Source organism: Stenotrophomonas sp. YJH_SMC_91, from assembly GCF_059368495.1.
Genome location: NZ_JCAFRT010000015.1, coordinates 1 through 56,526, shown reverse-complemented (window position 1 = coordinate 56,526; position 56,526 = coordinate 1). Strand labels below are relative to the sequence as shown.

At 66.8% G+C, this 56,526-nt stretch carries 51 protein-coding genes (1 of these 51 only partly in view); 25 read left to right on the top strand and 26 right to left on the bottom strand.

The features are described from left to right. The 6 genes from AC5P5X_RS16770 to AC5P5X_RS16745 all read right to left on the bottom strand — a co-directional run. Positions 1-775 carry the 5' portion of a GGDEF domain-containing protein gene (locus AC5P5X_RS16770; RefSeq protein WP_100438109.1) on the bottom strand. It extends 671 nt beyond the left edge of the window, so 775 of the gene's 1,446 nt are visible here — the first part of the coding sequence; its start codon is at positions 773-775; its stop codon lies beyond the left edge, outside the window. A gap of 161 nt (positions 776-936) precedes the next feature. Next, on the bottom strand, positions 937-1,767 hold the full coding sequence (fghA, locus tag AC5P5X_RS16765) for an S-formylglutathione hydrolase (protein WP_099524261.1): 831 nt from the start codon (positions 1,765-1,767) through the stop codon (positions 937-939). 63 nt (positions 1,768-1,830) lie between these two features. Beyond that, the gene (locus AC5P5X_RS16760) at positions 1,831-2,190 is read right to left on the bottom strand and encodes a YqcC family protein (protein WP_005411007.1); all 360 of its coding nucleotides are present in this window, start codon (positions 2,188-2,190) and stop codon (positions 1,831-1,833) included. Between the two features lie 8 nt (positions 2,191-2,198). Further along, positions 2,199-3,308, bottom strand: coding sequence for an S-(hydroxymethyl)glutathione dehydrogenase/class III alcohol dehydrogenase (locus AC5P5X_RS16755; protein ID WP_005411008.1), 1,110 nt, complete (start codon positions 3,306-3,308; stop codon positions 2,199-2,201). A gap of 59 nt (positions 3,309-3,367) precedes the next feature. Beyond that, complete coding sequence (gene frmR / locus AC5P5X_RS16750; protein ID WP_005411009.1) at positions 3,368-3,643, bottom strand: formaldehyde-responsive transcriptional repressor FrmR; 276 nt, start codon at positions 3,641-3,643, stop codon at positions 3,368-3,370. 70 nt (positions 3,644-3,713) lie between these two features. Beyond that, positions 3,714-4,619 carry a LysR family transcriptional regulator gene (locus tag AC5P5X_RS16745; protein ID WP_100438111.1) on the bottom strand — a complete coding sequence of 302 codons (906 nt, stop codon included), beginning with the start codon at positions 4,617-4,619 and terminating at the stop codon, positions 3,714-3,716. A 129-nt stretch (positions 4,620-4,748) separates the two neighbouring features. Between AC5P5X_RS16745 and AC5P5X_RS16740 the strand changes: the two genes are divergently transcribed. Continuing rightward, positions 4,749-5,852 carry an alkene reductase gene (locus AC5P5X_RS16740; protein WP_049433583.1) on the top strand — a complete coding sequence of 368 codons (1,104 nt, stop codon included), beginning with the start codon at positions 4,749-4,751 and terminating at the stop codon, positions 5,850-5,852. Positions 5,853-5,953: 101 nt separating this feature from the next. Here the strand turns inward: AC5P5X_RS16740 and AC5P5X_RS16735 are convergent, their stop codons facing one another. Further along, positions 5,954-6,631, bottom strand: a complete 678-nt coding sequence (locus AC5P5X_RS16735) for an SMI1/KNR4 family protein (RefSeq protein WP_043034024.1) — start codon at positions 6,629-6,631, stop codon at positions 5,954-5,956. Between the two features lie 114 nt (positions 6,632-6,745). On the opposite strand from AC5P5X_RS16735, the gene AC5P5X_RS16730 reads away from it, so the two are divergent. Beyond that, the gene (locus AC5P5X_RS16730) at positions 6,746-7,162 is read left to right on the top strand and encodes a VOC family protein (protein WP_043034099.1); all 417 of its coding nucleotides are present in this window, start codon (positions 6,746-6,748) and stop codon (positions 7,160-7,162) included. A gap of 12 nt (positions 7,163-7,174) precedes the next feature. On the opposite strand, the gene AC5P5X_RS16725 is transcribed toward AC5P5X_RS16730, so the two are convergent. Next, a complete protein-coding gene (locus tag AC5P5X_RS16725) occupies positions 7,175-7,870 on the bottom strand; it encodes a DAPG hydrolase family protein (RefSeq protein ID WP_005411014.1) in 696 nt (231 codons plus the stop codon). Between the two features lie 76 nt (positions 7,871-7,946). On the opposite strand from AC5P5X_RS16725, the gene AC5P5X_RS16720 reads away from it, so the two are divergent. Next, positions 7,947-8,609 carry a TetR/AcrR family transcriptional regulator gene (locus AC5P5X_RS16720; RefSeq protein ID WP_024956057.1) on the top strand — a complete coding sequence of 221 codons (663 nt, stop codon included), beginning with the start codon at positions 7,947-7,949 and terminating at the stop codon, positions 8,607-8,609. A gap of 146 nt (positions 8,610-8,755) precedes the next feature. Here AC5P5X_RS16720 and AC5P5X_RS16715 read toward each other — a convergent pair whose 3' ends face one another. Then, positions 8,756-9,640: a LysR family transcriptional regulator gene (locus AC5P5X_RS16715; RefSeq protein WP_005411016.1), complete on the bottom strand. Its 885-nt coding sequence runs from the start codon at positions 9,638-9,640 to the stop codon at positions 8,756-8,758. A gap of 107 nt (positions 9,641-9,747) precedes the next feature. On the opposite strand from AC5P5X_RS16715, the gene AC5P5X_RS16710 reads away from it, so the two are divergent. Next, positions 9,748-10,806: an NAD(P)-dependent alcohol dehydrogenase gene (locus tag AC5P5X_RS16710; protein WP_062605651.1), complete on the top strand. Its 1,059-nt coding sequence runs from the start codon at positions 9,748-9,750 to the stop codon at positions 10,804-10,806. Between the two features lie 121 nt (positions 10,807-10,927). Here the strand turns inward: AC5P5X_RS16710 and AC5P5X_RS16705 are convergent, their stop codons facing one another. Then, positions 10,928-12,292: a glutamate--cysteine ligase gene (locus AC5P5X_RS16705; RefSeq protein ID WP_049450587.1), complete on the bottom strand. Its 1,365-nt coding sequence runs from the start codon at positions 12,290-12,292 to the stop codon at positions 10,928-10,930. Between the two features lie 152 nt (positions 12,293-12,444). On the opposite strand from AC5P5X_RS16705, the gene AC5P5X_RS16700 reads away from it, so the two are divergent. The 3 genes from AC5P5X_RS16700 to AC5P5X_RS16690 all read left to right on the top strand — a co-directional run bounded on the left by AC5P5X_RS16700 (position 12,445) and on the right by AC5P5X_RS16690 (position 15,565). After that, the gene (locus tag AC5P5X_RS16700) at positions 12,445-13,149 is read left to right on the top strand and encodes a VIT1/CCC1 transporter family protein (RefSeq protein WP_043034022.1); all 705 of its coding nucleotides are present in this window, start codon (positions 12,445-12,447) and stop codon (positions 13,147-13,149) included. Then, the gene (locus AC5P5X_RS16695; protein WP_043034020.1) at positions 13,146-13,970 is read left to right on the top strand and encodes a helix-turn-helix transcriptional regulator; all 825 of its coding nucleotides are present in this window, start codon (positions 13,146-13,148) and stop codon (positions 13,968-13,970) included. The genes AC5P5X_RS16700 and AC5P5X_RS16695 overlap by 4 nt, the downstream gene beginning before the upstream one ends. Positions 13,971-14,593: 623 nt before the next feature. Continuing rightward, on the top strand, positions 14,594-15,565 hold the full coding sequence (locus AC5P5X_RS16690; RefSeq protein WP_111189031.1) for an MBL fold metallo-hydrolase: 972 nt from the start codon (positions 14,594-14,596) through the stop codon (positions 15,563-15,565). A gap of 72 nt (positions 15,566-15,637) precedes the next feature. Here AC5P5X_RS16690 and yihA read toward each other — a convergent pair whose 3' ends face one another. After that, a complete protein-coding gene (gene yihA, locus AC5P5X_RS16685) occupies positions 15,638-16,240 on the bottom strand; it encodes a ribosome biogenesis GTP-binding protein YihA/YsxC (protein WP_005411022.1) in 603 nt (200 codons plus the stop codon). Positions 16,241-16,396: 156 nt separating this feature from the next. On the opposite strand from yihA, the gene AC5P5X_RS16680 reads away from it, so the two are divergent. The 4 genes from AC5P5X_RS16680 (at position 16,397) to AC5P5X_RS16665 (ending at position 19,688) form a co-directional block, all read left to right on the top strand. Continuing rightward, the gene (locus AC5P5X_RS16680) at positions 16,397-17,197 is read left to right on the top strand and encodes a c-type cytochrome (RefSeq protein WP_005411023.1); all 801 of its coding nucleotides are present in this window, start codon (positions 16,397-16,399) and stop codon (positions 17,195-17,197) included. 106 nt (positions 17,198-17,303) lie between these two features. Beyond that, positions 17,304-17,954: a thiol:disulfide interchange protein DsbA/DsbL gene (locus AC5P5X_RS16675; protein ID WP_005411024.1), complete on the top strand. Its 651-nt coding sequence runs from the start codon at positions 17,304-17,306 to the stop codon at positions 17,952-17,954. Between the two features lie 106 nt (positions 17,955-18,060). Beyond that, a complete protein-coding gene (locus AC5P5X_RS16670; RefSeq protein ID WP_012481252.1) occupies positions 18,061-18,897 on the top strand; it encodes a thiol:disulfide interchange protein DsbA/DsbL in 837 nt (278 codons plus the stop codon). Between the two features lie 53 nt (positions 18,898-18,950). Beyond that, positions 18,951-19,688 carry an endonuclease/exonuclease/phosphatase family protein gene (locus AC5P5X_RS16665; protein WP_005411026.1) on the top strand — a complete coding sequence of 246 codons (738 nt, stop codon included), beginning with the start codon at positions 18,951-18,953 and terminating at the stop codon, positions 19,686-19,688. 109 nt (positions 19,689-19,797) lie between these two features. Here the strand turns inward: AC5P5X_RS16665 and AC5P5X_RS16660 are convergent, their stop codons facing one another. Continuing rightward, positions 19,798-20,667, bottom strand: a complete 870-nt coding sequence (locus tag AC5P5X_RS16660) for an EamA family transporter (RefSeq protein WP_100438132.1) — start codon at positions 20,665-20,667, stop codon at positions 19,798-19,800. 72 nt (positions 20,668-20,739) lie between these two features. Between AC5P5X_RS16660 and AC5P5X_RS16655 the strand changes: the two genes are divergently transcribed. The 4 genes from AC5P5X_RS16655 to AC5P5X_RS16640 all read left to right on the top strand — a co-directional run bounded on the left by AC5P5X_RS16655 (position 20,740) and on the right by AC5P5X_RS16640 (position 24,821). Further along, positions 20,740-21,222 carry an Lrp/AsnC family transcriptional regulator gene (locus tag AC5P5X_RS16655; protein ID WP_111189030.1) on the top strand — a complete coding sequence of 161 codons (483 nt, stop codon included), beginning with the start codon at positions 20,740-20,742 and terminating at the stop codon, positions 21,220-21,222. Positions 21,223-21,299: 77 nt separating this feature from the next. Next, positions 21,300-21,851 carry a M23 family metallopeptidase gene (locus tag AC5P5X_RS16650; protein WP_100438115.1) on the top strand — a complete coding sequence of 184 codons (552 nt, stop codon included), beginning with the start codon at positions 21,300-21,302 and terminating at the stop codon, positions 21,849-21,851. 175 nt (positions 21,852-22,026) lie between these two features. Beyond that, positions 22,027-24,186, top strand: a complete 2,160-nt coding sequence (fhuE, locus tag AC5P5X_RS16645; RefSeq protein ID WP_111189029.1) for a ferric-rhodotorulic acid/ferric-coprogen receptor FhuE — start codon at positions 22,027-22,029, stop codon at positions 24,184-24,186. A 200-nt stretch (positions 24,187-24,386) separates the two neighbouring features. Further along, on the top strand, positions 24,387-24,821 hold the full coding sequence (locus AC5P5X_RS16640; RefSeq protein ID WP_223846440.1) for a hypothetical protein: 435 nt from the start codon (positions 24,387-24,389) through the stop codon (positions 24,819-24,821). Positions 24,822-24,865: 44 nt separating this feature from the next. Here AC5P5X_RS16640 and AC5P5X_RS16635 read toward each other — a convergent pair whose 3' ends face one another. After that, positions 24,866-27,727 (bottom strand): TonB-dependent receptor plug domain-containing protein, encoded by a 2,862-nt coding sequence (locus AC5P5X_RS16635; RefSeq protein WP_049396480.1) that lies wholly within the window; start codon positions 27,725-27,727, stop codon positions 24,866-24,868. Between the two features lie 629 nt (positions 27,728-28,356). Here AC5P5X_RS16635 and AC5P5X_RS16630 point away from each other — a divergent pair. After that, positions 28,357-29,244 carry a hypothetical protein gene (locus AC5P5X_RS16630; protein ID WP_138970171.1) on the top strand — a complete coding sequence of 296 codons (888 nt, stop codon included), beginning with the start codon at positions 28,357-28,359 and terminating at the stop codon, positions 29,242-29,244. A gap of 56 nt (positions 29,245-29,300) precedes the next feature. On the opposite strand, the gene AC5P5X_RS16625 is transcribed toward AC5P5X_RS16630, so the two are convergent. Then, the gene (locus tag AC5P5X_RS16625) at positions 29,301-29,708 is read right to left on the bottom strand and encodes an ExbD/TolR family protein (RefSeq protein WP_024957020.1); all 408 of its coding nucleotides are present in this window, start codon (positions 29,706-29,708) and stop codon (positions 29,301-29,303) included. Between the two features lie 150 nt (positions 29,709-29,858). On the opposite strand from AC5P5X_RS16625, the gene AC5P5X_RS16620 reads away from it, so the two are divergent. Next, positions 29,859-31,844, top strand: coding sequence for a transglycosylase SLT domain-containing protein (locus AC5P5X_RS16620; protein WP_043034015.1), 1,986 nt, complete (start codon positions 29,859-29,861; stop codon positions 31,842-31,844). 206 nt (positions 31,845-32,050) lie between these two features. After that, entirely contained in the window at positions 32,051-33,271 is a 1,221-nt protein-coding gene (locus AC5P5X_RS16615; protein ID WP_109337677.1) for a multifunctional CCA addition/repair protein, read from the top strand. A 79-nt stretch (positions 33,272-33,350) separates the two neighbouring features. Here the strand turns inward: AC5P5X_RS16615 and AC5P5X_RS16610 are convergent, their stop codons facing one another. The 3 genes from AC5P5X_RS16610 to AC5P5X_RS16600 are packed head-to-tail and all read right to left on the bottom strand — an operon-like array spanning position 33,351 to position 35,210. Continuing rightward, on the bottom strand, positions 33,351-33,785 hold the full coding sequence (locus tag AC5P5X_RS16610; protein WP_005411035.1) for an SseB family protein: 435 nt from the start codon (positions 33,783-33,785) through the stop codon (positions 33,351-33,353). Between the two features lie 49 nt (positions 33,786-33,834). Beyond that, the gene (locus tag AC5P5X_RS16605) at positions 33,835-34,170 is read right to left on the bottom strand and encodes a hypothetical protein (protein ID WP_043034012.1); all 336 of its coding nucleotides are present in this window, start codon (positions 34,168-34,170) and stop codon (positions 33,835-33,837) included. Next, complete coding sequence (locus AC5P5X_RS16600) at positions 34,167-35,210, bottom strand: S41 family peptidase (RefSeq protein WP_049396472.1); 1,044 nt, start codon at positions 35,208-35,210, stop codon at positions 34,167-34,169. The genes AC5P5X_RS16605 and AC5P5X_RS16600 overlap by 4 nt, the downstream gene beginning before the upstream one ends. Positions 35,211-35,621: 411 nt before the next feature. Between AC5P5X_RS16600 and AC5P5X_RS16595 the strand changes: the two genes are divergently transcribed. Further along, on the top strand, positions 35,622-36,056 hold the full coding sequence (locus tag AC5P5X_RS16595; RefSeq protein WP_062605636.1) for a hypothetical protein: 435 nt from the start codon (positions 35,622-35,624) through the stop codon (positions 36,054-36,056). Between the two features lie 209 nt (positions 36,057-36,265). Here AC5P5X_RS16595 and AC5P5X_RS16590 read toward each other — a convergent pair whose 3' ends face one another. The 6 genes from AC5P5X_RS16590 to AC5P5X_RS16565 all read right to left on the bottom strand — a co-directional run bounded on the left by AC5P5X_RS16590 (position 36,266) and on the right by AC5P5X_RS16565 (position 45,242). Continuing rightward, entirely contained in the window at positions 36,266-39,295 is a 3,030-nt protein-coding gene (locus AC5P5X_RS16590; RefSeq protein ID WP_111189028.1) for an autotransporter family protein, read from the bottom strand. A gap of 299 nt (positions 39,296-39,594) precedes the next feature. Further along, positions 39,595-40,662: an acyltransferase family protein gene (locus AC5P5X_RS16585; protein ID WP_043034006.1), complete on the bottom strand. Its 1,068-nt coding sequence runs from the start codon at positions 40,660-40,662 to the stop codon at positions 39,595-39,597. Further along, complete coding sequence (gene nagA / locus AC5P5X_RS16580; RefSeq protein WP_062605631.1) at positions 40,662-41,810, bottom strand: N-acetylglucosamine-6-phosphate deacetylase; 1,149 nt, start codon at positions 41,808-41,810, stop codon at positions 40,662-40,664. Before nagA ends, AC5P5X_RS16585 begins: the two co-directional genes overlap by 1 nt. Further along, positions 41,810-42,838 (bottom strand): SIS domain-containing protein, encoded by a 1,029-nt coding sequence (locus AC5P5X_RS16575; RefSeq protein ID WP_495216013.1) that lies wholly within the window; start codon positions 42,836-42,838, stop codon positions 41,810-41,812. Before AC5P5X_RS16575 ends, nagA begins: the two co-directional genes overlap by 1 nt. A gap of 7 nt (positions 42,839-42,845) precedes the next feature. Beyond that, a complete protein-coding gene (locus AC5P5X_RS16570; RefSeq protein ID WP_006391719.1) occupies positions 42,846-43,913 on the bottom strand; it encodes a LacI family DNA-binding transcriptional regulator in 1,068 nt (355 codons plus the stop codon). A 39-nt stretch (positions 43,914-43,952) separates the two neighbouring features. Then, positions 43,953-45,242, bottom strand: a complete 1,290-nt coding sequence (locus AC5P5X_RS16565) for a sugar MFS transporter (protein WP_099562495.1) — start codon at positions 45,240-45,242, stop codon at positions 43,953-43,955. A gap of 378 nt (positions 45,243-45,620) precedes the next feature. Here AC5P5X_RS16565 and AC5P5X_RS16560 point away from each other — a divergent pair, with 378 nt between their 5' ends. The 3 genes from AC5P5X_RS16560 (at position 45,621) to AC5P5X_RS16550 (ending at position 51,961) form a co-directional block, all read left to right on the top strand. After that, positions 45,621-46,640, top strand: coding sequence for a glucokinase family protein (locus AC5P5X_RS16560; RefSeq protein WP_024957032.1), 1,020 nt, complete (start codon positions 45,621-45,623; stop codon positions 46,638-46,640). 143 nt (positions 46,641-46,783) lie between these two features. Continuing rightward, positions 46,784-49,492, top strand: coding sequence for a TonB-dependent receptor (locus AC5P5X_RS16555; protein ID WP_005411048.1), 2,709 nt, complete (start codon positions 46,784-46,786; stop codon positions 49,490-49,492). A 111-nt stretch (positions 49,493-49,603) separates the two neighbouring features. Continuing rightward, positions 49,604-51,961, top strand: coding sequence for a beta-N-acetylhexosaminidase (locus AC5P5X_RS16550; RefSeq protein ID WP_111189025.1), 2,358 nt, complete (start codon positions 49,604-49,606; stop codon positions 51,959-51,961). A 105-nt stretch (positions 51,962-52,066) separates the two neighbouring features. On the opposite strand, the gene AC5P5X_RS16545 is transcribed toward AC5P5X_RS16550, so the two are convergent. Next, positions 52,067-52,459 (bottom strand): VanZ family protein, encoded by a 393-nt coding sequence (locus AC5P5X_RS16545; protein ID WP_005414493.1) that lies wholly within the window; start codon positions 52,457-52,459, stop codon positions 52,067-52,069. Beyond that, positions 52,456-53,640, bottom strand: coding sequence for a class I SAM-dependent methyltransferase (locus AC5P5X_RS16540; protein ID WP_010480950.1), 1,185 nt, complete (start codon positions 53,638-53,640; stop codon positions 52,456-52,458). Before AC5P5X_RS16540 ends, AC5P5X_RS16545 begins: the two co-directional genes overlap by 4 nt. A gap of 59 nt (positions 53,641-53,699) precedes the next feature. On the opposite strand from AC5P5X_RS16540, the gene AC5P5X_RS16535 reads away from it, so the two are divergent. Next, positions 53,700-54,437, top strand: coding sequence for a pteridine reductase (locus AC5P5X_RS16535; RefSeq protein ID WP_111189024.1), 738 nt, complete (start codon positions 53,700-53,702; stop codon positions 54,435-54,437). Between the two features lie 31 nt (positions 54,438-54,468). On the opposite strand, the gene folK is transcribed toward AC5P5X_RS16535, so the two are convergent. Then, a complete protein-coding gene (gene folK, locus AC5P5X_RS16530; RefSeq protein ID WP_099480173.1) occupies positions 54,469-54,954 on the bottom strand; it encodes a 2-amino-4-hydroxy-6-hydroxymethyldihydropteridine diphosphokinase in 486 nt (161 codons plus the stop codon). A gap of 92 nt (positions 54,955-55,046) precedes the next feature. On the opposite strand from folK, the gene AC5P5X_RS16525 reads away from it, so the two are divergent. Both AC5P5X_RS16525 and AC5P5X_RS16520 read left to right on the top strand, forming a co-directional pair. Further along, positions 55,047-55,790, top strand: coding sequence for a proteasome-type protease (locus AC5P5X_RS16525; RefSeq protein ID WP_012481280.1), 744 nt, complete (start codon positions 55,047-55,049; stop codon positions 55,788-55,790). A 44-nt stretch (positions 55,791-55,834) separates the two neighbouring features. Further along, complete coding sequence (locus tag AC5P5X_RS16520; protein WP_181453846.1) at positions 55,835-55,972, top strand: hypothetical protein; 138 nt, start codon at positions 55,835-55,837, stop codon at positions 55,970-55,972. The last annotated feature ends 554 nt before the right edge of the window (positions 55,973-56,526 follow it).

Here is a 56,526-nt window from a genome sequence, read left to right as displayed (position 1 = left end):
GCAGCAGCAATGGCAGGATGATCGGACCGGCGGCCTGCACCGTCCTCGCCAGCCGCGGGTGTGCCGTGGTGCCTGTGTCCGGCGCCGTGTCCAGCGCCAAGCAGGCGATCAGCAGAAAAGGTACGTCGATCAGCAGATCGTTGAACGCACCGAATGCATCATCGGAGGTGTAGTGGTTGATGTAGTAGGCCACCAGCAGATAGGCCAGTGCGTACAGCGCCAGTGCGCGGAAGAACCTGCGCCGTTCGGGCACGTCGCCGGCCAGCCATCGCACCACGGCGAACGCGGCGATACACAGGTTCTGGATGTCGAACATGCGCTGCATGTTGGACATCGCATGGGCGTCGACCTCGACACGGGCGGCGAACGATGCGGTGTGCACGAAGAACAGCACACCCAGCAGCGCCGCCATCGCCGCGTCGATCAGGCTGATGCTCAGGCGCTCGCGGCGTGCCCGGGCCAGGATGAACACCAGGGGCACTCCATACAGCACGTACAGGAACAGGCTTGCGCGCGGGGTGAAATCGGCACGCCCGGCGCCCAAGGCGTCGATCATGTTGAACGCCATGCCGCCGGCCCACAGCAGCAGTGCCAATGCCGTGGCGCGCCACCCCAGTGCCGCGCGGTCGCGGCGGGCCCGCCACAGGCAGGCGGCCGCCGCCAGCAGCGGTGCGCCGGTCAGGAAAACGAAGGAGCCTACCCCGGCGGGGCCAGGCCACAGGGCCAGCACCAGGCCATGGCACAGCACATACAGCAGCGCCAGCACTACCGGCATGCATCCCCCCGATCCGCAAGGCCGTCTACGCGCACGATAGCGCGGGGCGGCGCCATAAGGGTGTGATCCATCGCTGAAAAAGGGGACGGAGGGGATTAAGTCGTTTGCGGCACAGCGGCAAATGCGACTTAACCCCCTCCGTCCCCTTTTTCCCAGGGCGCTCAGCCCTGCAGGGCGCGGGCGTGGTGGGCGATGTGCTCGCCGATGAAGCTGGCGATGAAGTAGTAGCTGTGGTCGTAGCCGAGCTGCAGGCGCAGGGTCAGCGGATGGCCGGCGGCATCGCAGGCCTGCTGCAGGCGCTGCGGCTGCAGCTGGGTCTGCAGGAACTCGTCCGCCTCGCCCTGGTCGACCAGCAGCGGCAGGCGCTCGTCAGCCATAGCGATCAGCTCGCAGGCATCCCATTGCGCCCAGTCGGCCGGGTTGTCGCCCAGATAGGCATGGAAGGCCTTCTGCCCCCACGGCACGTGGCTGGGCGCGACGATCGGCGAAAACGCCGACACGCTGCGATAGCGCCCGGGGTTGCGCAGCGCGATCACCAGCGCGCCATGGCCGCCCATCGAATGGCCACTGATCGCGCGCGCGTCGGTCACCGCGAAGTTCGCCTCGATCAGCGCCGGCAGCTCCTGCGCCACGTAGTCATGCATGCGGTAGTGCTTCGCCCACGGTGCGCGGGTGGCATTGAGGTAGAACCCTGCCCCCTTGCCCAGGTCGTAGCCCTCGGCATCGGCCACGTCATCACCGCGCGGGCTGGTGTCGGGCGCGACGATGATCACACCGTGCTCGGCCGCATAACGCTGCGCGCCGGCCTTGGTGATGAAGTTCTGCTCGGTGCAGGTCAGGCCGCTCAGCCAGTACAGCACCGGCAGCTTCTGTGTTTCCGCCTGCGGTGGCAGGTACACGGCGAACTGCATGTCGCAGCCCAGCGTGGTCGAATGATGGCGGTAGACGTCCTGCCAGCCGCCAAAACAGGCGCGGTGTTCAATGCGTTCCATGGTGCTCTCCTGCGCGGCGCGTCAGCGCACGCGTGCTGCTGGTAGATGCCGACCGTGGTCGGCTTATCCACGCCCGGCGTGGATGCCTTGGTTGATCCGTTCATCCAGCTGTGCCAGCAGGCGCAGCAACGATTCGACGCCAGGCTGGCCGTCCAGGTTGCGATACGCCGCCACCGCCACGTCGCTGCGTGGTGGCCACTGGCCGTCGGCGCGGGCTTCGTGCAGGCGCGGCAGGAATACCTGCGCAAGCCACTGCTCGAACGGCATGCCATCGTCGCTGCCGAAGGCCGAGGTCACCGCACGCGGTGGTCCCACCTCGCCGTCGACCCAGCCCAGCGCACGCAACGCCTGCTCGATCGGCACCACCAGGGCCGCGCGCGGGTCTTCCGCACGCGGCCGGCGCAGGGCATCGAACCAGCCCATGACGTGGCTCAGTAGTGGACCACCGAACGGATCGACTTGCCTTCATGCATCAGGTCGAAGGCGTCGTTGATCTTGTCCAGGTCCATGGTGTGGGTGACGAACGGGGCCAGTTCGATATCGCCCTTCATCGCATCCTCGACCATGCCCGGCAGCTGGCTGCGGCCCTTCACGCCGCCGAAGGCGGTGCCCATCCACTTGCGCCCGGTCACCAGCTGGAACGGACGGGTGGAGATCTCCTGGCCCGAACCGGCCACGCCGATCACCACGCTCTGGCCCCAGCCACGGTGCGCACATTCCAGCGCCGCGCGCATCACGTTGACGTTGCCGATGCACTCGAAGCTGTGGTCCACGCCCCAGGTGGTCATTTCAACGATGACCTGCTGGATCGGCTTGTCGAAGTCCTTCGGATTGATGCAGTCGGTGGCACCGAATTCGCGCGCCAGCTCGAACTTGGACGGGTTGGTGTCCACCGCGATGATGCGGCCGGCCTTGGCCTGGCGTGCACCCTGGATCACCGCCAGGCCGATGCCACCGAGGCCGAACACGGCCACGCTGTCGCCTTCCTGCACCTTGGCGGTGTTGTGTACCGCGCCGATGCCGGTGGTGACGCCGCAGCCGAGCAGGCAGACATGTTCCGGGTTGGCGTCCGGGTTGATCTTGGCCAGCGAGACTTCGGCAACGACGGTGTACTCGCTGAAGGTCGAGCAACCCATGTAGTGGTACAGCGGCTCACCGTTGTAGCTGAAGCGGCTGGTGCCATCGGGCATCACACCCTTGCCCTGGGTGGCGCGCACGGCCACGCACAGGTTGGTCTTGCCGCTCTTGCAGAACAGGCACTCGCCGCACTCGGCGGTGTACAGCGGAATCACGTGGTCGCCGGGCTTGACGCTGGTCACGCCCTCGCCGACCTCCACCACGATGCCGGCACCTTCATGGCCCAGCACCACCGGGAACAGGCCTTCCGGGTCATCGCCGGACAGGGTGAACGCATCGGTGTGGCAGACACCGGTATGGGTGATCTTCACCAGCACCTCGCCTGCCTTCGGCGGGGCGACGTCGATCTCGACGATCTGCAGCGGCTGGCCGGGACCAAAGGCGACGGCGGCACGGGATTTCATGGGTGGACTCTCCAGAGACAGGCAATGACAGGATGGGCGGCGCCATGTTGCGCCATCGTTTATTTCAGGTACGAGCGGATCAACGCGCTCATGTCGCGCACGCGTTCGGCGCGTTGTTCATCGGAGGCTGCGGGTTGCCCGAACTCCTCGCGCAGATGAGCCTCCATCACCTCGGACATCAGGCCGTTGACCGCGCCACGGATGGCGGCGATCTGCTGCAGCACCGGCCCGCAGTCGGCGCCGGCTTCCAGCGCGCGGTCCAGCGCATCGCACTGGCCGCGGATGCGGCGCACGCGGGCCAGGACCTTTTTCTTCTCTTCGGGGGAGTGCGGCATGGCGGGCCACCTCGGAACTATACTGGGGGACAGTATACAAGCCGAAGTCACGAACTCAATCCTGGCCGGCTCAATCAAACAATCCCTCACCCGCCAACCGCGCCAGCTCATCCACCACGTAGCGCACCTTGGGCCGCAGGTGGCGTGTCGGTGGCCACAACGCGTGGATATCGATGTGCCGTTGCATGTGCGCATCCAGCACCGACCGCAGCGCGCCGGAATCCAGGTGGCGGCGCACCAGTGAAACCGGCATCTGGCAGATACCAAGCCCGGCGATGGCTGCCTCGATCACCGCGTCGCCGTCATTGAGTTGATACGGCGCATTCGGGATGAATGTCCCTTCGTCCTCCTCGCTACCGATCCGCCACCACACCGGTTGCCCGTGGCGGAAGCCAACAATGCTGCGGTGCTGCGCCAGTTCCTCCACCGTGCGCGGCACGCCGTGCGCCTGCAGATACTCTGGCGATGCGCAGGTGACCAGCCGCTGGCGCCCCAGCCGCCGCGCCACCAGATGCTCTGCCTGGTGCAGCCCACCGAAACGGATCAGCAGGTCGATGCCTTCCTCGACCGGATCGACGAAGTGATCGGTGAAGGTCATCGTCAACTGCAGGTCCGGGTACTGCCGGCACAGCCGCAACAGCACCGGCAGCACCACCAGGCGCCCGAACGAGGATGGCATGTCGATGCGCAGCCGCCCGCTGGGCAGGCCGGCCGAACCCAGGCAGGCCTCGGCGGCGGAGATTTCTTCCAGCGCCGCCGCGCACGATGCGTAGTACGCCTCGCCATCGGTGGTCAGCGCGATGCGCCGCGTGGTGCGGTGGAACAGGCGCACCCCCAGCCGCGCTTCCAGCCGGGCGATGGCCTTGCCCACCGCCGAGCGCGAGATGCCCAGCGCGTCGGCGGCCTCGGTGAAGCTGCCTGAGCGGGCCGTGGTGACGAACGTGACCAGGCCATTCAACGATTCCAGCGGCAGCATCGTTCGCGCTCCATTGGGGACAAATAGTCCCGCACCCAGGGAGATCGAAGCGCTTTATGCGCCCGCATGTCAACTCCATCCTGTGTGCATCGCGCCGCTGGCGCCTTCCCCCGCATCGAGATGACCGACATGACCGCCGCCCTGTTCCGCCCCTTCGACCTTGCAGGCACTTCCCTGCGCAACCGCATCGCGATGGCGCCGATGACCCGTGCCCGCAACCCCGGAGCGGTCGCCAACGAACTCACCGCGCAGTACTACCGGCAGCGCGCCAGCGCCGGCCTGATCATCAGCGAAGGCACGCCTGTCTCGCCGCAGGGCCAGGGCTACATCGACGTGCCGGGCATCTGGTCGGCCGAGCAGGTGGCCGGGTGGAAGCGTGTCACCGAGGCGGTGCATGCCGCACAGGGCACGATCTTCGCCCAGCTCTGGCACGTCGGCCGCATGTCGCATTCCTCGCTGCAGCCCGGCGGTGGGCAACCGGTCAGCGCCGGTACCCGCCCGGTGGCCAGCGCACCGAAGAACACCTCGTTCGTGTACCTGGACGATGGCAGCCGCGGCCACGCCGATCCCACTCCGGCACGTGCACTGGAGACTGCGGAGATCCCCGGTATCGTCGACGACTTCGTGCGCGGGGCAGACAACGCCATTGCGGCCGGCTTCGACGGCATCGAACTGCATGCCGCCAACGGTTACCTGTTCGAGCAGTTCCTCAACCCGCTCATCAACCAGCGTGATGATCGCTACGGCGGCTCGCTGCCCAATCGTGCGCGCTTGATCCTGGAAACCGTCGATGCGATGGCGCAGCGTATCGGTGCGCATCGCATCGGCGTGCGCCTGGCACCGAACAACCTCACCTTCGACATGCCGTTCTACCCCGACAACGAAGCCACCTATCTGTACCTGGCCGAGGAACTGGGCAAGCGTGGGCTGGCCTACGTGCACCTCAACGACAACCTGCAGGCGGGCCGGTCGGTGCTGGGCGAGGCGTTTCTGCGGCAGTTCAGGCAGGCCTACGGTGGCACCGTCATCCTGGCAGGTGGCATGACCCGCGAACGCGCCCTGCAGCTGGTCGAAGCGGGCACCATCGACCTGGCCGCGTTCGGCCAGCCGTTCATCGCCAACCCGGATCTGGTCGAACGCCTGCAGCGCAACATCGCGTTGGCCACGCCCGACCGCAGCACCTATTACGGTGGCGGCGAAGCAGGCTACCTCGACTACCCGGCCGCGGGCTGATCCCCCACGGGGTCGGAGCCCTTTCCAACGGAAAGGGCTCTGACCCCTGTTCGGCGCACAAGGCGTCAGAGCCACGCTGCGCGCGGATCCGACCCCGGCCTTCAGGCGTCCTCGCGCACGTAGGCGAACGACTCGTCCAACCGCTCGAAGCCGATCACCTCAGCGACGATGGCCTGTGCATCCTCGTCGCTGATGTTTCCTTCAGCGATATCGTCAACGCGGGCGAACAGCCGCTGCAGGGCTGCGTACTGGTCATCGCGCAGGAACGGCTGGTGGCTCTGCAGCCAGCGCCGCAGGTTGCTGGCCAGCTCGCCGTGCGACAGCAGCGTGTACGGCCCCTGGTAGTCAGCAACGGCTTCGACCATCTTGCGGAACAGGAAATCCTGATAGCTGGCGGCCAGCACATCGGCACGATCATCGTCATGCCACGCCAGCACGACGGGGGGCTCGGCAAAGCCGGGCGCGTTGCTCCAGAAGCAGTAGCTGTCGCCGCCGCCGGTCCGCGCAAAGGGCAGCAACTGCAGGTCAGTGCGCAGGGGATTGTAATGATCCTCCGCGGTCAGCTCCTGCCACGCCTCGAGCAGTTCATCGTGTTCCAACGGCTCATAGTCCTGGGCATACAGCAGCACCGGCGGATCCGCCTGCAGCGTCGGGAATACCACCTCGGACCATTCCGGATGTGGGGCACCCCAACTCAACCGATCCGCTGCATGCAGCTGCTTGAACAGGGGCGGGAAGGACTGGCCGGTGGCCTGCTCGATGCCGGATAGCGCGCTCATGGATGTCCTTGTCGATGGAGACCGCCCAGCTTGCCCGAATCCGCGCAGGAGATGAACCGGCCGCAGCACGCGGCAGGACTAGACTGCGACCACCGGATGCCGCCCATCGCTGCCATGAACCCCACTGCCCACAGCTTCATCGTCAACCTCGACGTGCCCGACCTGGCCGCCGCCGAAGACTTCTACATCCGGGCCTTCGGCCTGCGCATCGGCCGCCGTCTCGGCCCGGGCGCCGTGGAGCTGCTCGGTGGGCCAACGCCGCTCTACCTGCTGCACAACGACGCCGGCAGCGCCGCCACCGAAGACGGCGACGTGCGCGACTACGAGCGCCATTGGACGCCGCTGCACCTGGATTGGGTGGTGGATGACATCGAAGCCGCGCTGGTACGTGCAGTCGCAGCCGGAGCGACGCTCGAGCAATCCATACGCGAGCGTCGCTGGGGGCACATCGCCGTGCTGGCCGATCCGTTCGGCCACGGCTTCTGCCTGATCCAGTTCAGCGGCGAAGGCTACGACGCACTGGTCGAATGACCGCTGCACCGCTCACCACGGCAACGGCACCGCTTCGCCGTTGGCGCGCTCACCGTAGTACAGCGACGGCAGCAGGCGCGAGAGGAAACTGAACTCCGTGTAGCAGTGCTTGAGCAGGCCCAGCCCGACCGCATCGCCGGCATCGCGGTGCGGATCGGTGCTGTCCAGGCCGAGCACGAAGCGGCTGCGCAGCACACAGCCAAACGGCGTATCGCGTGCGACGTGCAGCATCTGCCCGTCGCAGGGGTCAGCGTTTGCATCCAGGCGGACCTGGTCGCCGAAGCCGATGCGCGCGGCGATCACCGCCGATACATCGCCTGCATCCTGTGCCGCCTGCAGGCGCTCGGGCACCAGCAACGTGCGCGGGTCATGGAACTTCAGGCGCGCCGCCACCGGCGGAATGTCGGCCAGCGATTCCACCGCATGGATGCTGGCGCCGTGGTAGCTGCGCCCGCGCTGCCAGGCCGCGTCCCAGCCGCGATGCTCGACATGATCGACCGGATGCCACCAGCGGATGTGCTGGGTGGTCTCGAAGAAGGTGAACCACCAGTCGAGCATGCGGCCCTTGCAGCCGTGCAGATCGGTGCGCACCGCCACCAGCAGGGTGCCGTCTTCGCGGCGCTGGATGCCGGTCTCCAGATGCATCGGCGCCGGGTCGAGCAGATCGTGGTGGTCCAGCCAGGCGCGGGCGTTCACAGCGGTATCCATCGGGGTCTCCTGCGGTGTTGGGAGTCCCGACAATACGGAAACGATATTCGTTTCGCAATTGTCCGGATGCGGTAAGATGGGCGCAATGAACAGCACCACCGTGCCCGAGCCCACATCACCGACCCGCCGCCGCGGCCGCCCTGCGCGGCCGGAAGCCGAAGTCCGCCACGCCGTGCTGCAGGCCACGCTGGAACTGCTGCTGGCGCAGGGCTACGAGGCCACCACCATCGAAGCGGTGGCGGCGCACGCCGGGGTGGCGAAGAAGACCGTCTACCGCCACGCCAGCAACCGCGAGGAACTGGTTGGGTTGGCGGTGCGTGAGTGGACCGACGGCTTCGCGCCACAACTGCAGCGCGATGCGCGCAATGCCCAAGAGGTCGTGCCGTTGCTGCAGGACATCCTGCACGCGGTGTGCGCGCAGGCGCTGTCGGCGCAGGCGGTGCAGGTATTCCGCCTGCTGGCCACCGACTTTCCCGGCAAGGACGCGCTGCTGCAGGCCTATCTGGACAACGGCATCGAACGCGGCCGTGCGCTGCTGGCCGACTGGCTGGCGCGCCAGCAACAGCGTGGGCTGCTGCGCGAGGGAGATCCTGTTCGCATGGCGCGATTGCTGCTGGCGATGGCCGTGGCCGAGCCGCTGCGCGAACGCGTGATCGGTGTGGTGGCCGAGGATGCGCCGGTGGACGTGCACCTGCGCGACTGCGTGGCGTTCTTGGCGCCGGTGTTGCAGGCGCCGTAAGGTTGTTCCATCCACGCGTGGCGTGGATCTACCGGCCGGTCCCGATTCGTTGGTCGGCAATGGCCTTGCCCGGTGGGTGCCGACCGTTGGTCGGCACTGGCCTTCCACGGTGGGTGCCGACCGTTGGTCGGCACTCCTGCAGTAACTCACTCGCGCAGCATGTCCACGAACGCGCGCAACGCACCGGGCATCTGCCGCTGCTTCGGGTAGTACAGCGCGAAGCCGGCGAACGGTTCGCTCCAGTCTTCCAGCACTGCCACCATCTGGCCGGATTCGATGTACGGGCGGGCGGTGTCTTCCAGCACATAGGCCAGGCCGATGCCATCGAGTACCGCTCTGACCACGGTGCCCTGCTCGCACAGCGTCAGCCGCCCCGGTACATCGATCTCCAGCGCCTGCCCACCGCGCTCGAACTGCCACTTGTACAGATGCCCGCTGGCGAAGCGGAAGCGGATGCATTCGTGTGTGGCCAGGTCGCGCGGATGCTGTGGCGCCGGGCGCCGCCGCAGGTAGTCCGGCGAGCCGACAATCAAGCCACGCAGCGGTGGGCCCATCGGCACCGCCACCATGTCCTCGGGTACGAACTCGTGCAGGCGCACGCCGGCGTCGTAGCCTTCGGCAACGATATCGACCAGGCCATCGTTCTCGGTCAGCTCCACCCGCACGTCGGGATGGGCGTGCAGGAAGCGCGCCAGCCGTGGCCCCAACTGGGTCGGCACTGCGGCGCGGGTAGCATTGATACGCAGCAGGCCCGCCGGCGCGGCGCGGAACTGGTTCATCTCCTCCAGCGCGTCATTCACCTGGCCCAGCGCGGGCTGCAGGCGTTCCAGCAGGCGCTGCCCGGCCTCGGTCAGGGCCACGCTGCGGGTGGTGCGATGGAACAGGCCCACGCCCAACCGTTCCTCCAGCGCGCGGATGGCATAGCTCACCGCCGAGGTCGACAGCGCCAGCTCGGCGCCGGCACGGCGGAAGCTGCGGTGACGGGCGACCGCCGCGAACGCGGCCAGGTGGGTGAGATTGTCAGTGGCCATGATTGTGCAGTTTCACTTGATGAATCATGCCGATATCCGTGCTTCTTGCGGCTGGGTACGGGGCGTATTGTAAAACGCCTTTCGACAAACCCTGCCAAGGATTCCCCATGTCCCTCGCCCGTGGTTACGCCGCCCACTCCCATACCGACCCGCTGGTGCCCTTCGAGTTCGAACGCCGCGCGGTCGGCCCGGACGATGTGCGCATCGAGATTCTCTACAGCGGCATCTGCCACTCCGACCTGCACCAGGCCCGCGACGACTGGGGTGGCTCGATCTACCCGATGGTGCCGGGCCACGAGATCATCGGCCGGGTGACCGAAGTCGGCAGCAACGTCACCCGCTTCAAGGTCGGCGACCACGCCGGCGTCGGCTGCATGGTCGACTCCTGCCGCCACTGCGATGCCTGCGAGCACGACCTGGAGCAGTACTGCGCAGAGGGCGCGACCTGGACCTACAACGGCCGTGAACGCGAAAGCGGCGCGCCGACCTACGGCGGCTATTCCGACCACGTGGTGGTCGAACAGCGCTTCGTGGTGAAGGTGTCCGACACCCTCGACCTGAAGGCCGCCGCGCCGCTGCTGTGCGCCGGCATCACCACCTGGTCGCCGCTGCGCCACTGGAAGGTCGGCCCGGGCCAGAAGGTCGGCGTGATCGGCCTCGGTGGCCTCGGCCACATGGGCGTGAAGTTCGCCAAGGCACTCGGCGCGCACGTGGTGATGATCACCACCACGCCGGAAAAGGGTGCCGACGCCAAGCGCCTGGGCGCCGATGAGGTGCTGGTCTCGCGCGATGCCGCGCAGATGAAGGCGCACGCGGGCAGCTTCGACTTCCTGCTCAACACCATCCCTGTTGGCCATGACACCAATCCGTACATGGGCCTGCTCAAGCGTGAAGCCACCATGTGCCTGGTCGGCGTGCTGACCGAACTGGACCCGCCGTTGACCGGTGGCAGCGTGATCTTCGGCCGCAAGCACCTGACCGGATCGGCGATTGGAGGCATGGCTGAAACCCAGGAAATGATGGACTTCTGTGCCGAGCACGGCATCGTCAGCGATGTGGAGATGATCGACATCAAGAACGTCAACGAAGCCTGGGAACGCATGACGAAGAACGATGTGCGCTACCGCTTCGTGATCGACATGGCGACGATGAAGGACGCGGCCTGATCCAGGGCAGATGCGAAAAAGAAAAACCCCGGCAATGCCGGGGTTTTTTTCTGGTAGTGCCGGCCGCTGGCCGGCACCCCCGCCTGGCTGCCGGCCAGCGGCCGGCACTACCGCAATCCACTCAGTACGCGAATTCGCGGAACACCGGATCGACGTCGCCGTGCCAGCGGCCATGGAACAGCGCCAGCTTGCGCTCGGCCGGGGTCAGCCCGGATTCGACGATCTCCTGCAGCACGTCCAGGAACTTGCTCTCGTCCTGGCCGTCGGCATTGCGCGCCGCGCGGCGCTTGAGGCCTTCGACGGAAATCTTCACGGCTTCGCGGGCCAGGTCGCGCACCGTGCCATTGCGGAACGGCAGGTTCATCGCATGCTTCGGCACGCCGTCGCGCAGTGCATGGCGCTCGGCCAGGGTGAAGTCACGCACCAGGTCCCACGCAGCGTCCAGCGCAGCGTCGTCGTACAGCAGCCCGACCCAGAACGCCGGCAGCGCACACAGGCGGCTCCACGGACCACCATCGGCGCCGCGCATTTCCAGGTACTTCTTCAGGCGCACTTCCGGGAACGCGGTGGTCATGTGGTCCGACCAGTCGCGCAGCGTCGGCAGCGCGCCCGGCAGCACCGGCAGCCTGGCCTGCATGAAATCGCGGAAGCTCTGCCCGCTGGCGTCGTGGTAGATGCCATCGCGGTAGGAGAAATACATCGGCACGTCGAGCAGGTAATCGACATAGCGCTCGTAACCGAAGCCATCCTCGAACACGAAGTCGAGCATGCCGGTGCGGTCAGCGTCGGTGTCGGTCCAGATGTGCGAGCGGTAGCTCAGGTAGCCGTTGGGCTTGCCTTCGGTGAACGGCGAATCGGCGAACAGCGCGGTGGCGATCGGCTGCAGCGCCAGCGATACGCGGAACTTCTTCACCATGTCCGCTTCGGTCGCGTAGTCCAGGTTCACCTGTACCGTGCAGGTGCGGGTCATCATGTCCAGGCCGAGCGAACCGACCTTGGGCATGTACGAACGCATGATCTTGTAGCGACCCTTGGGCATCCAGGGCATCTCGTCGCGCTTCCACTTCGGCTGGAAGCCCATGCCGAGGAAACCCAGCTGCAGTTCGCCGGCCACCTGCGCCACTTCGTTGAGGTGGGTGCCGGTCTCCACGCAGGTCTGGTGGATGGTCTCCAGCGCCGCACCGGACAGCTCCAGCTGACCGGCCGGTTCCAGCGTCACCGAGGCGCCATCGCGCAGCAGGGCGATCGTGTTGCCGTTCTCCTGCACCGGCTCCCAGCCGAAGCGGACCAGGCCGTTGAGCAGCGCTTCGATGCCGCGCTCGCCTTCGAAGGTCGGCGGGCGCAGGTCATCCAGGCGGAACCCGAACTTCTCGTGCTCGGTGCCGATGCGCCACTGCGCGCGGGGCTTCTCGCCGGAGGCGATCACCTCCACCAGCTGCGAGCGGTCGGTAATGGGGGTATCGGCGACGTGGCTGGGGCTCGACAAGGGAAAGGCTCGCTGGACGGTGGCGGGGGATGTGGGGCTCGCGGCCTTCCATCGCAAGGGCGCACTATAGCGTGGCACCCCGTTGCGTCATGCGACGGTGACGGGTTTCAGCATCCTACCGACGCCCTCTTGACCCTCGTACACTCAGAGCCATGAGCCGCCATTCACGACACCCCGAACTGCATCGCTCCGAGCGCGTCGGCTGGCTGCGAGCCGCCGTGCTGGGCGCCAACGATGGCATCGTCTCGGTGGCTGGCCTGGTGGTCGGCGTGGCCGCCAGCGGCGCCTCGGCTGCGACCATCCTGGCCACCGGCGTGGCGGGTACCGTGGCCGGCGCGATGTCGATGGCGGCGGGCGAATATGTCTCGGTGCAGACCCAGGCCGACACCGAAGCGGCCGACCTGGCAATGGAAAAGCGCGAGCTGCGCGACGATCCGCACAGCGAACTGGAGGAGCTGGCCGCGATCTACCGCCACCGCGGCCTGGAGCCTGCGCTGGCGCGGCAGGTTGCCGAACAGCTTACCGCCCACGATGCGCTGGGTGCCCACGCCCGCGACGAACTGGGCATCACCGATACCCTGCGCGCCCGTCCGCTGCAGGCAGCGCTGGCCTCGGCCGGTGCGTTCACCTGCGGTGCGGCGCTGCCAGTGATGACCGCCCTGCTGGCGCCGGTCGACAAGGTCGCACTGATGACCACGGCCAGTACCCTGCTCGGCCTGTGTCTGACCGGCGCGGTGGCAGCCCAGGCCGGCGGCGCCCCGCCGGTACGCGGCGCGATCCGGGTGATGTTCTGGGGTGCACTGGCAATGGCCGCCGCTGCAGGCGTCGGTCGCCTGTTCGGCGCCCCGGTGACATGACCGGCATGCTGCCGCCAGTTACCGCACTGCTGGCCGAGATGGCCAGTCTGGCCGGCTGCGCACGCGCCGAAGGTTATGCGTGCATCACCGCGCGGCGCGAACATGGCGCCAGCTCGGTGGAGATTCCGCAACCGCAGTTCGCGATCCTGCTGGAAGGCCGCAAGCAGGTGCGTACCGCGCACCAGTCGCTGGAGTTCATCCCCGGCGACATCCTGCTGCTGACCCAGCGCTGCCGCATCGATGTAGTCAACACCCCCGACCCACGCAGTGGCCGCTACCTCAGCGCCATCGTGCCGCTGTGTGCCGAAGTGCTGGCGGCCGCTCGCACGCTGTGGAGCGAGGAGCTTCCCGCGCCAGGCCAGGTGATGGCGCGACTGCCGTTGATCGATCATGGCGCGGTGCTGCGCCAGTGGCGGCAATCGCTGCAGGACGGTCGTTACAGCGAAGCGCGGCTGGCCCTGGCCTCGCTGGTACTGACCTTGTGCCGGCAGGGCCACGGCAACCTGCTGCTGCCGCAGGCACCGAGCCTGGGCGAACAGATCCGCGACCGCATCGCCGCCGAACCAGCACGCGACTGGCAATCGCGCGATGTGGAAGAACAGTTCGCGTTGAGCGGCGCGACACTGCGCCGCCGTCTTGCCGCCGAGGACACCAGCCTGCGCCAGCTGCTCACCGAGGCACGGCTGGCGCATGGCATGCAGCTGCTCTACACGACGGACCTGCCGTTGAAGACCGTGGCAGCGCGCGCGGGCTACCGGTCTGCGGCGAGTTTCAGCAAGCGCTTCGCCGAGCAGTACGGACTGGCTCCCACAGACATTTGAGGGGGTTCGGCAGGGCTTGCAGCCCTGCACCTGCAGAGGCAACGGCAACAGCGAAAGCAACAGCAACAGCGGCTATCCGTGGGAGGGCGGGACGGTGTGGGTGGGCAGGACACGCCGTAAACCCATCCATGGGGGCTCGATGGCGCCATCCATGGCGCCAACGGTCCTGCCCACCCACACCGCCCCACCTCTGACAGATCTTCGCGACTGTTGGTAGGTGTCGACCTTGGTCGACACATCTGTCAGATATCGAATGAAACTCTGGGGTCAGATCCGTTTTCCTGCGGAAAACGGATCTGACCCCACGAGCTGACAGATCGCGGAAAACTGTCGAAGGCGGGGTGGGTCCGGTTGCGGGAGTGTCCGCGGCATGGATGCCGCGGCCAAGCCCCCATGGACGGGTTTACGGCGTCTCCCGCAACCGGACCCACCCCGCCATCCCACAGGAAACCAGTTTTTGACGTTGCTTTGGCTGCGGCCGTTGCCTCTGCGGGTGCAGGGCGCAGCCCTGCAGACAACACCCCTTCCCTGAGCATTCCGCGCAGTGGTTTGAGCGCCGTGCACACGTCGGCCACGGCACGCTATGCGGCAACGGAACCGCCCGTCATCCACCGAGAACCGCCATGACCCTGCGTCCCCTGCCGCTGCGCGGCGCCCTGCTGCTGGCCCTGTCGTCCCTGCCGCTGGTCGCGCTGGCCGAGGCCACTTCGCCCGCCCCCACCCAGCAGGTGCCTGGTGTCTATCACCAGCGCATCGGTGCGCTGCAGGTCACCGCCCTGTTCGACGGCGTGGTCGCGCTCGGCCGGCAGGAAGTGGTGGACGTGCCGCCGACGCTGGTCAGCCGCCTGCTGGAAGGCCGTTACGTGCCGGAAGACAAGAAGGGCCTGCAGACCGCGATCAATGCGTTCCTGATCCGCCAGGGCAACCACCTGACCCTGGTCGACACCGGCACCGCGCAGTGCTTTGGCCCCGGCCTGGGCCAGGTGCTGGGCAATCTGCGCGCCTCCGGCGTCGACCCGGCCGAGGTGGATGAGGTGCTGCTGACCCACGCCCATCCGGACCACCTGTGCGGCGTACTCGACGCGCAGGGCAAGCCGGCCTATCCCAATGCCACGGTGTGGCTGTCCAAGGCCGATGCCGATTACTGGCTCAACCCGGCCAGCGAGGGCACCGTGCCAAAGGGCGTGCGCTTCGCCTTCCCGCTGGCACGCAATGCGGTCACGCCATACCAGGCCAGCGGCCACCTGCGCACCTTCAGCCCCGGCGACGCCCTGCCCGGCGGCGCGGTGGCGATGGACACCCATGGCCATACCCCCGGCCATGTCTCCTACCGGTTCGACAGCCAGGGCCAGTCACTGCTGGTGTGGGGCGATGTGCTGCACTTCCACGCGGTGCAGTTCGCGCATCCGGAAGCGGCATTCGAGGCGGATTCGGACCGCAAGGCGGCCATCGCCAGCCGGCGGGCGCTGTTGCAGCAGGCCACCGCCAACGGCTGGTGGGTGGCCGGTGCGCACCTGCCGTTCCCCGGCCTGGGCCATGTGCGTGGCGAGGGTAAGGCCTATGCGTGGGTGCCGGCGGAGTATTCGCCGTTGTGAGGGTGTGCCGACCAAGGTCGGCACCCACCGATCGGGTAGCGCCCGGCTGCCAGCCGGGCGACCGGAAATGCCTTATTCCAGCCCCAGCCAGCCGCCGATCACGCCGCGGGCTTCGTCCACGCCGGTACGGTCTTCGCCGGAGAACACCTGCACGCTGACGCTGTCGCCGTAGGCCGATTGCAGTTCCTTGCGCACCTTCTGCAGGGACTGCATCTGCTGGCTGCGGCTGAGCTTGTCGGCCTTGGTCAGGAGGGCGTGCGCCGGCAGGCCGCGCTGCACGGCGTAGGACAGCATCTGCCGGTCGTAGTCCTTCAGCGGATGGCGGATGTCCATCACCACCACCAGCCCCTTCAGGGCTTCGCGGGTGCGGAAATACTTGTCGATGAAGGCCTGCCAGTGCGCCTGCAGGTCCAGCGGCACCTTTGCATAGCCATAACCTGGCAGGTCGACCAGATGCGCTTCCGGGGTGACCTGGAAGAACACCAGCTGCTGGGTACGGCCAGGGGTCTTGGAGACACGGGCCAGGGCGTTCTGGCGGGTCAGCGCGTTCAGCGCACTGGACTTGCCGGCGTTGGAGCGGCCGGCGAAGGCCACTTCGGCCCCTTCGTCGGGCGGCAGTTGCCGCACGTTGTGGGCCGAAAGGTGGTAACGGGCGCGTTCGATGAGCAATGACATGTGCCTAGGATCGCATGTTGCGGCGCCGCGCGCCCGTGCCGGCGGCCCCTGCGGGCATTTTGCTGCACTGCTGCGTTGACCGTGCGCGGAAACGGCGTTGATAATCCGGGCGATGCCGGCGGCCACCGCCCGGCCCGGTCCATACGGAGCTTCAGCATGCGCCACGCTCGCGTTCTTGCCGTATCCGCCCTTGCCACTGCTGTAGTCGTTGCCGCTGCTGCGTTCGCGCAGACCACGTTGACCCCGCTGCCCGACAACGGGCCGATCAACACCGCCTCGCTGGAGGTGGATTTCAGCAAGACCCACTGGGGCGATGCCAAGGCCGGCCAGACCAAGGCCTCGGCCTGCGCGGCCTGCCATGGCGCCGACGGCAATTCCACGGTGGAGATGTACCCGTCCATCGCCGGCCAGAGCGAACGCTACGTCGCCCAGCAGATGGCCCTGATCGCCAATGGGCAGCGCAGCTCCGGTGCGGCGGTGGCGATGGTGCCGTTCGTGCAGAATCTCACCCCGCAGGACATGCGCGACATCGGCGCGTTCTTCGCCACGCAGAAGGCCACCGCCGGCATCGCCGATGACACGGCAGTCACCGACGGCCCGTACAAGGGCATGAAGTTCTACGAGATCGGCCAGCAGCTGTACCGTGGCGGCGACGCCAAGCGCGGCCTGCCGGCCTGCATGGCGTGCCACGGCCCCAGCGGTGCCGGTAATCCGGGTCCGGCCTATCCGCACATCGGTGGTCAGCACGCCAGCTATGTCGCGCGCCGCCTGCAGGAATACCAGGCCGGCCAGACCAACGAGACCGACAAGGCCCACTTCCAGATCATGGCGACAGTCGCGCAGAAGCTGAGCGAGCAGGAGGTGCAGGCGCTGTCGAGCTACCTGCAGGGCCTGCACAACAAGGCCGACGATGTGGCCACTGCCCCCCCGTCGGCGCAACCGGCTGCCGCCCCCTGACCACCACTGGTCGGCCCGGGCCGCCACCACGGCCCGCGCCTGCGGTATGTTTCCTTCACGCCGGCGACCGCGCCGGCGTTGCTTTTTTCAACGGAGATGCGTGTCGATGAGGTTGATTTCCCGCCTGCTGTTGTCCGTGCTGGTGCTGCTGCCGCTGGCAGCCTGCGCCGCTACCCCCGCCAATGCCCCGCTGGTCGAGGGCAAAGACTACGAGCGCATCGCCCAGCCGGGCCCGTTCCAGCCGCTGGCCGGCAAGATCGAGGTGGTCGAGGTCTTCGGCTACACCTGCCCGCATTGCGCCCACTTCGAACCGCAGCTGGAAGCCTGGGCGGCCAAGCTGCCGGCCGACGTGCGCTTCACCCCGGTCCCGGCTGCCTTCGGTGGCGCCTGGGATGCCTGGGCACTGGCCTACTACGCCGCCGACGAGGTCGGCGTGGCCAAGCGCAGCCACGCTGCCGTGTTCAAGGCCCTGCACGAGCAGGGATCGCTGCCGATGCAGAACGTCTCGGCCGATGAGCTAGCCACCTTCTACAAGGCGTATGGCGTGACCCCGGACCGTTACCTCCAGGCCCTGCGTGGCGACGCCGTACAGAAGAAGGTCGATGCCGCGCGCGCGTTCGCCCAGCGCACCAGGATCCCGGGGACCCCGGCGCTGATCATCAACGGCCAGTACCTGGTGCGTGGCAACAGCTTCGACGACCAGCTGCGCATCGCCTCGGCGCTGATCGCCCAGGCCCGCGCTGCCCGCGGCCGCTGAACCAACACACACCACCGACACGGCGCTGTCGCCGCCGCATGTCATCATTTCCCTCTGGCCGGCGCCTGGCGCCGGCCCCACCATTCCAGATGCTGGAGACGTTTCCATGAAGATCCGTTACGCCCTCGCCCTCGCAGCGCTGCTGCCGATCCTGGCTGCCTGCAAGGCTGATGACGGCAGCACCAACACCACTGCGGCCCCGGCCGAACCGGCTGCAGCACCGGCAGCCACCACCGAACCGGCTGCTGCGCCGGCGGCGGGCAGCGAAGGCGCCGCGCCGGCTGCCGCTGAAGGCGAGAAGGCCCCGGCCGAAACTGCTCCGGCCACCGCACCGGCCCCGACCACCGCCGCACTGACCGGCCCGGCCCCGGTGGAAGGTGCCGACTACCAGGTGATCCCGAACGGCCAGCCGTTCCAGCCGGCCACCGGCAAGATCGAAGTGACCGAGATCTTCGGCTACGTCTGCCCGGCCTGCGCCGCATTCCAGCCGCTGGTCGGCCCGTGGAAGGCCGGCCTGCCGAGCGACGTGAACTTCGTCTACGTGCCGGCCATGTTCGGCGGCACCTGGGATGACTACGCCCGTGCCTTCTACGCCGCGCAGACCCTGGGCGTGCAGGAGAAGACCCACGAAGCGCTGTACGCCGCCATCCACTCGCAGAAGACCCTGAAGGGCGAGCGCGGCCGTGATTCGGTCGAAGACATCGCCAAGTTCTACGGTGCCTACGGCGTGGATCCGAAGCAGTTCGCCGCCACCATGGGCAGCTTCGCGGTGAATGCCAAGACCAACTCGGCCAAGCAGTTCGCGCAGCGCAGCCAGATCAGCGGCACCCCATCGATCATCGTCAACGGCAAGTACCTGGTGAAGGGCAAGAGCTTCCCGGACATGCTGCGCATCGCCGACCACCTGATCGCCCGCGAACGCGGTGCGGCCCAGGCTCACTGATCCAAGAGAAGCGTTTCCCGGCCGTGAATTCCCCCCGTACACGGACCCTGCGCTTGCTGACGGCCAACATCCAGGCCGGCTCAAGTACCCGCCGCTACAGCGACTATGTGACCCGCAGCTGGTCACATGCGCTGCCGGCGGGTCGCAAGCGCAGCAGCCTTGACGCGATCGCCACCTTGGCGCGCGACCATGACATCGTCGGCCTGCAGGAGGCCGACCCGGGCAGCCTGCGCTCGGGCTTCACCAACCAGACCCACTATTTGGCCCAGCGCGCCGGCTTCAATTACTGGAGCCACCAGCCGAACCGGCGCATGGGTGGGGTCGCCTCCAGCGCCAACGGCCTGTTGAGCAAGCTGGAACCGGTTGAAGTGCAGGATCACGCCCTGCCCGGCCGCATCGGCGGGCGCGGCGTGCTGCTGGCCAAGTTCGGCGATGGCGCCGATGGCCTGGCGGTGGCTGTGGCCCATCTGTCGCTGGGCGCGGGATCGCGGATGTCGCAGCTGGGCTTCATCGCCGAGCTGTTGTCCGACCACCCCAACGCGGTGCTGATGGGCGACTTCAACTGCCTGGCCGAGCGCCCGGAAATGCAGGTGCTGTACCAGAAGACCCGGCTGCAGCCCCCGGGCTGCATCGTGCCGACCTTCCCCAGCTGGCGCCCGGACCGCGCCATCGACCACATCCTGGTCAGCAGCGGCCTGCAGACCCGCACCGTGGAAGCCGTACCGGCCGCGTTCTCCGATCACCTCGCCCTGGCGATGCAGATCGACGTCCCGGCCGACGCCCTGCGCTGACTCGCCGTTACGGTAGGTGCGGACCGTTGGTCCGCACGCTCTGCGCCGGGCGCCGCCCGGCGCCCCCTAAATCGGGGCACAAACGACTTAATCCCCTCCGTCCCCTTTTTCAGGCGGTGACGGGTGCCTTCAACCGCCGCGCGGTCATCGTGCTGCCCACCGAGGCCAACACCGTGCAGCCGATCGCCAGCCACTGCAGCCCGTGCAGGTGCTCGTGCAGCAACAGCATCGCCCACAGCGCGGCCACCGCCGGCTCCATGCTGATCAGGATGCCGAAGGTCTCCTTCGGCAGGCGCTTGAGCGCCATCATTTCCAGCGACATCGGGATCGCGCTGGACACCAGTGCCACCAGCAGGCCCGCCGCCAGGATCTTCGGGTCGAGCAGCGCCGCACCGGCATGCACCACGCCCACCGGTACCACCACCAGAGACGCCGCCAGCAGCCCCAGCGAGACCGAGTGCCCGGCATGCAGATGACCGGCACGCTTGCCGAACACGATGTACAGGCCCCAGCAGGCCGCAGCGCCCATCGCGTACAGCACGCCGGCCGGGTCCAGCGCGGGGCCACCGCCGATCGGCAGCAGCAACAGCAGCCCCACCGCCGCGCAGCCTACCCAGAGGAAATCGATCGGACGTCGTGATGACAGCATCGCCACCGTCAGCGGCCCGGTGAACTCGATGGCCACCGCGATGCCGAAGGGAATGGTGCGCAGGGCCATGTAGAACAGCAGGTTCATCAGGCCCAGGGTGAGCCCGTAGCGCAGGATGGTGATGGCATCCGGGCGGCTGGTCTTCCAGCGCCATGGCCGCCAGAACAGCAGCAGCAAGAGCGCTGAAAAGCCCACGCGCAGCGCGCTCGTGCCCTGCGCACCGATCAGCGGGAACAGGTGTTTTGCGTAGGAGGTGCCGATGGCCAGCGAGGTGACCGAGCCGAGCACCGCCAGCGCCGGCAACATCGGCGCGAGTCGTGAGGTCTGCATGCGCAAAGTCTATTGCGCCGGCGCCGAGCACTTGGCTCAATTGACAGCCTGTTCGTGCAACTTCTGCTCGCCATGGCCATCGCTCCCGTGCTCGACAGCTTCGACCGCGCCATCCTCGACCTCCTGCAGCGGAATAACACCCTGCCGCAGCGCGAAATCGCCGAGGCCGTGCACCTGTCCACGCCGGCCGTGCAACGCCGCATCAAGCGCCTGCAGGACAGTGGCGTGATCGCCGCCAACGTGGCGGTCGTCGCCGCAGCCAGGATCGGTCGGCCGCTGACCATCATCGTCGAGGTGCGCGTGGTCAGCGAGCAGCGCGAACGCGTGGCGCCGTTCAAGCGACGCGTGCAGGACGACCCTGCGGTACAGCAGTGCTACTCGATCACCGGCGATGGCGATTTCCTGCTGCTGCTTTCGGCCGCGTCGATGGAAGAATACGAGGCGATCACCGAGCGGGTGTTCGGCAGCGATGACAACATCGAACGCTTCCGCACATCGGTGGCACTGGGCACGCTGAAGCGGAGTTTCGAGGTGCCGCTGCTGCCTGTGCCGTAGCATCGAGCCATGCTCGACGGCTTTGGGGCCGCAAGGCAACAGCAGTCGAGCATGGCTCGACTCTACAATCGAAAACCATGAGCACAACGCCCTCCCCCGCCCGTCGCCTGCGCCGCTGGTTGCTGCGCGGCCTGTGGCTGGCCATTGCCCTCGTTGCGGCGATGGCGCTATGGAACAGCCCGTGGGCGGCCGCGCCAAAGATGCTGTGGGCACTCTCGCGGATGCCGCCGGCCACCGAACTTCCGGTGCCGGTGGAGGGCGTCCGTCCCCGGCAGATCGCCGATACGTTCGGCGCTCCGCGCGGCCGTGACCGCTCCCACGCCGGCATCGACATCTTCGCCAGGCGTGGCACACCGGTGCGCAGCGCCACGGCCGGTGTCATCGCGGATGTCAGCGAACGCGGGCTCGGCGGGCGCCAGGTCTGGGTGATCGGGCCGGCGCGCGAACGCTACTACTACGCCCACCTGGACGACTGGGCCGAAGGCCTGGCACGCGGCCAGGTGGTGCAGCCCGGCGATCTGCTCGGGCATGTCGGCGACAGTGGCAACGCCAAGGGCACTCCGCCGCACCTGCACTGGGGCATCTACGGCACCGACGGCGCGCGCGATCCACTCCCGCTGCTGCGCTGACCCAGCCCACACCCGGATCATCGGGTCGATTCGCTCATGATTTGTAAATGGGAATAGTTCGTATTACCATTTCTTTCGTTTTCGGTGGTGCCAGGACGGCCTGCCCGTCCGTTTCCCACCCGTAGCGCCTCGCCTCTGGATGCCGGCCGGGCGCGCGTGCTCGTCCAGGACCCCCATGACCCGTTCCGTCTTCCGTACGCCGCAGCCACAACGGCTGTCCGTTGCCGTGCTCGCCGTTCTCTGCGCCGTGGCCCCGGCCGCCTTCGCCGAAACCGCCGCCGATCCGACCAACCTCGACAAGGTGGTGGTGAAGGGTGAACGCGCCGAAGGCTATTCGGTGCGCCGCACCTCGGCCGGTACCCGCTTCGACCTGGCCCCGCGCGAGATCCCGCAGTCGATCAGCATCATCAGCCACCAGCGCATCGAAGATCAGAACCTCGACGACATCATCGACGTGCTGGCCAACACCACCGGCGTGACCAGCACCCAGTCCGACAGCGAACGCACCGAGTTCTACGCGCGCGGTTTCTACATCGATGCCTACCAGTTCGATGGCCTGCCGACGCAGATGGTGCAGAACTGGAGCTACGGTGATTCCGGCCTGGACCTGGCGCTGTACGACCGCGTGGAAGTAGTGCGTGGTGCCACCGGCCTGCTCAGTGGTGCCGGCAATCCGTCCGCGTCGGTGAACCTGATCCGCAAGCATGCCGACAGCGCCGAACTGACCGGCAGCGTCTCGGTGAACGTCGGTAGCTGGGGCCGCACCCGCACCACGGTGGACGTGGGCAGTGCGCTGAACGCCAGCGGCACCGTGCGCGGCCGCGTGATTGGCAGCTACCTGGACACCGACGGCCAGATGGATCGCTACAACCAGCGCAAGACGCTGGGCTATGCGGTCATCGACGCCGACCTGACCCCGGACACCCAGCTGAGCGTGGGCTACGACTACCAGCAGAAGCGCGCCAACGGCGCGACCTGGGGCGGCTTCCCGATGCTGTACTCCGATGGCTCGCGCACCGGCTATGACGAATCGTTCAACGCCAGCCCGAACTGGACCTACTGGGACACCACCAGCAAGCGCGCGTTCGCCACCCTGCAGCACGCCTTCAGCAATGGCTGGAAGTTCAAGGTCGGTGCCACGCACGATGAGACCAAGGCCGACGACAAGCTGTTCTACCCGGCATACAACGACTGGACCACGGGCGCATCGAACTTCGACAGAACCAACGGCACGGGCATCTCGCCTTCCGCGGGTTTCTACAACACTGAGCGCAAGGTCACCGGTGTTGATGGCTACGTTGACGGTCCGTTCCAGCTGTTCGGCCGCGAGCACCAGTTCATGGCCGGACTGAGCTACAACAAGCGCGACTATGCCAACTACGGCGACTACCAGGTCGGTGGCGCCGGCAAGACCTGGGACCCGTTCACCAGCTACCTGCACTGGACCGGCAACATCAGCGAGCCGAACTGGAACCCGCTGGCACTGGCCAGCCAGGGCACCATCACCCAGAAGGCCGGTTACGCCGCCGCACGCCTGTCACTGGCCGATCCGTTGAAGCTGATCATCGGCGCCCGCTACACCGACTGGAAGAGCGAAGGCGAAGGCGCCGACCGCGCACACAAGGTCACCACGCCGTATGCAGGGCTGGTGTTCGACATCAACGATACGTACTCGACCTACGCCAGCTACACCGAGATCTTCCAGCCGCAGACGCTGAAGGATCGCGACGGCAGCTATCTCGATCCGGTCGATGGCAAGAGCTACGAGGTGGGCGTCAAGAGGGCATGGTTCGACAACCGCCTGAATGCCTCGCTGGCGCTTTTCCGCATCGAACAGGACAACGTCGGCCAAGCCACCGGCGAGCCGGTGCAGGGCAGCCCGAACGAGTTCGCCTATCGCGCCGCACGCGGCACCGTCAGCCGTGGCTTCGAGTTCGAGGTGAACGGTGAACTGGCACCGGGCTGGAATGCCACCTTCGGCGCCTCGCGCTACGTGGCCAAGGACATCAACGACGCCGACATCAACACCAACCTGCCGCAGACCGCCCTGAAGCTTTTCACCAGCTACACCCCGCAGTCGCTGCAGGAACTGACCGTCGGTGGCGGTGCCAACTGGCAGAACCGCATCTACTACGCGGTGCCTGCCTACGGCCGCATCGAGCAGAGTGGCTATGCACTGGTCAGCGCCTTCGTGCGCTACCGCATCTCGCCGGAGTTCAGCGTGCAGGCCAACCTCAACAACCTGCTGGCCAAGAAGTACCTGTCGCAGATCAACGGCTACGGTGCGTATGGCGATGGCCGCAACGGCTCGCTGACGTTCACCTGGTCGTTCTGATCCAACCGGCTTTGTAGCGTCGAGCCATGCCCGACTCGGCCACAGAGGGCAGTCGAGCACGGCTCGACTCTACAACGGGGACGCTCAGCGCCCTCGTTGCGGCGGCGCCCCGGCAGGTGTAGCGTCGCGGACACGGTGGCCTGCAGCTTCGACCCGTGCCATCCGGACACCTTGCGCCTCCCCTTCAAGGACGACCGGCCATGCGCACCCGCACGAAACTCGGTCTCTCGCTCATGGCCCTGTTCTCGTCGCCACCGCTGATGATCGGCACCGGCAACGGCTACTTCATCCTGCTTCTGCTGATCGGCCTGCCCGCCGCCATCCTGTCCTGGTTCGATCTGGGCCGTGAACTGCGTGCCATCCCCAGCCCCACCCGTACCGAGCGAGCGCTCGGCCTGGCAATGGGCGTTCCGCAGGTGCTGTTCGGGCTGTTGTGTGCGGTCATAGGCCTGCTGTTGGTTGCCTGGATCCTTTACAACCTGCTGATCGAGCACCAATCGCAGTTCCGCATCCCGTCACTGCCCGCCTTCGCGGCTGGGCCGATGATGATCGTGGTCGGGCTGGGTTGGGCGCGCACAGCCTTCCGCCGCGCGGCCCTTGAGCAGGACGCCCCGGAACAGGACATTCCGGATTGATGCCTGATGACCGGTGCCGGGAAATGCCCGGCACCGGTCCCTCATCAGAACCGCAGATCCGCGCGCAGGTACCAGTAGCGGCCACGCGGGATGTCGTAGGTCGAAGCGTCGTAGCCGTTCAACGAGCACGACAGGCAGATCGGCGGATCCTTGTCGAACACGTTGTTCAGGCCGGCCGTCAGCTGCAGCCCCTTCATCCAGTCGATCTTGTAGCCCACCTGCATGTCGTGGAAGGTGGTGGCCGACAGCGTGTTGGTGCCCGCTGCCTGGTTGCTGCACACCGGGAAGGCCGCGGCATCGCCACAGTTCTCGGTCAGCTCGGAAATGTGCCGCACCGTCCAGTTGGCGCTCCAGCGGTCCATCGTCCAGCCGATGCTGGCATTGCTGGTCCACTCCGGAATCGAGCTGTCGGCCACTTCCACGCCCGGCTTCTGCGGCTGCTTCTGCCCGGCCGCGCCGGTGGCCTCGTAACGGCCGACGAAGGTGTTCTTCCACGCCAGCTTGAACTGGCCGATGGAGGTCTGCGGCAGGGTCCAGAACAGATCCACGTCCCAGCCGTCGGTCTTGATCGAACCCAGGTTGGTCAGGCGGTTGTTGAAGCTGCTGACCGCACCGGTGCTGGCACGGGTGATGCCATCGCAGTAGATCGGGTCCAGCGTATCCACGCACAGGTCCAGCTGGGTCTGCGCGTTGATCGCCTGGATCGCACCATCGATGGCGTGGCGGTAGAAGGTCACTTCCACGTCGAAGCGCTCCGACCACGACGCATTGTTGCCGAACCATGGGCTCCACACGAAGCCGGCGCTGAAGCTGCGCGAGCGTTCCGGCTCCAGCTCACGGTTGCCGCCGGTGGTCACCGAGATCTGCGAGTTGGCCTGCTGGAAGCCGGCCGGCACGCCCAGCGCGGCACAGTTGGCGGCGCTGCCACGCGGCGGAGTGCCGCCCAGACCCACCGAGCACGGGTCGAACAGCTGCAGGTCGGCACGCGCCGCCGAGCCGTACAGTTCACCGATCGACGGTGCGCGGAAGCCCTCGGCGTAGGTGGTGCGCAGCACGAAGTCATCGGTCACCTGCCAGCGCAGGCCGTACTTGGGCGTGAATTCACCACCAAAGGTGGAGTAGTCCGAATAGCGGCCGGCCAGGCTCAGGTCCAGCTTCTTGCCGAACGAGGAATCGGCGAAGATCGGCACGCTCAACTCCAGGTAGGCCTCGTTGACGTCGTAGGAACCGGAGGTCGGCTGCGACGGCACGCCGTTGTAGTGGCCGATCACTGTCAGCGGATCGGGCTGGTAGGAGCCCTTGTACTTGCGGTACTCGAAGCCGGTGGCGAAGGATACCGGACCGGCCGGCAGCGAGAACAGCTCGCTGGACAGGTTGGCGGTGAACAGGCTCAGTTCGTTCTGGCTGCGGTCGCGCACCACCGGCTGGATCCACTTCAGCATGTCCGGGGTGATCGAACCGACGCCGCCGAAGATGTTCAACGGCACGCAGCCCGGCGTGGCCGCACAGACGGACGGATCGCCCAGCGCCATGTTCACCTTGTAGATGTCATAGCTGCCGTAGTTGGTCTGTTCGGCCTTGTTCTTGCTGTACATGCCGTTGACATCCCAGTACCAGCTGCGGTCGGCGGCATGGAAGTCACCGACCAGGCCGGTGGCGAAGTAAGTGGTGTCCACTTTCTGCTTGAACACGCGCGCACCGCCTTCCACCGGGCGACGACCGATCAGGCTCATGTTGTCACCGGAAACCAGATCGAAGCCGAACGGGTTGTACGGATTCAGGCGCGAGACCACGATGTTGTCGGCCAGCGGATTGCCGGTCGCGCCATCGGGGCCGAAGAACAGCGGCTCCGGGCCGGCCTGGTTGGTCGACTCACGACGGTTGCCCAGTGCCTTGACGTACCACTGCACGTTGTCGGTGATGTCGAAGCGGAACTGACCGAACAGGCCTTTGCGCTCCGACGGCGTCAGCACCATGTTGTATTCGGCGAAGTTGAAGCGGTCGGCGGTGGTGAAGCAGTGGTAGTCATCCGTGCGGCTGCAGCCGGCGCTGCCGTCGTAGCGCGGATTGCTCACGCCGGTATTGGGCACGATGTTCTGCACCGCACCGGTGTTCGGGTCGGTGAACATGAAACGGCCCTGCGGAATGCCACCGCTGCCGAACGCCAGGCCGGTGCCGGGAATCGGGAAGCGCGACTGCTCGCGGTCCTTGGCGAATACCGGATCCTGCTTGGTCCAGCTGGCGCCCAGGAACAGGCTGAAGCGGTCGCCACTCTTGCCCCAGGCCAGGTCCACGCCCTTCTGCGTGCCGTCGCCCTTGCTGTACTCGCCGTAGTTCAGCGTCACCTGCCCACCATCGAAGTCACGGCGGGTGATGATGTTGACCACGCCGGCAATGGCATCGGAGCCGTACAGCGACGACGCGCCATCTTCCAGCACCTCGATGCGCTCGACGATGGCCAGCGGAATGGTATTGAGATCGGTAGCCGAGCCGACGCCGGAGGCGGACGACTCATTGACCCAGCGGATGCCATCGACCAGCACCAGCACGCGCTTGGCCCCCAGGTGGCGCAGATCGACCTGCGCCGAGCCGGCACCCACGCCACTGCCATCGGGCGGGAAACCGAAGTTGCCGGACGAGTTGAACTTGGCGTTGAGCGCCGAACCGGAACCGGTGAGCTGCTGCAGCACTTCGCCGATCGAGGTCAGGCCGGTGCGTTCGATGTCACCGCGCGTCAATGTCTGGATCGGCACCTGGCCTTCGACTTCAGCGCGCTTGATGCGGGTACCGGTCACTTCCACCGCATCGAGGTTGGTGGTGGATTGCGCAGCGGCACCCAACGGTGCCAGGGCCGTCACGCACAGCGCAACGGCAACCGCCAACGGGCGGTGATGCAGGTGAATCATTCGCTCTCTCTCCAAAGGAATGTCGGGACATGGACTGCCGCGCTCCCCCCTGCGTGGCGGCAGCGTCTCCTTTGTAAACAAGTGGTAAAAATCACGGCGTGATGATCGACACTATTTCACGCGGAATTGACGCAATTGCAGGCCGATTACGTCAGATAGCTGCAGGTTATGACCGGACGATACTGTTCGCTGCGAACGTCGTTAATGCCAGGTGCGACAGCCGTTTCCCGGCTTTCCCGCAATTGGACAAGTGCTCTTGCCGATCCGTCCAACGACAATGCGCCTTCGCCATCGGCAGCATGATGATCGCCGTTGCCATCGGTTGACGGTGTCGATCAGATCGCTTTCTAGCTGGAACTCATACCAAGATGGTGAGTAACCCGTAGGGAGGAGCTCTTGCAATGATGGACTGCAGATCGCCGGGATCACCGTGCGAACGTGAGGCACTCAATGTCTGCTCTTTCGGATCCTGCCATCTCGATGACAGAGCTACATGCATCGACTAGCTTGAACCTACGGAGCAAATTCAGACAACATTTAGGAACAGTTTGAAAACTGCTCGTCAAACGGATTTTCGGGGCCGACCAAGGTGAGACTGAGAACCCCAGTCATTCTCATGAGGCTCAATTGTGAAAACAATCACCGTCATGATCCATGTCGCGATTGTCACGGCATTGCTTCTGTCCCCGGCAAGCGAATCGAGAGCGGGGGGCCTGATTGAATGCAACAACTGTGCATCTCCCAAGGATGCAGCCCTGATGTCAGGCTCCGGGTTGGCGGTTGTAATGGACTTCGAAAAAGCCCGACTGAGCGCCTTCGAAGTTGAATATGATCGCGAGATCAGAAAGTGGCGCGCACTTTCGACACCGGTTCCCGCACAGATTCAAATGGCCTTCCTACGAATTCTGGATGCGACGTCAGCCTTTCGAGCGTCACCTGAAGAGGCCCACGCGATGGCAGGAGGCGGATCAGTAGTCGTGCTGCATCCAGACAACCCCGGAAACACCAATGGAGTGAGGTTTCCCGAGTCTTACAAGTCCTCCAATACCTTCGACATCGTCGCCTCAGCCACACTGAGAACCAGACTTGGCCAGTATCTAGCCACAGAACTGGCAGGAGCCAATACGGGAAGCCCAACCTGGAACAGCATTGCGCTCTCGATTCAACAAGCGGCCCTGAACTGGGCAGGTCTCAAAGGTGGCGGATCCATAGCAATAATGATCACATGGCGTGACGGGTCAAAGACGCTTTATCGAGTAACACCCGACAACGTGGCCGAAGCCAAGTATCAGAAGGGCGAAAGTCGCGACAGCACAGGCAACAAGGTTCCTGACGAATCCATCGCCGACCCGATCTCCGCCCCTTCGTACGCCGGACAATACTATTTCGGCCAGCATCGTGACCTGGACAACTGGGTCAGATCCGCACAGATGTATGGAGTCCCCGTCCAGCGCGGAAGCAGCAGCCGCATCTCGTGCAGTTGGGATGGTCGCACAGTCTACTGCCAGCAATACTGACACCCACATCCGCCGCTCATGTCGCAATCTCCCCATGAGCGGCGGTTTAGATAGCCCTACCGCACGAACGCAATGCGCTCCATACCGGTGGCCTCGGCAGCGGCCAGAATCCGCGCCATGCCTTCGTACTCGGCCGCCGGATCGGTGGCGATGCGCAGCTCCGGCAGGTTGCCGGCATGTTCGCCCACCTGTGCCTGCAGGCGCACCTGCAGATCGCCAATGGCCATCGGCTGGCCATTCCAGCTGAGCTGGTTGCCAGCGTCCAGGCTCAGCTCGATCGGCGGTGGCGGTTCGGGGCGATCGATCGTGCGATCGGTGGCCTGTGGCAGCTGCACGGCAATCGGCCGGGCCACGATCGGCGCGGTCACGATGAAGATGATCAACAGCACCAGCATCACATCCACCAGTGGCGTGACATTGATGTCCGCCAGCGGGCCGCTTCTTCCTGCGCTACTGAACGCCATGTGCCGCTCCGTGCAGCCGGGCCGTTCGCCCAAGGCCGACAGTACGTCGCCTTCCGTCACCTGCGGCAGTGCCTGTACGGGTTCGTTCAGCTGTCGTTGCCGACGCCCGGCGTGCACGCAATGCGAAACTGAATTCAGCCAGCCCCCGCTATGCTGGGCGCCATGACCCGACGCTCTTCGACCGCCCTGTCCCTGCTGCCCTTGGCCACCTCGCTGCTGATCGGCTGCGCCAATGCCCAGTCCCTCGACACCCAGAACGCGCAGCTGAAGGCCGCGATCGCTGCCGCCGAACGCGGCCAGTTCGATCCCGGCCAGGCCGCCGCACTCAGCCGCCATCCGGCTTACGGCTGGCTGGAGTACGCCAACCTGCGCCGCAACATCGACACCGTCGATACCGCGCAGGCCCAGGCCTTCCTCAAGCGCTATGACGGCCAGGCCGTGGCCAACACGTTCCGCAGCGTGTGGTTGCCCTCGGTCGCACGCCGCCAGGACTGGCCCACCCTGCTCGCCAACTGGGCGCCCACCGACAACGCAGGCCTGCGCTGTGCGCAGCTGACCGCGCGCCAGGTGACGGGCAAGGTCGATCCGCAGTGGATCAGCGAGGCACAGGACCTGTGGCGCAAGAACGGCAAGTCGCTGCCGGACGGCTGCGACGCGGTATTCGCAGTGCTGCAGGCACAGGGCGGACTGAGTGACGCATTGCGCTGGGAACGCATCGATGCCGCCGCCGACGCCCAGCAGCCGGCCGTGATGCGCAGCGCCGCACGTGGCCTGCCTGCCACCGACCTGGCGCTGGCCAACAATTACGCCGCCTTTGTCGACAAGCCCAATGCCAGCGCATTGAACTGGCCGCGCAACGAGCGCAGCCGGCGCATCGCCACCGACGGCCTGGCCAAGCTGGCCAAGGCCGACCCGGCCGCCACCGAACAGCAGTTGCCGCAGTACGCCCAGGCGCTCGGCCTGAGTGCCGAGCAGCAGGGCCAGGTGCTGTACCAGATCGCGCTGTGGACGGTGGCTTCCTACCTGCCCGATTCGGCACGCCGCCTCAACGCAGTGCCGGAATCGGCGTATGACGAACGCCTGCACGAATGGCGCGTGCGCGAGGCGATGTCGCGCGGTGACTGGCCGGCGGCACTGACCGCGATCCGCAAGATGAGCAGCAAGCAGCGCAGCGACCCGCGCTGGCGCTACTTCGAAGGCCGCATGCTGGAGAAGACCGGCCAGTCCCAGCAGGCGCAGCCGCTGTTCCGCGAGGCCGCGCGCGCACCGACCTTCCACGGCTTCCTGGCTGCCGACAAGCTGCAGCAGGGCTACACCCTGTGCCCCTGGAGGCCGAATGACAGCGCGCAGGCACAGGCGGTGATCGCGCGTGACCCGGCCATCCAGCGCGCGATGGCGCTGTACCAGATCGACCGCACCGGCTGGGCCGTGGCCGAATGGAACAGCGCGCTGTCGCGCTTCGATGACACCCAGCGCCGCCTCGCGGTACGCGTCGCGCAGGACAACGGCTGGTTCGACCGCGCCGTGTTCGCGCTCGGCAAGCAGCCGCAGGAACAGCGCCTGTACGACCTGCGCTTCCCGCTGCACCACGACGCCACCATCCGCCGCGAATCGGCACGCAACGCGATCGATCCGGCCTGGGTGGCGGCGGAAATCCGCGCCGAGAGCACGTTCACCCCGCGTGCGCGCTCGCCTGCAAACGCCATGGGCCTGATGCAGGTGCTGCCGGCCACCGGTGCCGGTGTGGCCAAGTCGATCGGCCTGACCGGCTACGGCGGCGCCGACAGCCTGTACGACCCGGACACCAACATCGCCATCGGCACCGCCTATCTGCGCCAGCTGATGAACAAGTACGACGGCCTGCCGTACGTGACCATCGCCGCCTACAACGCCGGCCCGACCCCGACCGCGCGCTGGCAGAGCCAGCGCCCGGGCTTTGACCCGGACCTGTGGATCGAAACCATCAGCTACAAGGAAACCCGCGAGTACGTGGCGCGCGTGCTGGCCTTCAGCGTGATCTATGACTGGCGCCTCAACGGCGATGCGCTGCCGCTGAGCGACCGCCTGATGGGCCGCCTGGTGGACAAGCGCAAGAACTTCAGCTGCGCCGCCAACGCCGAGCAGGGCGGGGATTGATCGCACTGCGGTAGTGCCGGCCGCTGGTCGGCATTCCCCGGTATCCACGCCCTGGGGAGTGAAACGATGAGCCTGCTGGCCTGGATCAGGCTGGCCGCTGTATCGGTAGTGCCGGCCGCTGGCCGGCAGCTTCGGGGTGACTGCGGTTGCCGGCCAGCGGCCGGCACCACCGGTGCATCTGCGCCGGGCATGCGATGATTCCAGCCATGAAGATCTATCTTGTCGGCGGCGCCGTACGTGACCGCCTGCTGCAGCGCCCCGCCGGCGACCACGACTGGGTGGTCGTTGGCGCCACGCCCGCGCAGATGGAAGCGCAGGGCTACACCGCGGTCGGCCGCGATTTCCCGGTATTCCTGCATCCAAAGACCGGTGAGGAGTACGCACTGGCGCGCACCGAACGCAAATCCGGCCGCGGCTATCGCGGCTTTGTGGTCGATGCCGACCCGGGAGTGACGCTGGAAGAAGACCTGCAGCGCCGCGACTTCACCATCAATGCGATTGCCTGCGACGAAGACAGCGGGGCGCTGGTCGATCCTTACGGCGGCGTGCGTGATATCGAGCAGCGCGTGCTGCGCCATGTCGGCCCTGCGTTCGTGGAAGATCCGTTGCGCGTGCTGCGCGCGGCGCGCTTCATGGCGCGCTTCGCGCCGCTGGGCTTCACCGTTGCGCCGGAAACGATGGATCTGATGCGCGAGATCGCCGCCAGTGGCGAACTGGACGCGCTGGTGCCGGAACGCGTCTGGCAGGAACTGCGCAAGGCGCTGGTCAGTGAGCGGCCCTCCGCCTTCCTGCGCACGCTGCACGATGCACATGCACTGGGCCCGATCCTGCCCGAGCTGGAAGCGCTGTATGGCGTGCCGCAGCGTGCCGAATTCCACCCGGAAGTCGATACCGGCATCCACCAGGAAATGGTCAGCGACATGGCGGCGAAGCTGGCCCCCGGCGATGACCTGGTCGGCTTTGCCGCGCTTACCCACGATCTCGGCAAGGGCCTGACCCCGCCGGAGGAGTGGCCGCGCCACATCATGCACGAACAGCGCGGCATCCAACCGCTGAAGGCACTGTGCGCGCGGTTGAAGATTCCTGCCGAACACCAGCAGCTGGCTGAAGCGGTGTGCCGCGAGCATTTGAACGTGCACCGCATCGATGAACTGCGCGATGCCACCGTGCTGGAACTGCTGGGCCGCTGTGATGCGCTGCGCCGGCCGGAGCGTGTGGCCCGCATCGCACTGTGCTGCGAGGCCGACAAACGCGGCCGGCTCGGCTTCGAGGACGCCGACTACCCGCAGGGCGAAACGCTCAAGCGCCTGCACCAGGCGGCACTGTCAGTACAGGCGCGGGACCTTGATACCACCAATCTGAAGGGCCCGGCCATCGGTGAAGCGTTGGCCAAGGCGCGCGTAAAAGCCATCGCCGCCGCCCGCTGATCCGCAACCGCCGTGGCGGCCGCGCACCGACTCCCATGGGTAGTGCCGGCCGCTGGCCGGCAACCCTATATCGCTGGCTTCAATGCGCCATCCCGCGGGTGATCGCCGCGGCGCGCTGCTTCAGCTGGGCCACGGCATCGGGAATCATCTCCATGCCCACGTCCAGGCCGGGGTTCAGCACCAGGCCGACGCCGTCGCCGATCCCGGCCAGCAGCGCGTGCACCGCGATCGGCATGGCATGCGCGAACTGCGGCAGCTGCTCGTGCCACAGGCCCGCGCGCTCGGGCGCGGTGAACACCGCGAACATCGGCTCGCCGCTCTCGCTGGTCAGCACCAGCGGCGAGATGCTCTCGTCCCAGGCACCGTCTTCGCCGATGGCCTTGTCCAGCAGCACGAACGCCGTCGAGGTCAGCAGGCCATCGAGGAACTGCGATGCGGTCAGCGTGCCGTCCTGGGCCTGCAGAAGGCGCACCTCGAGGTCGTTGAGGGGTTCGAACGGGGTGTCGTGGTCCATGGTCGGTTCCGGTACGTGGTTGCAGGGCAGACTTTAACAGGCCCGCTCCTCAACCGAGGAATCCGTGCCGCCACAGCCAGCCCAGCGCGGCCAGCCCGGCCACGCCGACCAGCATCAACGGCAGGCCGAAGCGGTGCCGCCACGGGATCGGCACCCCGCCCAGCTGCTGGTCCATGGTCTCGGTATCCAGCACCCAGCCGTGCCCGCACCGGGTGCAGGCCAGCTCGTAGCGGCGCTGGTAGGTGAGGCCAAACAGCAGGTCGATGCGCGCCATTTTGTAGCGCAGTTGCGGGGCGAACTCGGTTTCCGTCTGGCAGCGCAGGCAATGGTGGGCTTCGGTTGGGCCGACCACCACCACCCGCTCCTGCTGGCCGATCAGGATCATGGATCAGCGGCCTGGCAGGCGGGTTGGGCCAGCAGCCAGGCTTCGGCGGCGGCCAAAGTGGCGGCATCACCCTCGATATGCTGGTCGGGCTCGATCTTCAAGCCATCACCACGATCATTGCGGTCGCGCATCACGGTGGTGGTCAGCAGCAGGCGACTGCCATCGGCAAGCGTCTGCACGACATTGCCAGTGGAGACACCCGCAGTGGGCTGACCGAAACTCCGCGTCTGCGGACGACCACGCCACGCCAGCACCGAGGCCTCGCCCGAACTGCCGGTGCGCGGCCCGAACAGCACCGCCACCGGCGCGCCGGGCTGCCGCAGCACATAGCCGGACTGGCCGAAGTCCAGCACCGACTTGCCTGCACGCTGCACGGCGGTCGCGGTCAACGTCCAGCGCTCCGGCCCCTGTGCAGTTTCGAACGACCCCACATCTTCGTTGTTCACTACCGAGGTGCGCAGCAGCGGTGCCATGCCCAGCAGCATCGGCCACATGTTGCCACCGCTGTTGTCACGCAGGTCGACGATCCAGCCACAGCGCGCGCCGTCGTCCTTGCTGCGGATGACCTGCTGCCACCGCGCGGCACGCTGGATGTCCTGGCGGAACTTTTCCTGCGGCGTCGCGCCCGGCGTGGAGGCATAGCCCTCGATGACCACCCAGCCGATGCGCATATCCACCGCATCGGCCGCCTTGGCCCGGTCCACGGCGGCGGCGCCGGCCTGCTGCGCGCGCGCAAGGGATTCGCTCTGGCGCTGGGTCGTCGTCCATCCGCCATGATTGCCCGTGCTGACCGCAATGGCTTCGCGCAGAACGGCCAGCCGTTGCGCCGGGTCGCCCTGCGCCGATTGCAGGCGTACGCGGGTGGCGGCCCAGTCCACCCGATCGCGATACAGCGCCTGGCGTTCAAGCAGATTGAGGATCTCGGCCTGGGCCTCCGGCGAGGGCACCTCGACCGCGCCTGGCGTATCGGCCATGGCGCCGGTCGCCAGCAACACGAGCATCAGCGCGCCGATGCGACGCACTCCCTTGCGAACCTGCATGTGACGTTTCCTTGTCGTTGAGGCAGGCGCACAGCATAGCCCGCAGGTGATGGCTTTCGCCATGCGCGAACTGTCGTATCTGGCCCCGCCGCGGGTTGCAGCAAGACAGCGTGCACGCGATCAGTAAATTGCAACTTTGCCCATGTCATTGCCACGTAGAACGCGAGAAGGTTACCTCCGTCGGCGCCTCCTGCGCTGGCCGGGATTGGCGTCCTGAATCAAACATCGAAACGATCGAGTTGCCGCCTCAGCGGCAATCGCGACAATGCACCGGCTTGCCCATGGCGGGCGGTGCGTGGGGATCCTCGTGATCCGTCGGCTTTTTTTCGTTTCGATTTTGACCGGCACGCCAACCCGCACCGCCCGCCACCTTGCACGCCGCAGGTGGCCTTGCCTCGTGAGGTTGCCGCCATGAACACGCCCCACCCCACCTATCCACGCCTGCAGGCATTGCTCGGCGCTGCACTGCCCGGCCTGCAGCTGCCCACTACCGCCGCCGAAGCGTTGGAAGATGCACTCGCCGAAGCCAACGAACAGGCGCCGCCCTCCGCATTCTTCGCGCGGTTGCGCGGCATCGCTCACAGCCACGCAGCCGACGGCCAGGCGTGGCGCGAGCGGCAACTCAGCGAGGGGCGCGGTCGGGAACTGGCCGAGGCGACGCGTTGCCTGGCGGCGTTGTCTGCGTGCGGCGGGGTACTGCTGGCTGCACAGTCTGCGCGCGAGACGGACGATGCGCAGGCGCAGTGTCCGCCGCAGGTGGAGGAAGGCCTGCTGCATGCAATGGTGGTGTTGGCCGATCATGCCGGCGCGCTGGTGGAAACGGATGCGTGCGCACCGCTGCTGTAGAGCCGAGCCGTTGCTGGGCTGCGCGGAGGTCATGGCATCGGTGGGATTCGTGCCGACCAAGGTCGGCACCTACCAGAGCAGGTCATGGCAGTGGAAAGCATCGTGCCGACCAAGGTCGGCACCCACCAGAGCGGATCATGGCGTCGATTGGCCCTGTGTCGACCAAGGCCGACACCCACCAGAGCGAGTCATGACACCCGTACCGCGCGCTACCAGTCCGCGCGCAGGCCGATGTTGCCTTCGATGATGCGGCGCTTCTCGTTGCGGTCGCCACCCAGTTCACGGGTGTAGTCGGCCACCGCGTACGCGCTGATGGTGCGGTTGAAGCGCCCTACCGCGCCGACACCGGCTTCGAGTGCACGCGAGCGCTGCGAATTGAAGATCACGTCATCGTCGAAGCGGATACGGTCTTCGCCGGAACGGCCGTGCCAGTAGTTGAGCTTGAAGTACGGCTGCCAGCCGTTGTCGGCCAGCTGATAGTCGCCGGCAAGGCGCAGGCCGACGCGGCCGGTCCAGGCGTTGTCGTTGTCGAAGCGTACGCTCGACACCGCATCGCGGCGGTCGTCCAGCGAGGTGCGTTGCCAGATCACCTGCACCTGCGGTTCCAGCCACCATGCGGACTGACCGAAGTGCAGCAGCGGTTTGCCCGCCTCCACCGACACGCTGGTGCCATCACCCTTGATCCCGAAGCCGAGCCCGCGCGAGGAACGCACGCGGCCGTCGTAGCGGCTCTGCATCGCCACGGCGTCGATGTAGCCGCCACTGCTGTCGGTGAAGGTCCAGTACAGGCCCACGTGCTTGTCGTCCAGGCGGTTCTGGCCTACCTGCACGTTCTCCCAGCCCAGTGCCAGGCCGGTGGTCTTGCCCTGCGCGCGGGTGCGGCCGACGAACACGCCGATCTGGTTGCGGTGGTTGTCAGAAGCAGCAGCCCACACGTCGAGGCCGGCCTGCAGGCCCATCACATCGCCATCGAAGCCGGGCTGCGAATCGCCCTTCCAGTGGATCTCGCTGCTCTGCCCCACCAGACGGCCCCAGGCGGTGCGGAACGCACCCTGGCTGTACAGCAGGCGCTGCTCGCCCTGCCGCTCGTGGAAGGTACCCAGGCTGGCCAGCGAGGTCTCGCGCAGCAGCGGCGGCACCACGGCATAGGCAGCAGTCTCCACGCGGTACAGCGGCACCACCGCGCCTTCGGCGGGGCGTGCGCCCGGCGTCGGCGGCGCACCGGTTCCGGGCAGCGCACCGCCGGCCACCGGCACGTCCGGTACCGCTGGATCACTGGGCGGCGCCACAGGCGCCGGTTCCGGTGGCGGCGGCGGTGGTGCGGTCTCGCCGGCTGTCAGGTCTGGATCGGGGGCGCCTTCGGGCGGCGGCGGCGGTGCCGGGGTGATCGGTGGCGGTGGTGCGACAGGTGGCGTCGGCGGCGGCGGCACGCCATTGATACCGCTCCCGTTTGGCGCTGGTGCCGGGCCGGCCACCAGGGTCGAGCGCAGGTACCAGTTCTCGCTGGTACCGGCACTGACACCACCCTTGAACAGGAAGTACTCGTAGGCGCCAGCCGCCACCGGCGCGAACAGCGAGAACGCACCCGGCGCGGTGCGGCCACCATTCAAGGCCTGCACCACCAGGATGCCATCGGCCAACGTGGCAGCGCCGCTGCCGCCGGCATTGAGCACGCCGATGCCGGTCGTGCCGGTGACGGCACCACCATCGATCACCAGGCGGTCGCTGGTTGAATTATCCGCCCCCAGAACGGTGCGCAGGTACAGACCACCACCGTCACCGCGGTAGTTGCCACGCACGGTGAACACGTCGCCGGCGCCAGTACCGGTCAGGTCGATGCGCCCGGCATTGACCATCTCCACCAGTGCACCACTGTTGAACGGACGGATGGCATGGCCGCCACTGCCTGCATAGACGGTGCTGGTGTCATCCACCGTGAGCGTTCCGGTGCCGGTACTGCTGTCACCCAGCACCAGATCGCCATCAAAGGTCAGCTCGGTGCTGTTGGCCAGGCTGATCGCCTCCCAGTTCTGGAAGCGGCCCACGCCCGTGGTCTTGACGTTGTTGAAGTTGAGCTGGTCGATGCCACTGCCGCCGTCGAACAGCGGCACCGCACCGAGGTTGCCCTGGTTGAGGCTGCTGAGGTTGGCCACGTCGTTGTCCGGCCCCATGTCGATCGCGCCGTAGACGATGCCACCGCCACTCCAGTTGAAGGTGTCGCTGCCGGTACTGAGCAGCACCTGCCCGCGCACGGTGCCGTCGGTGATGGTCACGCTGTCGTTGCCGCCACTGACACTGATGTTGCCGCCGATGTAGGCCGTGCCCGAGATGATGATGGTATCGGTGTCGAAGCCGGTCACCACGTTGCCGTCCACCGTACCGCCAGACTGGTCCCACAGGTTCTTGTCCAGCTTCATGTTGACGCGGCCGATGCGGCCAGCGGTCATCCAGGCCTGGTCGCCATCTTCGAACGCGCCGATGATGCGGCCACCGCTCATGCGGAAGGTATCGATGTTGTCGCCCTGCTGCAGCGCGCCTATCGTGCCGCCACTCATGATGAAATCATCGCGGCCACTGCCCTGCGCCACCACGCCGGTGACGGCGCCGCCGGTGACGGTCATCTGGTCATCGCCGCCGCCCTGGTCGACGCTGTCGATCGTGCCATCGCTGAGCAGCAGCACATCGTTTCCATCGCCCTGCAGGATGCCGCCGCTGATGCTGCCGCTCTGCATCTCGAGGCGATCATTGCCCGCATCGAACTGTACGCCGGTGCGCCCGCTGATCGTTCCTCGATTGACCAGCACGCTGTCGCCCGCACCGACGAACTGCAGGGCGGTGTTGTTGCCGGTGCTGATGCTGCCGGTGTTGTCGACGCGGCTGCCACCCCCAAGCTGCACGGTTACACCGCCGACCGAACTGATCGCGCCCTGGTTTGACAGCAGGTGACCACCGGCGCCGACCAGCGCGATGGCCGATCCACCACCACTCTGCTGCAGCTGTGCACCGGCGGCGACATTGACGGTGATGCCGGCCGCACCATTTGCGGTAACGGGAGTGGTCTGCGGATTCGGCGCGTTGGTATCACAGGTGACCGTCTGGCCGGCAGTCGGTGCCGGGCTGTTGCAGCCGGCCCAGGCAACGCTGGCGGTCGTCAGAAGCAGGGAGGGAACGGCGAGGGCCTGCAACACGGAAACAGCAAGGCGGCGCGGACGGAACGCACGCGGAACGGCACGGTACATGGGGCACTCCTGGGCGGGCAATCAGGAACTGCGTATGTGCGGCACGGCGCTTGCAGTCTGCCGTGTGGTGAACCATTTCGATAGGTGAACTTGCGTGCGGGAAATCACAGTTCAGATGTGAAATCGCCCAGCCCTCACGCCGATGTGATGTGGCTGAAATCGTTCATTTTTTCCGGCATCCGGAATCACGCGCAAAGCATCCATGCATGGCGTGGATCTACTGATCCTGGATCGCCAATCGATTCGCTCATGGCACCTGGTAAATCTACGTCATGCCTGGATGCCGTTGGCGGATGGGGTCAGATCTTCAGGTAGATCTTCCGCTTATCCAGCCACCACGCCACGCCCCACCACAGTGCGACGAACACCAGCGCCTGCAGCATCGACGCCAGCTCCAGCGCCTGCGGCATCGCGGTGGCCAGCTGCTGCCAGATCCACCCCCAGATCCCGGTGGCCATCAGCACCACCGACATCACCGATGCCCCCAGGTACGCGGTGATCGCATTGACCCCGAAGCGCCGGCCGAGTGCCGGCCAACCCTTCTGGTCGATCAGCACGTGGCCCAGCCACAGCGCCAGCGCGGCCAGGCCGCCGGTCCACAGCACGTAGCTGGGCGTCCACAGCTGCTTGTTCAACGGCAGAACCACGGCCAGCAGCAGGCCCAGCACAGCGGTCGCCATGCCCAGCCCTGCCAATGCCGCCGAACGCCCGTTGCGCAGCAGGCCACCGGCAAGCAGGCCGAGCACGGTACTGGCCAGCGCCCCCAGCGTGCTCAGCAATCCTTCCGGGTCATGGCCCAGTCCGGTATCGGCATGCCACTGGTAGATCCACGGTGCGAACAGCGCGGTATCCAGGCGGCTGGCCGGGTTGGTCCACGGCGCCAGGTCGCCGATGCCCAGCAGCAACACGGTGTACCCCACCAGCAGCGCGATCAAAGCGCCCACCTGCACGCGTGGTCGCGCGTAGACCGCCAGTACGCCCACCAACGCCGCACACACCGCGATGCGTTGCAGCACGCCCCAGATGCGGAAGTGATGCGTATCCAGTGCCCACCAGATCAGCAGGTGCAGCAGCGCACCGGCCATCAGGATGCGCAGCGCGCGCTCCAGCACGCCGCGCGCCAACGCGGGTCGCGCCGCCGCATCCTGCGCGCGCGGTGCCACGCTGAAGGCCATCGACACGCCCACCAGGAACAGGAAGAACGGGAACACCAGGTCGGTGGGCGTGCAGCCATGCCATTCCGAGTGACGCAGCGGCGCGAACACCGCACTCCAGTCGCCCGGATTGTTGACCAGCAGCATCGCCGCCACGGTGATGCCGCGCAGGGCATCGATCGAGCCCAGCCGGCGTGGCGGCGAACTGTTCATCAGGCGGCCTCGTACTGTCCGGCAATCCAGGTACCACGCACCTGCAGGGCGTCGTCCAGCAGCACCAGGTCGGCCTGGTACCCCTCGGCGATGTGGCCCAGGCGATCATCGACATTGAGGAACTGCGCTGGGTACGTCGATGCCATGCGCGCCGCTTCGGCCAGCGGCTGGCCAAGCAGCTGCACGGTGTTGCGCACCGCGGTGGCCATGTCCAGCGCCGAGCCGGCCAGCGAACCGGCAGCATTGCGCACCACGCCGTCGACGGCGGTAATGGTTTCGCCGTACAGCACGTAGCTGGGATCGTCGGCACCGACCGGCGGCATCGCATCGGTCACCAGCAGCAGGCGGCCTCGCGGCTTGGCCGCCAGCGCCACGCGCAGGCTGGCGGGGTGCACGTGAACGCCATCAACGATGATGCCGATCCAGCTGTCGCGGTCCTCCAATGCGGCGCCCACCGCACCGGGCTCACGGCCCTGCAGCGGCGACATCGCGTTGTACAGGTGGGTGAAGCCACGCACACCGGCATCCAGGCCGGCACGGATCTCTTCGTAGGTACCTGCGGTGTGCCCGGCGGCAACGATCACGCCACGCTCGACCAGCGCACGGATGGTCTCCAGCGGCACGCGCTCCGGCGCCAGCGTCAGCACGGTCACACCGTTGTCCAGCGATGCCGCCAGCGCGATTTCTCCCTCGTCCGGCACGCGGAACTTGCTGGCATCGTGCGTGCCCTTGCGCGCCGGTGCGATGTACGGGCCTTCCAGGTGGATGCCGATCACGCCTGGTACACCCTGCGTGATCGCCTCGCGCATCGCAGCGATCGCTTCGCGCATCACTGCCACGTCATCACTGATCAGGGTCGGCAGCATCGCCGTGGTGCCGAAACGGCGGTGCGCCTGCGCGATGGTGCGCAGTGCCGCCACGTCCGGCGTGTTGTTGAACAGTGCACCACCGCCACCATTGACCTGCACATCGATGAAGCCGGGCAGCAGCCAGCCGCCACCCAGGTCCACCTGCTCGGCGGCATGGCCGAGCTGCGGTGCGGCGTCGGGCAACAGCGCGCTGATGCGACCGTTCTCGATCACCAGCGCCAGATCATCACGGAAGTCGTCGCCCGCCAGGATGCGGGCATTGCGCAGGACGGTCGCCATTACACGGTCTCCGTCACCTTGTTCAGGTGCGGCGGCAGGTCCGGGTTGAAGCCACGACGCAGCGCCAGCGCATTGATCGCGCGGTAGAAGCTCTGCACGGTCAGCAGCGGTGCGCACAGCGGGTGCGGCGCAGCAGCCACCGGCAGGTTGCCGCCAGCACCGGCCATCCATACCTGTGCGCCACGCGCGGTGAATTCCTCGACGACGGCATGGGTGCCGGCGCCGGTTTCATCCGGCTGGGCAAAGGCCAGCACCGGGAAGCCGCGGTCGACCAGCGCCATCGGGCCGTGCTTCACTTCAGCCGAGCTGTAGGCTTCGGCATGCAGGCTGCAGGTTTCCTTGAACTTCAGCGCCGCTTCCTGCGCCGCCCCCAGGCCCAGGCCACGGCCGAGCACGAACAGGTTGGTGGCCTCGACCAGGCCTTCGGTCACCGCGCTCCAGTCGCACTGCCACGCCTCACGCAACGCGTCGGGCAGCAGGTCCAGCGCAGCGCGCAGGCTGCTGTCCTGCTTCCAGTACGCGGCCAGCTGCAGCAGCGCGGCCAGCGACGCCAGGTAGCTCTTGGTCGCCGCCACGCTCTTTTCGGCACCCGCGTGGAGCGGAATGACCGTATCGGCCAGCTGCGCCAGCGGTGAATCCTCGACGTTGACCAGCGCGATCACGCGCGCACCGGCCGCCTTGGCGGCCTCGGCGTTGCGCAGCAGGTCCGGGCTCTTGCCCGACTGCGAGATGACGATGAACAGTGCGCCGCGCAGCTGCAATGGTGCGGCGTAGACCGACCCCACCGATGGCGAGGCCGACGCGACCACCAGGCCCAGCTGGGTTTCCAGCAGATACTTGCCATAGGTGGCGGCGTGGTCGGAGCTGCCGCGTGCACAGGTGACCACGAACGGCGGCGGTTCAGCACGCAGGCTGGCGGCCAGGGTTTCCATGGTGGCGTGGTTGCGCGAGAACTGGCGCGCGACCACGTCGGCCGCTTCAGCGGCCTCGGCGAACATCAGGGTGGACGTGGGGTCTGACAGCGACATGGCAGGCTCAGGCAGGATCGGAAGGAAGGGGGCGTGCGCCGGCGGGGCGCATCGGCGCGGTCGAACCACGCACCACCAGCTGCGGCACGAAGCCCTGGTTGTGCAGCGGCGCCGGCGCATCGTCGTAGGCATCGCTGCGCAGTTGCGCGATCAGCAGGCGCGCGGCGTGGCGGGCGATGTCCTCGGTGGCCTGCTTGGCGGTGGTCAGCGGCGGCCACGACTGGCGCGAGAACGGGCTGTCCTCGAACCCGGCAATGGACAGGTCGTAGGGCACGTTCATGCCGGCCGACTTGGCGGCGGCCAGTACGCCGGCGGCGATTTCGTCGTTGGAACCGAAGATGGCGGTAGGTGGCTCGCGCAGCGCCAGCAGGCGGCGCGCACCGCGGAAACCGTCATCGAAGGTGTAGTCGCCCTGCACCACCAGATGCTTGTCCACGGTCATGCCGTAGTCCTTCAGCGCGGCTTCGTAACCGGCATAGCGTTCGCCAGAGGAGCGGTGCGAGATGCCGCCCCAGAGGAAGCCGATGCGCTGGTGACCCAGCTGGATCAGGTGCTCGGTGATCTCATAGGCCGCTTCGCGATCGTCGACGAATACGCAGGCGCCATCGGCCGGGTCTTCGGTGGCAGCGATGATGCGCACCAGCTTGATGCCGCGCGCGGTCAGCGCCTGGATCAGGTCGCGGCGCTCGGACATCGGTGCGGTCAGCACCAGCCCGGCCAGCCGCGAACGCTGCACCCAGTCGGCCAGCTCATCGGCCAACAGCGGCGAGCTGGAGTCGCAGGGATGGATCTGCAGGCCGAAACCGGTCTCGCGGCATGCGGCCAGCACGCCGTTCTGCACACCGATGATGTGGTACGGGTTCGGGTTGTCGTAGACCAGCCCGATCACGAAGGTGGTGCCGCTGCGCAGGTTGCGCGCGGACGGATCGGGCTCGTAATCGAGTTCGGCGATGGCACGCAGCACCCGCGCACGGGTGGCCTGCATCACCGAGGGCTCGTTGTTGATCACCCGCGAGACCGTCTTCAGCGAGACCTTGGCCTTCTCCGCAACGTCCTTGATGGTCGCTCTGCGCATGGGTTTTCCCTGGGGTTGGCTGCCGTCCATCATCGCCGATCAGGCCTTGTCCTGCGGCAGGCCGGCGCGATGCCCGACCACCGAATAGAACAGGATGTACAGGTAGCAGGGCACCATCAGCAGCACGAACACCAGCTGGAAGTCGATGTGCTGCTTGAGCACGGCGAACAGCTGCGGAATGATCGCGCCACCGGCAATGCCCATCACCAGCAGCGCCGAACCGGTCTCGGTGAAGCGGCCCAGGCCACGGATCGCCAGCGGGAAGATCGCCGGCCACATCATGGCGTTGGCAAAACCCAGCAGGGCCACGAAAGCCACCGACACGTAGCCGTGGGTGGCCCAGGCGCCAAGACAGAACACCACGCCCAGCACCGCCGAAATGGTCAGGTAGCGCGACTGCGAGACAACCTTGGGGATCAGCAGCAGGCCGACCACGTAACCGACCAGCATTGCGCCCAGGGTAAGCGAGGTGAACATCTTGGTCTGGTCCAGCGGCAGGTCGAAGCCGTGGCCGTAGGTACCGATGGCATCGCCGGCCATCACCTCCACGCCCACGTAGACGAACAGGCACAGCACGCCCAGCCACAGATGCGGGAACTGGAAGATGCTGCGACGCTCGGCGGCACCGGCCGCAACCGGCGTGGCATTGGCTTCGGACGACTTGATTTCCGGCAGCGGCGAGAACAGCACGGCCACCGCCAGCAGCACCAGCAGGCCGGCCATGGCCAGGTACGGCACATGGATCTTGGCGGCGAATTCGTTGAGCAGCTGCGCCTTGGTCGCTTCATCGGCAGCGGCCACCGTGGCCGACAGATCACCGATGCCATGCAGCACCACGGTACCGATCAGCACCGGCGCGAGCATGCCGGCGATCTTGTTGCAGATGCCCATCAACGCGATGCGGCGTGCCGCCGTCTCGATGGGCCCAAGGATGGAGATGTAGGGGTTGATCGCGGTCTGCAGCAGGGCCAGGCCGCTGCCGATCACGAACAGGCCGCCGAGCGCGCCCGGATACCAGCGCTGGGTGGCGAATTCGCCGAACAGCGCGGCGCCCCCGGCCATCACCAGCAGGCTCAGGCTCAGGCCTTTCTTCATGCCGGTGCGGCGCAGGATCCACGATGACGGCAGGGCCAGGAAGAAGTAGGACAGGTAGAACACCATCAGCACCAGGAAGGCGCCGACCTCGCTGAGTTCGAAGGCGAGCTTGACGAAGGTGATCAGCGGGCCGTTGAGCCAGGTGAAGAAGCCGATCAGGAAGAACAGCACGCCGACGATGGCGATGGAGGTGGCCACGTTCGGGCGCACGCTTGCAGCGGAGACGGCGGACATCGGGAAGGGCTCCTGCGGCGACGGCCGCAGAACGCGGCGTCGGAGAGTGGCTGGGAACAACGTTGTCACATTCTTTCGATGGACAACCGCGGTTTGTCAACTTCCCCGCGAGGCCGCGTGAACCTCGTGCTGCACTGCGCAACCCGATGGCAGCGGATCGTGCTGAATGCGCCGCAGCCCTTGAGCCCCGTGCAGCAACGGCTCCAGCGTGAAACCCATGCTCACGCCATGTAAACGTTTACTGCACGCCGCATTCGTTGCGACGCAGCAACGAAAGTGTCACGAACTCGTTGACATCGTTGTCAGCGCGGTTACAGACTCCGCCCCAATCGCCGCCCTCGAGCCTTGGGGACGGCCCCACCTGCAGCAGGAGCCCGCGTGACCGCCAGCCACCCCGCCCCGGCCCATGTCCTGTCCCGAATCGCGCCCTCGTTCCTGGCCGCCGACGTCGGTGGCACCCATGTGCGTGTGGCCCGGGTCCAGGCCAGCGGTGATGCCGCCCATCCGGTGCAGGTGCTGGAGTACCGCAAGTACCGCAACGCCGACCATGCAGGCCTCAGCGCGATCCTGTCCGACTTCCTCGGCGAAGGCCCGCGGCCCACGCACTGCGTGGTCGCCAGTGCCGGCTACGCCCGCGAGGACGGCACGGTGATCACCGCCAACCTGCCGTGGCCGCTGTCGGCGCGCCAGGTGGAAGCCGACGTCGGCCTGCAGCGGGTCTTCATCGTCAACGACTTCGAAGCCGTGGCCTATGCCGCTGCGCAGGTTGACGCCAGTGGCGTGCTGCACCTGTGCGGACCGGAAACCGCCGCCCGCGGCCCGACCCTGGTGGTCGGCCCCGGTACCGGCCTCGGCGCCGCGCTGTGGATCCCCACCGCGCACGGCCCGGTGGTGCTCCCGACCGAAGCCGGCCAACCGACCCTGGCCGCCAGCACCGAACTGGAAATGGCCATCGTCCGCCACATGCAGCGCGACCGCGCGCATGTGTCGATCGAACATGCGATCTCCGGCCCGGGCCTGATGAACCTGTACCGCGCGGTGTGCGCACTGCAGGGCCAGGCGCCGACCCTGGCCAGCCCCGACGCGGTCACCGCTGCGGCCATGGCCGACAGCGATGCACATGCGCGCCAGGCGCTGGATGTGTTCTGCGGCCTGCTCGGCAGCACCATCGGCGACATGGCGCTGTTCTACGGCGCCCATGGTGGCGTCTACCTGGCCGGCGGCATCCTGCCGCAGATCCGCGAATACCTGCACGCCAGCACCTTCGTCGAACGCTACCTGCAGAAGGGGCCGATGGGCGAAGCGCTGGCACGCATCCCGGTGAAGGTCGTCGAGCACGGCCAGCTGGGCGTGGTCGGCGCTGCCAGCTGGTACCTGCAGCAGCAGTCGGCCGCCTGACACCGCAACAGGCTTCAACGCAATCGCAGCACGCAGTACGTGGCACGCCAACGCACGGGACTTCGCCGCCGCCCCGCGCATGTCATCGCAACCGTAATCGAACACCGCCGCCGGCATCCAATCGAGTGATGAGGAGAGACATCATGAACACCCGCAAGACCCTGCTTTCGGCCGCCATCGTCAGCTGCATCGCCTTCAGTGCACATGCGCAGCAGGCCGCCCAGACCGCCACCGACCTGGATACCGTGCAGGTCACCGGCATCCGTGGGTCGATGGAAAAATCGCTGGACACCAAGCGCGAAGCCAATGCGCGCGTGGAAGTGGTCACCGCCGAAGACGTGGGCAAGCTGCCCGCGCACAACGTCGCCGACACCCTGCAGCGCCTGCCGGGCGTGAACATCAGCTCGTCCAGCGCCGACGAAGGCGGCTTCGACGAAGCCGACCGCGTCAGCCTGCGTGGTACCAGCCCGAGCCTGACCCAGACCCTGATCAACGGCCACACCGTCGGCACCGCCGACTGGTTCGTGCTCAGCCAGGGCAACAACGTCGGCCGCAGCGTCAGCTACTCGTTGCTGCCATCGGAACTGGTGCGCTCGGTGGAAGTGAACAAGTCCTCGCAGGCCAAGCTGCAGGACGGCGGCACCACCGGTACCGTCAACATCCTCACCCGCAAGCCGCTGGAATTCTCCAAGCAGCTCACTGCGGAAGGCTCCATCGGCATGGTGCGTTCGGACCAGGCCAAGTCCAACGACCCGCAGCTGTCGGCACTGTTCAACTACAAGAACGACGAAGGCAACTTCGGCGTGATGGTGCAGGCCTTCAGCCAGAAGCGCGAGCTGCGCCGCGAAGCGCAGGAAATCCCGGGCGGTTTCTTCCAGATCGATCCGAATGGCACCGTGGCCAAGTCCAACCCGGACCTGGCCGGCGTATACGCGCCGGGCCTGCTCGGCTCGACCCTGTTCGAACAGACCCGCGAGCGCAAGGGCGGCCTGGTGTCGCTGCAGTTCAAGCCGATGGACAACCTGACCCTGGGCCTGGAAGGCTTCAGCTCGGAACTGAAGGCGAACAACTACAACCGCAACTTCATGCTGTGGGGTGGCCGCATCCTCAACGACCGCACCGTTGAAGATGCCAATGGCAACAAGATCCTGATTCCGGGCCAGGCCCCGAATCCGGGTTACGTCATCAAGGATGGCGTACTGTCCAACGCCACCTTCGCCGGCCAGGCCGACCGCGACTACGCGGTGTACGACATGATCTACCGCGAGTCGAAGGCCAAGACCAACTACATCACCTTCGATGCCGACTGGCAGATCAGCGACAACCTGGGCATGAAATTCCAGGCTGGCAGCACCAAGGGCACCGGCGAAACGCCGCGCCAGTACATCGCCGAAGTCAACCTGGCCCGTGGTGGCGGCGCCACCTGGGCAACCCACGGCAACGGCTCGCCGATCGACTGGAACGTCGGTGGCAACATCGGCCCGAGCGGCGTGACCGACTTCGGTACCTGGGGCAACCAGCAGGTCACCGCGATCGACAAGGAAAAGTGGGCCACGCTCGATTTCAACCAGTACTTCGCCGACGCTGGCGTACTGAACTCGATTGATTTCGGCGCCCGCTTCGGCGACCACAAGCGCGAGGCCAAGTCGCCGGAAGGCGCAACCCCGGGCGCGATCTGGAATGCGCTGAAGAACGGCGCCACTGCCAACTTCCCCGGTGGCTTCGCCAACGGCATCGGTGGCAGCTTCCCGCGTGACCTGTGGTACTTCACCCCGGGCGCACTGAAGGAAGCAGTGACCAACAACTCCACCTGGCTGTCCGGCAATGACGGCCCGACCGGCCGCCACAACTACGGCGCCGAGTGGAAGGTGTCCGAGAAGAACTTTGCTGCCTACGTACAGGGCAACTTCAGCGGCGACCGCTGGAGCGGCAACGTCGGCCTGCGCTACGTCAACATCAAGCAGGATATCGATACCTACGCCGCCGCCACCGGCTCGACCGTGCCGGACGTGAGCAGCCTGTTCGGCGCGTGGACCCGCGAAGCTTTCGAGAACAAGCACAACCGTGTGCTGCCGAGCGCCAACTTCAAGTACGACCTGCGTGACGACCTGGTGCTGCGCGTGGCCGCATCGCAGACCCAGACCCTGCCGGACTTCTCGGCACTGGGTGCCTCGTCCTACGGTTCGGACCTGAACCGGACCGGCGGTGGCGGCAATCCGAAGTTGAAGCCGGTGGTGTCGACCAACTTCGACGCCAACCTGGAGTGGTACTTCATGCCGCGCGGCATGTTGTCGATCGGTGCCTACTCGATGCGCCTGAAGGACTACGTCGCCTTCAGCACCGAGAAGGAAATGCTGTTCAGCGAGCTGACCAACCGTCTCGAGGAGTACAACATCTCCCGCCCGCGCAATGCCGACGGCAAGGTGCGCGGTATCGAAGTGGCCTATGAGCAGCCGATCGGCGAGTACTTCGGTGTCAATGCCAACTACACCTACGCCGATGGCAGCACCGACCACACCTGGGCCGATGGCAGCGACAACCTGCTGGGTACTTCGAAGAACACCTACAACGTCGGTGCCTACTTCGAGAACGATACCTTCGGTGCACGCGTCAGCTACACCCGCCGTTCGTCGTTCCTGATCGGCCTGTCCGGCGCCAACCCGTACTACCAGGATGACTTCGGCACCCTGTCGGCGTCGCTGAGCTACAAGGCCACCGACTGGCTGAGCATCAGCTTCGATGCGCTCAACCTCAACAACCCGACCTACAAGTACTACCAGACCGCGGCCATCCCGACCTCGTTCTACAGCAACGGTCGCCAGTACTACCTCAACTTCCGCTTCAAGTACTGATCCAGCGGCGGCAACATCGCCGAGTCGTGCACGCACGCCGGGCCTGGGTCATTCCGGGCCCGGCGTTTTTCATGTATAGCGTTCATCGCACCGTTCCAAGGAGTCGTACCGATGGTCAAGCCTTCCCGCGCCCGGATGCGCAGCGCAGTGCTGCTGGGCAGCCTGCTCGCCCTGTTGCCGGCACTGCCGGCACTTGCCGCCGACCCCACGCCCGCAACTGAAGCACCCGGCCCCCTGCTGCGCGCCGACAGCCTGATGCTGATTCCTGCCCCGGCCACCGTGCAGCGCGGCCAGGGCAGCGGCATCACCGTCCGCGCCGACACCGTGCTGCAGGCCGAAGGCGAAGCCGCGCAGCGCGTCGCCAGCCAGTTCGCCGATCTGCTGGCCCGCAGCGGTGGTCCGCGCCTTGCACGAGCCAGCGGCAAGGCGCCAGGCACGTCGGGCAGCATCCGCTTCCAGATCGTGCCCACCTTCCGCGACAGCGGCGAAAGCTACACGCTGGAGAGCACCGCGCAGGGCGTGCTGATCCAGGCCGGCAACGAAACCGGCCTGTTCTACGGCGCGACCACCCTCGCCCAGCTCGCCACCGGCGGCAGCAATGGCGTGCTGCCGGCGGTGCAGATCCAGGACGCGCCGCGCTTCAGCTGGCGCGGTTTCATGCTCGATTCCGCACGTCACTTCCAGAGCCTGGACGAGATCAAGCGCGTGCTCGATGCGATGGCCGCGCACAAGCTCAACACCTTCCACTGGCACCTCACCGACGACCAAGGCTGGCGCATGGAGATCAAGCGCTACCCGAAGCTGACCGACGTAGGCAGCTGCCGCCTGCCGGCCGGCGACGGTGGCATCGATCCGGTCACTGGCAAGGAGCATCCGTATTGCGGCTTCTACACGCAGGACCAGATCCGCGAAGTGATTGCCTATGCCGCGAAGCTGCATATCCAGGTGATTCCGGAAATCGATGTGCCGGGCCACGCGACTGCCGCGATTGCTGCGTATCCGGAGCTGGGCACCATCGATACGCCGTTGAAGCCGATCAGCGAATGGGGCGTGTTCCCCAACCTGTTCAACACTGAAGACAGCACCGTCACCTTCCTCGAGAACGTGCTGGAAGAAGTGATCGACCTGTTCCCGGCCAAGTACGTGCACGTCGGTGGCGACGAAGCAGTGAAGGACCAGTGGGAAGCGTCGAAGCAGGTGCAGCAGCGCATGCGTGCCTTGGGCATCAAGGATGAAATGGCCATGCAGAGCCACATCATCAAGCGCCTGGAGACCTTCCTGGAGGAGCACGACCGGCGCCTGATCGGCTGGGATGAGATCCTCGAAGGCGGGCTGCCGCCGCAGGCCACGGTGATGTCCTGGCAGGGCACCGAAGGCGGACTGGCTGCGGCCAGCGCCGGCCATGACGTGATCATGTCGCCGGTCGGCTACCTCTATCTGGATTACCTGCAGACGGCCTCGCCGAACGAACCGCCCGGCCGCCCGACCCAGGTCAACCTCGGCAAGCTGTACAACTTCGAGCCGGTGCCGGCCGAGCTGGCCGCTGACAAGCGCGGGCACATCCTCGGCCTGCAGGCCAACATGTTCACCGAGCACACGCGCAGCTACGCACGCCTGCAGCACAACCTGTTCCCACGCCTGGCCGCCGTGGCCGAGACCGGCTGGAGCACGCCGGAACATCGCGATTTCCGCGATTTCCTCGCGCGCCTGCCGTCCCAGCTGCAGCGCTACCGTGCCTGGGGCCTGGCCTATGCGCAGACCCCGTTCGAAGTGGGCGTGGACTACACCGACAATCGCGCGGCCAACACGGTGACGGTGTCGCTGGCCAACCCGCTGGGCTATGAAGTGCGCTACAGCACCGATGGCCAGCCGCTGAGCGCGCAGTCACCGCTGTACCAGCAGCCGCTGACCGGGAAACTGCCAACCACCGTGCAGGCTGCCGCGTTCTACCAGGGCCAGATGCTGGCGGCGAAACCGACCATTGCCACCTTCACCGCACAGTCGCTGCTCAGCCGCCGCAGCGATGAGCTGCTCAGCTGCGTGGGCACGAAGGGCCTGGTATTGCGCCTGGAAGACGATGGCCCGCGTGAGGGAACGCGTGCGGTGTTCAACGTGGACATCTTCCAGCCCTGCTGGCGCTGGCCGCAGGCGCAGCTGGACGGCATCGGCAACGTGGAAGTGCGCGCGGGGCGTATTCCGTACTACTTCCAGCTTGCCCACGATGAACCCAAGCGTCGCTTCGAGAAAGCGAAGCGCGCGCACGGCGAGATGCAGGTGCGTCGTGGCGACTGCAGCGGCAAGGTTCTGGCGGAAGTGCCGTTGCCGGCCAAGCCGGATGCCGATGGCTTCGTGACCCTGCGTGCGGCGCTGCCGAAGGGCACGCAGGGCAGCGGTGACCTGTGCATCAACTTCACCGGCGACACGCGCCCGGCGATGTGGGTGCTGGATGAGGTGACCCTGGGGAAATGACGGCAGGCCTGTCCGGGTGGGTGCCGGCCTTGGTCGGCACCTCGGGCAGAGCATCCACGCATGGCGTGGATCTACGGGTAGGTGCCAACCTGGGTTGGCACGCCTTTACCCGCGCCAGCGCAGCAGCAGGTCGCGCAGCGGGGTCAGTGCGGTGGCCATGCCGGTGAGCACACCGATCGTGTTGGCGATGGCATCCATCGGGTCGGCCATGCGGTTGCTGGTCAGCGCGCCCTGGGCAAATTCGATGCCGATGCCCATCAGCACCAGGCCCACGCCCACCCACAGCAGCGGGCGGCCCCGACGGAACAGCTGCACCGCGCTGCCGGCCAGGATGAAATAGGCGAGGAAGTGCTCGCCCTTGTCGCTGTTTTCCGGCAGCGGAATCGGCGGCGGTGGAATGAGGCAGACCACGATCACCAGCAGTACTGCCGTCGCCCACAGCCCGGCCCACAACCGCGGCCGCCGCAGCGGCTTGATCGCCGGCAACACCTCGCTCACAGGCGCCAGCTCAGGTCACCCAGCTCGAAGGCCGGTTCGAAGTCGACGCCACGCTGCAGGCCGATGGCCTGGAAGCGCTCGCCCATCTCGGTCGGCAGGGTCAGCTTCTTCACCTGGTCGCGCAGCTGGATGCGGCCGACCTCATCGGTGCGTTCCTCGGCCAGCAGCAGCACCTGGTCCAGGCCATTACCGAGCAGGAAGCTGGCCTGGCTGCAGTAGCCGGCCAGCTCGAAACCGCCGTGCATGCCGGCCTCGGCCATCGCGGTGAAATCCACCGACGCGGTGATGTCCTGCAGGCCCGGCCAGCGGTGCACGTCGTTGTGCACGTGGTGACGGTAGAACGCACGCACGGTGCCATCGTCGCGGTCGTGCTGGTAGAACTCGCCGCGGTTGTAGCCATAGTCGACGAACAGCATCGCGCCGCGCTGCAGGCCGCCCGCCACCGCCTGCAGCCAGTACGGCAGCTGCGGCAGCACCTCGGAGCGGTAGCCCTCGGCGAAGGGCTTTTCCAGGTAGCGCTCGATATGCCGCACTGCGCCGTTGAGCAGGATGTCGGCGGGCTGCGCGCCACGGATGAAGTTGCCTTCGGCATCCAGCTCGACGGTTTCCTCGTAGACCTCGCCGTCCCGGATCAGGAAGCGCGGGGTCGGCAGCGCGTCGATCACCTCGTTGGCAAACACCACGCCTTCCCAGTCTTCTTCGAACGGGCGATCGACCCAGTCCACGCGCGCGGCCAGCTCGGCCGGCAGGTTCTGCTGCAGGCGCTGCTGCTGGCGCTCGCGCAGGTCGGCGCTGGGTTCCAGGATGGCGTAGCGCGACGGCAGCGCATCCAGCTCGGCCAGGCGCAGCAGCACCGCCTCGGCGAAGGCGCCGGTACCACCGCCGAGCTCCAGCATCCGCGCCTGCGCACCCAGCTGGGCGAACACCGGCGCCAGCGCATTGGCCACGCTGCCGGCGAACAGGCTGCCGAGCTCGGGCGCGGTGGTGAAGTCGCCGCTGCCGCCGAACTTGCTGGCACCGGCGCTGTAATAGCCCCAGCCGGGGGTATACAGGCACAGTTCCATGAAGCGCGAGAACGGCATTGCTCCGCCCTGCGCAAGGATTTCGGCGCGCAGGGCGGCCGCCAGCTGGTCGCTGTGGGCCAGGGCATCGGCTTCGGGCAGGGGGAAGGTGGGCTGCATGGCGTCTTCGAATGCGGTGACAATGGTGCACAGGATAGCCGAGCCTTGGAGGACCCTCGATGAGCGATACCAACCCCGTGGTCCTGATCACCGGCAGCGCGCGCCGGATCGGTGCGGCCATCGCCCGCCAGTTCCACGCCTGTGGCTGGTCGGTGGTGCTGCACGCCAATACCTCCAGCGCCGAGCTGCAGCAGGCCGCGTTCGATTTCGACAATGTGCGTCCCGGCAGCGTGCTGGCCCTGCAGGCCGACCTGCGTGACGCCGACGCCCTGGCCGACCTGGTGGAACAGGCCGTCACCCACTTCGGGCGACTGGACGCGCTGGTCAACAACGCCTCCAACTTCTTCCCCACCCCGCTCGGCCAGGTCACCGCCGAGGCAATGGACGAGCTGTACGCGGTCAACGCGCGCGCGCCACTGCTGCTGTCACAGGCGGCGGCGCCCTACCTGCGCCGCCAGCAGGGCTGCATCGTCAACCTGACTGACCTGCACGGCACCGACCCGATGCGCGACCATATCGCCTACACCATGGCCAAGGCCGCGCTGGAGATGGCCACCCGCTCGCTGGCGCTGGAGCTGGCGCCGAAGGTGCGGGTCAATGCAGTAGCACCGGGTGCGATCCTGTGGCCGGAACAGGGCAAGGACGATTTCGCCCGCGAGGCGCTGCTGGCACGCACGCCGCTTGCGCGGATCGGCACGGTCGAGGAGATCGCCGAAGCGGTCTACTGGCTGGTGGCCGAAGCCAGCTTCGTCACCGGCCACACCCTGCGCGTGGATGGTGGGCGCACGGTCAGTTGAGGTAGTGCCGGCCGCTGGCCGGCAACCGCCGTCATTCCAGGTCCACCACCTCGAACGCTTCGCCAAACTGCGCGTGCGCCCGCCACAGCGTGGCCAGGTCCTGCCCGCTGACCGGGTCGATGAATCCCGGCGCGATGTCCACCAGCGGCTTCAGCACGAAGGCATGCTTCAGTTCCGGGCGCGGAATGCGCAGGTGGCCGGGGCCTTCCACCACCAGGTCGCCGTAGAACACCACGTCGATGTCCAGGGTCCGGTCGGAGAAGCGCGGCCCGCTGCGATCGCGGCCGTGCGCGTCTTCCAGCGCATGCAGCCAGTCGTCCAGTTCCTGCAGTGGCAGATCGGTCTCGATCGCCACCGCATTGTTGAGGAAGGCCGGGCCATCGAAGCCGACCGCGGCAGTACGGTAGGCGGGTGACACCTGCAGTGCGCCAAAGCGCTCGCGCAGGGCCGTCACCGCGGCGTGGAGGTAGCGGCGGGGCTGGACGTTGCTGCCCAGGCTCAGGAGCACGGTGGTCATGCGGTTCAGGTGACGGCACTTGGGGGGGCGTGGACATGCCGTCGTCACGGCGGCCTGCCTACAATCCGGGACGCACATGATAGGGCACCGACATGACCTATTGCGTTGGAATCGAGGTGGACGAAGGCCTGGTCTTCGCTGCCGACACCCGGACCAATGCCTCGCTGGACGATGTGCGCGTGCACCGCAAGCTGCACGTGTTCGAGTACCCCGGCCAGGCAGCCTACGTGCTGATGGCGGCTGGCAACCTGGCCACCACCCAGCTGCTCGTGTCACGCCTGGGGCGCGACGCCGGTGAACGGCGCACGCCCAACCTGCGCGACATGACCCATCTGTTCGAAGCTGCCGAGTACGTCGGCCAGCTGCTGGTGGACAGCCAGGTGCACAGCAGCCACAGCGAGCACGGCCATGACGGGGTCAACACCCAGGCGACGCTGATCTTCGGTGGCCAGATCGCTGGCGAGCGGCCCGGGCTGTACATGATCTACCCGCTCGGCAACGCCATCGCCGCTTCGCCGGAGACGCCCTATCTTCAGATCGGTGAGTCCAAGTACGGCAAGCCCATCCTGGACCGCATCCTCAGCCCGGCCACACGCCTGGAGGACGCGGCGCGCACGGCAATCGTGTCGCTGGATTCGACCATTCGCTCCAATCTGTCGGTAGGCCTGCCGATCGACCTGGCGCTGCTGCGTGATGGTGAACTGCGCATCGGGCAGCAGCTGCGGCTCGGCGCGGATTCAACGTTGTATGCGGACATCCACCAGAACTGGTCACGGCGCCTGGAACAGGCGGTGGACGCCCTGCCACGCTTCCCCTGGGAAACTGCCGAACGGTAGTGCCGGCCGCTGGCCGGCAACCGCATTGATTCCACCACACTGGGATGCCGGCCAGCGGCCGGCACTACCTGGCATCAGCCCTGCGCTTCGGCCACCGCGCGGAACACCAGCTGCATCTGCAGCGGCTGGAACAGGCGATGGGCGCCCTGCCGCGTTTCCCCTGGGAAACTGCCGAGCGGTAGTGCCGGCCGCTGGCCGGCAACCGCATTGATCCCACCCCACAGGGATGCCGGCCAGCGGCCGGCACTACCGGGGCATCAGCCCAGCGCTTCGGCCACCGCGCGGAAGACCTGCTGCATCTGCAGCGGCTGGAACAGGCGGTGGACGCCCTGCCGCGTTTCCCCTGGGAAACTGCCGAGCGGTAGTGCCGGCCGCTGGCCGGCAACCGCGTTGATCCCACCATACAGGGATGCCGGCCAGCGGCCGGCACTACCGGGGCATCAACCCAACGCTTCGGCCACGGCGCGGAAGACCTGCTGCATCTGCTGCGGCTGGAACAGGCGGTGGACGCCCTGCCACGCTTCCCCTTGGGAGACCGTGGACCGGTAGTGCCGGCCGCTGGCCGGCAACCGCATTGATTCCACCACACTGGGATGCCGGCCAGCGGCCGGCACTACCGGGCATCAGCCCAGCGCTTCGGCCACGGCGCGGAAGACCTGCTGCATCTGCAGCGGCTGGAACAGGCGGTGGACGCCCTGCCACGCTTCCCCTGGGAAACTGCCGAACGGTAGTGCCG

Coding starts and splice junctions, on each gene's coding strand:
- AC5P5X_RS16675 (WP_005411024.1), top strand. CDS start 17,304: ATGAGGTTGATTTCCCGCCTGCTGTTGTCCGTGCTGGTGCTGCTGCCG.
- AC5P5X_RS16695 (WP_043034020.1), top strand. CDS start 13,146: ATGACCGGCATGCTGCCGCCAGTTACCGCACTGCTGGCCGAGATGGCC.
- AC5P5X_RS16730 (WP_043034099.1), top strand. CDS start 6,746: ATGAACCCCACTGCCCACAGCTTCATCGTCAACCTCGACGTGCCCGAC.
- AC5P5X_RS16635 (WP_049396480.1), bottom strand. CDS start 27,727: ATGATTCACCTGCATCACCGCCCGTTGGCGGTTGCCGTTGCGCTGTGC.
- AC5P5X_RS16565 (WP_099562495.1), bottom strand. CDS start 45,242: ATGTCCGCCGTCTCCGCTGCAAGCGTGCGCCCGAACGTGGCCACCTCC.
- AC5P5X_RS16755 (WP_005411008.1), bottom strand. CDS start 3,308: ATGAAATCCCGTGCCGCCGTCGCCTTTGGTCCCGGCCAGCCGCTGCAG.
- AC5P5X_RS16520 (WP_181453846.1), top strand. CDS start 55,835: ATGCCGGCCAGCGGCCGGCACTACCTGGCATCAGCCCTGCGCTTCGGC.
- AC5P5X_RS16610 (WP_005411035.1), bottom strand. CDS start 33,785: ATGGACCACGACACCCCGTTCGAACCCCTCAACGACCTCGAGGTGCGC.
- AC5P5X_RS16660 (WP_100438132.1), bottom strand. CDS start 20,667: ATGCAGACCTCACGACTCGCGCCGATGTTGCCGGCGCTGGCGGTGCTC.
- frmR (WP_005411009.1), bottom strand. CDS start 3,643: ATGCCGCACTCCCCCGAAGAGAAGAAAAAGGTCCTGGCCCGCGTGCGC.
- AC5P5X_RS16720 (WP_024956057.1), top strand. CDS start 7,947: ATGGGCGCAATGAACAGCACCACCGTGCCCGAGCCCACATCACCGACC.
- AC5P5X_RS16670 (WP_012481252.1), top strand. CDS start 18,061: ATGAAGATCCGTTACGCCCTCGCCCTCGCAGCGCTGCTGCCGATCCTG.
- AC5P5X_RS16745 (WP_100438111.1), bottom strand. CDS start 4,619: ATGCTGCCGCTGGAATCGTTGAATGGCCTGGTCACGTTCGTCACCACG.
- AC5P5X_RS16680 (WP_005411023.1), top strand. CDS start 16,397: ATGCGCCACGCTCGCGTTCTTGCCGTATCCGCCCTTGCCACTGCTGTA.
- AC5P5X_RS16650 (WP_100438115.1), top strand. CDS start 21,300: ATGAGCACAACGCCCTCCCCCGCCCGTCGCCTGCGCCGCTGGTTGCTG.
- AC5P5X_RS16590 (WP_111189028.1), bottom strand. CDS start 39,295: ATGTACCGTGCCGTTCCGCGTGCGTTCCGTCCGCGCCGCCTTGCTGTT.
- folK (WP_099480173.1), bottom strand. CDS start 54,954: ATGACCACCGTGCTCCTGAGCCTGGGCAGCAACGTCCAGCCCCGCCGC.
- AC5P5X_RS16535 (WP_111189024.1), top strand. CDS start 53,700: ATGAGCGATACCAACCCCGTGGTCCTGATCACCGGCAGCGCGCGCCGG.
- AC5P5X_RS16525 (WP_012481280.1), top strand. CDS start 55,047: ATGACCTATTGCGTTGGAATCGAGGTGGACGAAGGCCTGGTCTTCGCT.
- AC5P5X_RS16600 (WP_049396472.1), bottom strand. CDS start 35,210: ATGCAGGTTCGCAAGGGAGTGCGTCGCATCGGCGCGCTGATGCTCGTG.
- AC5P5X_RS16655 (WP_111189030.1), top strand. CDS start 20,740: ATGGCCATCGCTCCCGTGCTCGACAGCTTCGACCGCGCCATCCTCGAC.
- AC5P5X_RS16585 (WP_043034006.1), bottom strand. CDS start 40,662: ATGAACAGTTCGCCGCCACGCCGGCTGGGCTCGATCGATGCCCTGCGC.
- AC5P5X_RS16640 (WP_223846440.1), top strand. CDS start 24,387: ATGCGCACCCGCACGAAACTCGGTCTCTCGCTCATGGCCCTGTTCTCG.
- nagA (WP_062605631.1), bottom strand. CDS start 41,810: ATGGCGACCGTCCTGCGCAATGCCCGCATCCTGGCGGGCGACGACTTC.
- AC5P5X_RS16715 (WP_005411016.1), bottom strand. CDS start 9,640: ATGGCCACTGACAATCTCACCCACCTGGCCGCGTTCGCGGCGGTCGCC.
- AC5P5X_RS16575 (WP_495216013.1), bottom strand. CDS start 42,838: ATGTCGCTGTCAGACCCCACGTCCACCCTGATGTTCGCCGAGGCCGCT.
- AC5P5X_RS16760 (WP_005411007.1), bottom strand. CDS start 2,190: ATGGGCTGGTTCGATGCCCTGCGCCGGCCGCGTGCGGAAGACCCGCGC.
- fhuE (WP_111189029.1), top strand. CDS start 22,027: ATGACCCGTTCCGTCTTCCGTACGCCGCAGCCACAACGGCTGTCCGTT.
- AC5P5X_RS16605 (WP_043034012.1), bottom strand. CDS start 34,170: ATGATCCTGATCGGCCAGCAGGAGCGGGTGGTGGTGGTCGGCCCAACC.
- yihA (WP_005411022.1), bottom strand. CDS start 16,240: ATGTCATTGCTCATCGAACGCGCCCGTTACCACCTTTCGGCCCACAAC.
- AC5P5X_RS16615 (WP_109337677.1), top strand. CDS start 32,051: ATGAAGATCTATCTTGTCGGCGGCGCCGTACGTGACCGCCTGCTGCAG.
- AC5P5X_RS16710 (WP_062605651.1), top strand. CDS start 9,748: ATGTCCCTCGCCCGTGGTTACGCCGCCCACTCCCATACCGACCCGCTG.
- AC5P5X_RS16725 (WP_005411014.1), bottom strand. CDS start 7,870: ATGGATACCGCTGTGAACGCCCGCGCCTGGCTGGACCACCACGATCTG.
- AC5P5X_RS16595 (WP_062605636.1), top strand. CDS start 35,622: ATGAACACGCCCCACCCCACCTATCCACGCCTGCAGGCATTGCTCGGC.
- AC5P5X_RS16735 (WP_043034024.1), bottom strand. CDS start 6,631: ATGAGCGCGCTATCCGGCATCGAGCAGGCCACCGGCCAGTCCTTCCCG.
- AC5P5X_RS16540 (WP_010480950.1), bottom strand. CDS start 53,640: ATGCAGCCCACCTTCCCCCTGCCCGAAGCCGATGCCCTGGCCCACAGC.
- AC5P5X_RS16690 (WP_111189031.1), top strand. CDS start 14,594: ATGACCCTGCGTCCCCTGCCGCTGCGCGGCGCCCTGCTGCTGGCCCTG.
- AC5P5X_RS16570 (WP_006391719.1), bottom strand. CDS start 43,913: ATGCGCAGAGCGACCATCAAGGACGTTGCGGAGAAGGCCAAGGTCTCG.
- fghA (WP_099524261.1), bottom strand. CDS start 1,767: ATGGAACGCATTGAACACCGCGCCTGTTTTGGCGGCTGGCAGGACGTC.
- AC5P5X_RS16550 (WP_111189025.1), top strand. CDS start 49,604: ATGGTCAAGCCTTCCCGCGCCCGGATGCGCAGCGCAGTGCTGCTGGGC.
- AC5P5X_RS16700 (WP_043034022.1), top strand. CDS start 12,445: ATGAGCCGCCATTCACGACACCCCGAACTGCATCGCTCCGAGCGCGTC.
- AC5P5X_RS16625 (WP_024957020.1), bottom strand. CDS start 29,708: ATGGCGTTCAGTAGCGCAGGAAGAAGCGGCCCGCTGGCGGACATCAAT.
- AC5P5X_RS16620 (WP_043034015.1), top strand. CDS start 29,859: ATGCTGGGCGCCATGACCCGACGCTCTTCGACCGCCCTGTCCCTGCTG.
- AC5P5X_RS16740 (WP_049433583.1), top strand. CDS start 4,749: ATGACCGCCGCCCTGTTCCGCCCCTTCGACCTTGCAGGCACTTCCCTG.
- AC5P5X_RS16555 (WP_005411048.1), top strand. CDS start 46,784: ATGAACACCCGCAAGACCCTGCTTTCGGCCGCCATCGTCAGCTGCATC.